Source organism: Phycicoccus jejuensis, from assembly GCF_000720925.1.
GTDB lineage: Bacteria > Actinomycetota > Actinomycetes > Actinomycetales > Dermatophilaceae > Phycicoccus > Phycicoccus jejuensis.
Map to the genome: position 1 here is coordinate 113,929 of NZ_JOEE01000007.1, position 55,434 is coordinate 169,362.

Sequence of the window (55,434 nt, forward strand, 5' to 3'; positions counted from 1 at the left end):
GTCGACCGCGTAGGTGGCGCGGGGGTCGGTCTCCGGGTCCACGATGACGTCGGGCATTACCGCAGGGTAACCACCGGCCGCGCCGCCGTCACCTGCTCCGGCGAAGCACCCGGTCAGGGGCGCCGCGGGCGCCCTCTCCCCGGGGGTGCGACCCCGGGGAGACGGGCCGGACGGCGGTCAGGACGCGAGCATGGCCGTCATCTCGTCGATCTCGCGCTGCTGGGTCTCGATGACGGCGCCGGCGAGGTCGCGGGTGCCGGTGTGGCGGCCCGAGCGCAGGACGTCCTGAGCCATCTCGATGGCGCCCTCGTGGTGCTCGACCATCATCGTCAGCCAGCGCCGGTCGAACGCCGCGCCCTTCAGCGACGCGAGCTCGGCCATGTCGCTCTCGGACATCATCCCGGTCATCGAGTGGCCCATCGAGCCCATGCCGGAGGCGGAGCCGGCGCCCCAGGAGTAGAGCCAGCCGCGCATCCGGTCGATCTCGGGCTGCTGCTCCTGCTCGATGCGCTGCGCGAGGTCGCGCAGGGCGGGGTCGTCGGAGCGGGAGGGGACGAGCTCGGCCATCTCGAGGGCCTGCTCGTGGTGCGGGACCATCATCATCGAGAACATCACGTCGGCCTGGTCGTGGTCGGCGGAGGGGTCGGCCATCGAGGTGGTGCCGCTCGTGGGGTGCATCGACCCCTGGTGCATCGGGCTGCCGGCGGTGGCGTCGTGGTCGCCGGAGCAGCCGGCGAGGGCGAGCGCGAGCACGGCGCCCGCGGCGGTGAGGGCGCGACTGCGCGTGGTGGTGGACATGGGGGACTACCTCTTCTCTGCGGGGATCTGCGGGACGGGAGGCCGGGGTCGGCCTAGGTCCGCGAGACGCAGAGGAGGTGACGGAGCGGGGCGGGTGGAGGGGCACGGGCCGCCCGGCGCCCCAGGGGGTGGAGGCGGCGACGGGTCCGTGGACGGGTCGCGGGGGTCGAGCGGCGGCCGAGGAGGGCCAGCACGAGCCCGGCGGTGACGACGGCGAGGCACATCCCGAGGAGGGAGCCGGCGTCGGCGTCCGCCACGTCGCTCGCGAGCACGGCCGCGGCCGTCGCGACGGCGTCGGTCGTCGCCGCTCCGGGGACGTGCTCGGCGGCCGCGTTGGTCACCGGCGTCACCGGCATCGTCGACATCAGCGAGGTCGAGGGCATTGAGGGCATCCCCGCCATCGGTGCGCCGTCGTGCCCGGCGTGGTCGGCCCCGCCGTCGGAGCAGAGCAGGAGCACGTGCATCGCGAAAACCCCGGCCAGCAACGGCAGGAGCAGCGCCGCGCGGAGGGCACGCCGAGGACCGGCCACGGGCGGGACGGTCCTCATACCCCCCGAGGGTACCCGCTCAGGCTCCACCGGCGGGCCTCACCCGAGAACCGCGCGCCTTCCCGGGGAACGGTTCCCGGGTGCAGCGCGGCCGTATCGGGTCACCCGATACGCGCGTGACGGATGGGACCGGATCGCGCTGTGGCCGGGCCCGGACCGAGCGGGCGCGCGTCAGCTGCGCTGGTACGGCGCGACGACGACCTCGACGCGCTGGAACTCCTTGAGCTCGAGGTAGCCCGACGTCGCCATCGCCCGACGCAGCGCCCCGACGAGGTTGGTCGTGCCGTCCGCGACGCGGCTCGGGCCGAAGAGGACCTCCTCGAGCGGCGCGACGGCACCGACGTGCACGCGGTGGCCGCGCGGCAGCTCGGGGTGGTGCGCCTCGGCACCCCAGTGGAATCCGCGGCCGGGGGCGTCGGTGGCGCGCGCCAGGGCGGCCCCGAGCATCACGGCGTCGGCGCCGCAGGCGACGGCCTTGACGATGTCGCCGCTCGTGCCGACCCCGCCGTCGGCGATGACGTGCACGTAGCGGCCGCCGGACTCGTCGAGGTAGTCGCGGCGGGCGGCCGCGACGTCGGCGATCGCGGAGGCCATCGGGGCGTGGATGCCGAGCGTCACGCGAGTCGTGTGCGCCGCGCCGCCGCCGAAGCCGACGAGGACGCCGGCCGCGCCGGTGCGCATGAGGTGCAGGGCCGCGGAGTACGAGGCCGCGCCGCCGACGATGACCGGCACGTCGAGCTCGTAGATGAAGCGCTTGAGGTTGAGCGGCTCGGCGCGCCCGGAGACGTGCTCGGCCGAGACCGTCGTGCCGCGGATGACGAAGAGGTCGACCCCGGCGTCGACGACGGTCTTCCACAGCTGCTGCGTGCGCTGCGGGGTCAGGGCGCCGGCGACGGTGACGCCCGCGGCGCGGATCTCGCGCAGCCGCTCGGTGACGAGCTCGGGCTGGATCTCGGCGCGGTAGATCTCCTGCATCCGCTGCGTCGCGAGTGCCGGGTCGAGGGTCGCGATCTCGGCCAGCAGCGGCGCCGGGTCCTCGTAGCGGGTCCACAGGCCCTCGAGGTCGAGCACCGGCAGGCCGCCGTGCTGACCGAACGCGATGGCCGACTCGGGCGACATCACCGAGTCCATCGGCGCCGCGATGACCGGCAGGTCGAAGTGGTACGCGTCGATCTGCCAGCCGGTGGACACCTCCTGGGGGTCGCGCGTGCGCCGCGAGGGCACGATGGCGATGTCGTCGAAGGAGTACGCCCGGCGACCGCGCTTGCCACGGCCGATCTCGATCTCGGTCACCCGCGCAGCCTACCGACGTCCGCATCGGCCGTTCGGCCCGCTCCCCCGTGGCCGGGAAGACGGGGGCTCCGGAAATGGTTACCCGCCTGTCGGTGGGCTGCGTCACACTGGTCCACGGCACCGTCGCCACCCGCCCGTGCGGGTTCGGCGACCTCTCGCCGCCCGGCGCGGCCACCCGCCTCTCGACCCGACATGGAGCCCACGTGTCAACAGCAGCACCCGCCCCCGCGGCGCCCCCGGAGTACCCCGAGAAGATCGACGCCGCGGTCCTCAAGATCGCGGGCGTCGTCGTCCTCGGGGCGATCATGTCCATCCTCGACATCACCGTCGTCAACGTCGCGCTGCGCACGCTGCAGCAGGACTTCGCGGTCGACGGCGTGCCGCTCGACTACTCCACCGTCGCGTGGACCGTCACCGGCTACACCCTCGCGCTCGCCACGGTCATCCCCCTCTCGGGATGGGCCGCCGACCGCTTCGGCACCAAGCGCCTCTACATGACGGCCGTCGCGCTGTTCACCGCCGGCTCAGTCCTGTGCGCCGCCGCGACGAGCATCGAGATGCTCGTCGCCTTCCGTGTGCTCCAGGGCCTCGGCGGCGGCATGCTCATGCCGCTCGGCATGACGATCATGACCCGCGCCGCCGGCCCGAAGCGGATGGGCCGGCTCATGGCCGTCCTCGGCATCCCGATGCTGCTCGGCCCGATCTTCGGCCCGATCCTCGGCGGCTGGCTGATCGACCACTTCAGCTGGCACTGGATCTTCCTCATCAACCTGCCGATCGGCCTGCTCGCCCTCGGGTACGCCTTCTTCGCGCTCCCGGCCGACCGCCCGCACCCGTCCGAGTCCCTCGACTGGCGCGGCGTGCTCATGATGTCGCCCGGCCTCGCGCTCTTCCTCTACGGCGTCTCCTCGATCCCGGAGCAGGGCGGCGTCGGCCACGCCAAGGTCATCGTCCCCGGCCTCGTCGGTGTCGTCCTCATCGTCGCGTTCGTGCTCTACAGCTTCCGGCCGCAGCACCCGCTGCTCGACCTGCGGCTGTTCCGCAACCGCAACCTCACGGTCGCCATCATCACGATGTTCATCTTCGCGGCGGCGTTCTTCGGCGGGCTGCTCCTCATCCCCCAGTTCCTCCAGCAGGTGCAGGGCGAGACGCCGCTCTCGGCGGGCTGGATCCTCGCCCCGCAGGGTCTCGGCGCGATGCTGACGATGCCCGTCGCCGGCGCCCTCGTCGACCGCTTCCCGGTCGGTCGGATCGTGCCGTTCGGGCTGCTGCTCATCACCGGCGGCATGTTCGCGCTGACCCAGATCGAGGCCGACTCCTCGCACTGGGGCTTCATCATCCCGATCCTCTTCGTCATGGGCCTCGGGATGGGCGGCACGATGATGCCGATCATGACCTCGGCGCTCAAGACGCTCAACCACCACGAGGTCGCCCGCGGCACGACGCTGCTCAACATCACGCAGCAGGTCGCCAGCTCGATCGGCGTCGCGATCTTCTCGGTCATCCTCACCAACGCCTTCAAGGACCGGCCGCTCGTCGGCCAGGGCGGGCTCTACCTCGAGACCCTCCAGACCAAGGGTCCCGAGGCCGCCCAGGGCGTCCTCGCGCAGGTCCCGCTCGTCGGGCAGTTCCTCCAGCAGCAGGCCGGCGACCCGCAGGCCGCCGTCGCGGCCCTCGGGGCGCGGGTGGCGGAGGTCGCGGCCGACGCGTACGCGCACACCTTCTGGTTCGCCGCCGGCTTCGTCACCCTGACGCTCGTCTCGGCCGCGTTCCTGCCGCGCAAGCACGAGGAGTCGCACCTCCTCGAGGGCGCGGACGCCGACGAGGTGGCGCCCCCGGTCGTCATCCACTGACGCACCCCGCCCCACCCGTGCCGATGCCGGCCCCGCAGCCCGCGGGGCCGGCATCGGCCATGCTGGGGGCGTGCGACCCGGGACCCACAACGCGATCACCGACGTCGAGGGCGTCCTCGTCGGCCACGCCACCCGCGACGAGCCGGGCTGGCTGACCGGTGTCAGCGTCGTCCTGCCGCCGCCGGGGACGGTCGGCGGCGTCGACGTGCGCGGCGGTGGGCCCGGCACCCGCGAGACCGACCTCCTCGACCCCGCGAACGCGGTCGACGCCGTCGACGCCGTCGTCCTGGCCGGCGGCAGCGCCTTCGGGCTGGCCGCCGCCGACGGGGTGGCCGACGCCGTCTGGGCCGCGGGCCGCGGGTGGCCGGTCGGTCCCGGCCCCGACGAGCGGGTGCCGATCGTCCCGTCGGCCATCGTCTTCGACCTCGGTCGGGCCGGGGTCTGGCGGCACCACCCGGGGCCGGCCGACGGTGCGACCGCCCACGCCGCCGCGGCGTCGGGTCCGGTGGTGCAGGGGTCGGTCGGGGCGGGCACCGGGGCCCGGGCCGGTGGCCTGCGCGGCGGGGTCGGGACGGCGTCCGCGGTGCTGGAGTCGGGGGTGACGGTCGGGGCGCTCGTCGTCGTCAACGCCGTCGGGTCGCCGCTGGCCGCCGACGGGTCGCTGCTCGGGGCGGCGTGGGCGCTCGGCGACGAGCTCGGCCCGGTGCCGCCGCCGTCACCCGCGGCGCTGGAGCGTCACCTCGCCGCCCGGCGCGCCGAGGTCGAGGCCATCCGTGCCGGCCGAGCCGAGGCGCCGCGTCCCGGGCGCGCCACGACGCTCGCGGTCGTCGCCACCGACGCCGCCCTCGGCAAGGCCGGGTGCCGCCGCCTCGCCACCGTCGCGCACGACGGGATGGCCCGGGCGCTCTCGCCGGTGCACACGGCCTTCGACGGCGACACCGTCTTCACCCTCGCGACCGGCGCCCGCCCGGCCCCGGACCCGTTCGACCTCGTCGAGCTCCACGACGCTGCCGCGGCCTGCGTGACCCGGGCGATCGTCCACGCCCTGCTCGCCGCCGACTCGGTCGACCGCTCGGCGGACGGCGGGATGGCCGCCCTCTCCTGGCGCGACGCCCTCACCACCGCCTGACCCCCCGTGCAGCAACTGACGAATGTGTCGATTCCTGCACACCCGCTCACCGGTAGACCGCGCAGAACCTGACGAAAGCGTCGAATCCTGCACGCTCCGGACCCACCGACCGTGCACCGATCGACACATTCGTCGATCGGTGCCCGCCTGTCGGCGGATGGCGGGATGGCCGCCCTCTCCTGGCGCGACGCCCTCACCAGCGCCTGACCCCGGCCGGGCGGGCGGCGTCAGCGCAGGCGGGTCGCGAGGATCGCGGCGAGACGGTTCATCTGCTCGACGTGCGCCGCGTCGCCGTCGGTCTGCACGACGGCCGGCCCCTGGCCGACGGTGATGATCGCGACGGCGTACCCGTCGACGATGCCCATCTGCCGGGTCTCCGACGACGGCGTGAGCCAGCCGCCCTTGAACGCCGACGCCCCGATCGTCCCGAGGCCCCAGCGGTGCTGCGGGATCGGGCGCATCTGCTCGAGGAGGAACGCGCTGGCCTCGGGGCTGACGACCCGGCCCGCCGCGAGCGCCGCCATGAAGCGCACCTGCTCGCGCGGGCTCCACGACATCGCGCCCTGGCTGCGGTCGGGCGCGACCGTGCTCGTGTCCCCGATCGAGCGCAGGACGGCGGTGATGGCCCCGCCGGGGCTGCCCGGGATGCGCTCGCGCACGGCGACGACGGCGTCGCCGTCGCTCGCGGTGAGCGCGGCCCGGATCCAGCCGCGCTCGGTCGACGGGATGCGCGACGGGTCGCCGTCGACGACGGTGTCGAGGTAGGCCGCGACGACGAGCACCTTCGACGTCGACCACGCCTTGGTCGAGCCCACCGAGCCCTCCGAGCGCACGGCCGAGGGGTCCGACAGCGGCGCCCAGACGACCTGGTTGCGGGTGTCGCCGACGAGGCTCGCCGACCCCGCCTTTCCCGACGTCCCGGTGGCGCCGGCGGCGGACGACGAGCCCGTGGGCGTGGCCGGCGTGGGCCGCGGGACGGCGCTCACGAGGCCTCCCTCGACCGGCGAAGGTGAGGGGGTCGGTGCTCGCTCGGGCAGCGCCGGCGCCGACCGGGTTGCCGCGCGCGATGGCTCGGCCGAGCCGTCCGCGGTGCCGCAGCCGCCGGCCAGCGCCGCGACGAGCAGCGGCAGGAGGACGAGGACACGGCGCATCCGCCGCACCCTACGTCGTCCGGGTGCACGGCACGAGCCGGGCGCCGCTCAGCCCTTCGAGCTGTAGTTCGGCGCCTCGACGATGCCGGTCACGTCGTGCGGGTGCGACTCGCGCAGACCCGCCGTCGTGATGCGGATGAAGCGGCCGCGCTCCTTGAGCTCGGGGGTGGTGCGGGCGCCGACGTAGAACATCGACTGGTGCAGGCCCCCGACGAGCTGGTGGACGACCGCGCCGACCGGCCCACGGTAGGCGACCTGCCCCTCGATGCCCTCCGGGACGATCTTGTCGTCGGAGGTGACGTCGGCCTGGAAGTAGCGGTCCTTGGAGTAGGACTTCTTGCCGCGCGAGGACATCGCGCCGAGCGAGCCCATCCCGCGGTAGGCCTTGAACTGCTTGCCGTTGATGAAGACGAGCTCGCCGGGGCTCTCCTCGCAGCCGGCCAGCAGCGAGCCGACCATGACGGTGTCGGCGCCCGCGACGAGGGCCTTGGCGATGTCGCCGGAGTACTGGAGGCCGCCGTCGCCGATGAGCGGGACGCCGGCCGGGCGGCACGCGAGGGACGCCTCGTAGATCGCGGTGACCTGCGGGACCCCGACCCCGGCGACGACGCGCGTCGTGCAGATGGAGCCCGGCCCGACACCGACCTTGACGGCGTCGACGCCCGCGTCGACGAGGGCCTGCGCGCCGGCGCGCGTGGCGACGTTGCCGCCGATGACCTGGACGTGCCGCAGCGCCGGGTCCTTCTTGACCCGCTCGATCATCTCGAGGAGGAGCCGGGCGTGGCCGTGCGCGGTGTCGACGACGAGCACGTCGACCCCCGCCTCGACGAGCGTCGTCGCGCGCTCCCAGGCCTCGCCGAAGTAGCCGACCGCCGCACCGACGAGCAGGCGCCCGTCGGCGTCCTTGCTCGCGTTCGGGAACTGCTCGGACTTGACGAAGTCCTTGACGGTGATGAGACCGCGCAGGCGCCCCTCGGTGTCGATGATCGGCAGGCGCTCGCGCTTGTGCTGGCGCAGCAGGCTCGTCGCCTCCTCGTGGCTGATGCCGACGTGGCCGGTGATGAGCGGCATCGGCGTCATCACGTCGCGCACGAGCGTGTCGGCCCACTCGGCGACCGGCGTGAAGCGCAGGTCGCGGTTGGTGACGATGCCGAGCAGGTGCTCGCCCGGGTCGACGACCGGCAACCCGGAGACGCGGTAGCGGCCGCAGATCTCGTCGAGCTCCTCGAGGGTGGCGTCCGGCCCGATCGTCACGGGGTTGGAGATCATCCCGGTCTGGGTCCGCTTGACGAGGTCGACCTGGTAGGCCTGGTCCTCGATCGAGAGGTTGCGGTGGAGGATGCCGAGGCCGCCGTTGCGGGCCATGGCGATGGCCATCCGGGCCTCGGTGACGGTGTCCATCGCGGCGGACACGAGCGGGACGCGCAGCGAGATGTCGCGGGTCAGGCGCGAGGTGGTGTCGACCTCGCTCGGGATGACGTCGGTCTCGCCGGGCTGCAGCAGGACGTCGTCGTAGGTGAGGCCGAGGGCCGCGAACGGGCCGGCCGGCGCGGGCTCCGCCGAGGCCGCGGTGACGGCCGGGGCGTCGGGCGCCGCAGGGGTGGTGGTGTCGCGCGTCTCGTCGAGTCCGAGGCTCATCACCCGATTCTACGTCCCCCGCCGCCCTGCCCCGGACGGGCCACCGCCCGCCCCGAGCGACCTCGAGACGGACGCTCCGGTGGCGGACCTGAGGCATCCGCGCAACCCTTGACCAAAGCCTTACCCGACGCTTGCCCTGCCATCGACAAACCGCCCATACGGTGAAACCCGTGCCGCCCGAGGGGGTCGGCACACGATCATCGTGGAGGTGGAGCATGGCCGAGATCACCCGGCTCCCGGGCCCTGTCGCGGACCTGTGGGACTGGCAGCTCGAGGGCTCCTGTCGTCGGGTCGGTCCCGAGGTGTTCTTCCACCCGGAGGGCGAGCGCGGCTCCAAGCGCTCCCGCCGCGCCACCGCGGCGAAGGAGATCTGCCTGGCCTGCCCCGTCATCCAGCAGTGCCGCGAGCACGCCCTGGCCGTCCGCGAGCCCTACGGGGTCTGGGGCGGTCTCACCGAGGACGAGCGCGAGAGCGTCTACGCCCGCCAGCGTCATTTGGCGTCCTGACCGACGCCACCCGATAGCCGGCTCCCGCCCCACGCGGGAGTCCGGTCGGCCCTCCGGGGGGTCGGCCGAGGCAGCGGTGGACCGTGGGGGCGAGAGCCCACGGTCCGCCGCTCCTCACCAGCGCGGAACCGTTCGTGGGGGCGAGAGCCCACGGCCGGCGACCGCGCCCGTGGGACCGCGCCCGGACGGCACTCGTGCTCGCCGTCCGGGCGCGGCCACGCGTAGCCTGACCCGGTGCCCGACGACGCCCTCGAGGTCCCCATCCGTGACGAGTCCATCCGGCTCGGCCAGCTGCTCAAGCTGAGCGGCCTCGTCGACGACGGCGCGACCGCCCGCGAGGTCGTCGAGCGCGGGCTCGTCTACGTCAACGGCGAGGTCGACACCCGCCGCGGCCGCCAGGTGCGGGTCGGCGACGTCGTCGCGCTGGACGGCGGCGGGAGCCTGCGCGTCACCTCCGCCTGACCCGCTCGCCCCACTGATTGCCCTTCCGCCACCTCGCAGAGGCCCGGATCGGGGTCCTGAGGTGGCGGATGGGCAAGAAGTCGCGGTGCAGGCAGAGCCCGGGGTCAGGCGGTCGCGCAGAGCCAGTCGACGCCGGCCGAGACGTGGAGCGCCGTCGTGTCGACGAGCGGCACCGCCGCGTCGCCGTCGCGCAGCAGCAGGCCGATCTCGGTGCAGCCGAGGACGACCGCCTCCGCCCCGTCGGCGACGAGCCGCTCGACGACCCCGAGGTAGGCGGCGCGCGACTCCTCGCGGACGACGTCGCGCACGAGCTCGTCGTAGATGACCCGGTGCACCAGCTCGCGGTCGGCCTCGCCGGGCACGACGACGTCGAGGCCGCGGGCGCGCAGGCGGTCGGCGTAGAAGGCCTGCTCCATCGTGAAGCGGGTCGCGAGCAGGCCGACCCTGCGGTGGCCGCCGGCCAGCAGCGCGTCGGCCGTCGGGTCGGCGATGTGCAGCAGGGGCACCCCGGCCGCGGCCTCGATGTCGTCGGCGACCCGGTGCATCGTGTTCGTCGCGAGCAGCAGCGCCTGCGCTCCCCCGGCCGCGAGCCCGCGGGCGGCATCGGCGAGGAGCGCGGCCGTGGCGGGCCAGTCGTCGGCGTGCTGGGCCGCGGCGACCGGCGCGAAGTCGACCGAGTGCAGCAGCAGACGGGCCGAGTGCAGCCCACCGAGCCGCGCAGCGACCCCCGCGTTGAGCCCGCGGTAGTAGGCCTCGGACGAGGTCCAGCTCATCCCGCCGAGCACCCCGAGCAGCCGCATGCGCCCGACCCTACGCCGCGGCGCCGACGCCGACCGGCACGACGACGCCGCCCGGCCCCCTGACGGGGACCGGGCGGCGTGCGGTGTCGCGGGAGGTGGGGCTCAGTGGCCGTGCCCGTGGCCGTGGCCACCGGCGGCAGCCGGCTCCTCCTCCTTCTTCTCGACGACGAGGGTGTCGGTCGTGAGGACCATCGAGGCGATCGAGGCCGCGTTGCGCAGCGCCGAGCGGGTCACCTTGACCGGGTCGATGACGCCGGCCTTGACGAGGTCCTCGTACTCGCCGGTGGCGGCGTTGAGGCCCTGGCCCGCGGGGAGCTCGGAGACCTTCGCCACCGCGACGTAGCCCTGGAGGCCCGCGTTCTCGGCGATCCAGCGCAGCGGCTCGGCCGCGGCCTTGCGGACGATGTTCGCGCCCACGGCCTCGTCACCCTCGAGCCCGATGGTGTCGAGCACGGCGACGGCCTGGATGAGCGCGGAGCCACCGCCGGAGACGATGCCCTCCTCGATCGCGGCGCGCGTCGCGGAGATCGCGTCCTCGATGCGGTGCTTCTTCTCCTTGAGCTCGACCTCGGTGTGCGCGCCGACCTTGATGACGCAGACGCCGCCGGCGAGCTTCGCGAGGCGCTCCTGGAGCTTCTCGCGGTCCCAGTCGGAGTCGGTGCGCTCGATCTCCTGCTTGATCTGGGCGACGCGGCCCTCGACGTCGGAGGCCTCGCCCGCGCCGTCGATGATGACCGTCGAGTCCTTGGTGACGACGACGCGGCGCGCCTGGCCGAGGGTCTCGAGACCGACCTGGTCGAGCTTGAGGCCGACCTCCTCGGCGACGACCTGGCCGCCGGTGAGGACCGCCATGTCCTGGAGCATCGCCTTGCGGCGGTCGCCGAAGCCGGGGGCCTTGACGGCGACGACGTTGAACGTGCCGCGCATCTTGTTGACGACGAGCGTCGAGAGGGCCTCGCCGTCGACGTCCTCGGCGATGATGACGAGCGGCTTGCCCGACTGGACGACCTTCTCGAGCACCGGCAGGACGTCGGCGATCGCCGAGATCTTGCCCTGGTTGATGAGCACGTAGGCGTCCTCGACGACGGCCTCCATGCGCTCCGGGTCGGAGACGAAGTACGGGGAGATGTAGCCCTTGTCGAACTGCATGCCCTCGGTGAACTCGAGCTCGGTGGAGGCGGTCGAGGACTCCTCGACGGTGATGACGCCGTCCTTGCCGACCTTGTCGAACGCGTCGGCGATGGTGGCGCCGATCTCGGTGTCCTGCGCGGAGAGCGAGGCGACCTGGGCGATCTCGTCCTTGGACTCGATCTCGCGGGCGTTCTCGAGCAGGCGCTCGGAGACGGCGTCGACGGCCTTGTCCATCCCGCGCTTGAGGCCCGAGGGGGCGGCGCCGGCCGCGACGTTGCGCAGGCCCTCCTTGACCATCGCCTGGGCGAGGACCGTCGCGGTCGTCGTCCCGTCACCGGCGATGTCGTTGGTCTTGGTGGCGACCTCCTTGGCGAGCTGCGCGCCGAGGTTCTCGTAGGCGTCCTCGAGCTCGACCTCGCGGGCGATCGTGACGCCGTCGTTCGTGATCGTGGGGGCGCCCCACTTCTTGTCGATGACGACGTTGCGGCCCTTCGGGCCGAGCGTCACCTTGACGGCGTTCGCGAGGGCGTCGACGCCCCGCTCGAGCGCCTTGCGGGCGGAGTCGTTGAACTCCAGTTCCTTGGCCATGGGTGTCCTTTGCTGGGGGTGACGGGCGGCGCGGTGCGCCCGACCCGTCGCGTGGGTCAGGGGGATGCCGGACGCGTCCCGGCGGCACGGGGCCGCCGGGACGCGGTCACGGCGTCAGCGGACTGCTCAGCCGACGACGGCGAGCACGTCGCGGGCGGAGAGGATGAGATACTCCTCCCCGCCGTGCTTGATCTCGGTGCCGCCGTACTTGCTGAAGATGACCCGGTCGCCGACCTGGACGTCGAGCGGGACCCGGTTGCCCTTGTCGTCGATGCGACCGGGGCCGACCGCGAGGACCTCGCCCTCCTGGGGCTTCTCCTTCGCGGTGTCCGGGATGACGAGACCGGACGCGGTGGTCTGCTCGGCCTCGAGGCTCTTGATGACGATGCGGTCCTCGAGCGGCTTGATGGAAACCGACACGGTGTGCTCCTCCCCTTGCTGGGATGAGTCGAAGTGGACGGGGACGTGCGCGTCCGGGCCGTGCTCGCCGTCGCGGGGGTCGACCGCGGCCCGGGGTGCGCTGGCACTCGCACGGGGCGAGTGCCAATGAGGCAAATCTAGGCCGCGCTTAGCACTCGGTCAACTCGAGTGCCAGCCGGGCGCGGCGCGGGCGTCCGGAGGGTTCGCACCGGGCCCCGAGAGCGCGGATGGCAGGATGACCGGCCGTGGACGTCGGCATCGTGCGAGCCCTGGGGTCGCCGGAGGGGAAGGAGCTCCTGCGCTCCCTCCCGCCGTACGACCCCGCGGCGGTGTTCGCACTCCAGGACCGGCTGCGCCGCGAGGGCCACGCGGCCGACTTCGTGGCCGCCGTGCTCACCCAGCAACGGCTGCGCGCGCGGGCCGTCGCGAAGTTCGGCGACTTCGCCGGCGACCTCCTCTACACGCCCGACGGGCTCGAGCAGGCCTCGCGGCTCGAGGTCGCGGCCACGCACGCAGGGCGCTTCTACAACGCCTCGCTGGCGACGGTCCACGACCTCGGCTGCGGCATCGGCAGCGACGCCGTCGCGATGTCGGCGCTCGGCGTCACCGTCCAGGCCGTCGACATCGACCCCGTGACGGCGGCCATCGCCGACACCAACCTGCGGCCCTGGCCCGACTCGCGCGCCCACGAGGGCTACGCCGAGGAGTTCGAGCCGCCGCGCGACCCGCTGCGCTCGCGCGTCGGCGTCTGGCTCGACCCGGCGCGCCGCATCCCCGGCAAGACCGGGCGGCACGGGCGCATCAAGCGGGTGTTCCGGCTCGACGAGATCCGGCCGTCGTGGCAGTTCGTCCTCCAGGTGGCGACGGCGGTGCCGGCCACCGGGGCGAAGCTCTCGCCGTCGATGCCGCACGACGCGATCCCGCTCGGCACCGAGGCGCAGTGGACCTCGTACGGCGGCGAGGTGCTCGAGTGCGCCGTCTGGTGGGGGCCGCTCGCGCAGCGTCCCGGCCGCAGCGCGCGCATCCTCGCGGCCGGGCGGCCGCCGGTCGAGGTCGACGAGACGATGGCCGAGCCGGACCCGCCGACCGCCGAGGGCACCGGCTCGATCGGCGCCTGGCTCTACGAGCCGGACCGCGCCGTGACGCAGGCCGGGTTGCTCGGGGCCGTGACCGGCGCGACGCTCGGGGTCGAGGTCGACACGGGGCTCGGGTACGTCCTCTCGGACGCCGAGGTCGACCTGCCGTACGCCCGGCGGTACGCGGTGCTCGAGTCGATGCCCTTCACCGTCAAGACGCTGCGGGCGTGGCTGGCGCAGCACGACGTGACCGGGCTGACCGTCAAGAAGCGCGGGGTCCGGCTCGACGACGACGAGCTGCGGCGGCAGCTGAAGATCGGGCGCGGCGCCGGCGACGGGGCGCAGGCGACGGTCGTGCTCACGCGGGTCGCGGGCCAACAGACCGCGATCGTCGTCGAGCCCGTGGTGCCGGCCGCCGGCTGAGAGCGGGCGCGAGCAGCCCGAGACCCCGGTTCGTCCGCGAGACCCCGGAACCGTTTCGGGGTCTCGCGGACATTTCGGGGTGACCCCGAAAAGCTGAGGCACCCGGCCGGGTCAGGGGCCGACGAGGTCGCGCGCGCCGAGGACCTCCGGCGGGATGCCGAACGCCTCGACGAGCTCGAGCGCGACAGGCCGGAGGCGCCGCAGCAGCGCCGTCACCTCCCGCGTGATGGCCTTCGAGCGCGGCGCCGACAGCCGGCCGTGCTCGAGGAACCAGCCGCGGTCGGCCTCGATGGTCACGAGCGCGTGCAGGTCGCAGAGCGCCCCGAGCACCTCGCGCGTCGGCCCCTCCGGCTGGGCCCGCACCTGCGCGACGAACGCCTCGACGACGAGCCGCTCGACGTGCGAGCGGGCCGCGGCGATGACGTGGTCCTGCACGTCGTTGAACACCTCGCCCGGCGGCCGGCCGGCGTCGACCCCCGCCTTGAGCCGCCGCGCCACCCCCGCGACCTGGTGCTCCTCGCGGAAGCGCAGCATCGCCAGGTGGTAGTCGGGGTCGAGCAGCCCGGCGTCGGTGTCCGCGCCGTCGCGCCCCGTCGGCAGCACGTCGCGGATGCGCTCGAGCAGCTGGTGGGCCGCGGTGCGCTCGACGACGGTGTCGACGGCCAGCCCGGCGACGAAGCGGACCATCCCGCGCTGGTCGAGGTCCTCGAAGGACGAGGAGTAGTCGGTGAGCAGGCCCTTGGCGACGAGCTGGAGCAGGACGTGGTTGTCGCCCTCGAACGTCGTGAAGACGTCGGTGTCGGCCTTGAGCGCCGCGAACCGGTTGGCCGAGAGGTAGCCGGCGCCGCCGCAGGCCTCGCGGCACTCCTGGATGGCGTGCGTCGCGTGCCAGGTGGCGAGCGCCTTCTGGCCTGCGGCGCGCGACTCGAGGGCGCGCACGTCGCGCTCGGGCGCCTCGGGGGTGTCCGGCGAGAAGACCTCGTGCAGCTGCCGGGCGACCTCCTGCTGGGCGGCGCTCAGCGCGTACGCGCGGGCGACGAGCGGCAGCAGCCGGCGCTGGTGCATCCCGTAGTCCAGGAGCAGGGTCTCGTCGTCGGTGCCGGGCGCCTCGAACTGGCGGCGGCGCAGGCCGTACCGGACGGCGATCTCGATCGCCACCTTGGATGCCGCGAGCGCTCCCCCGCCGACGCTGACGCGGCCCTGGACGAGCGTGCCGAGCATCGTGAAGAAGCGCCGGTTCGGGTTCTCGATGCTCGAGCGGTACGTGCCGTCGTCGTCGATCTGCGCGAAGCGGTCGAGGAGGTTGGCGCGCGGGACGCGCACGTCGTCGAACCAGAGGCGGCCGTTGTCGACGCCCTCGAGCCCGAGCTTGGTGCCGCAGTCCTCGACCCGCACGCCGGGCAGCACCTCGCCGTCGCGGCGGATCGGGACGAGCACCGCGTGGACGCCGTGGGCCTCGCCGCCGACCTCGAGCTGCGCGAAGACGACCGCGAGCTCGCCGTCCTCCGCGGCGTTGCCGATGTAGTCCTTGCGCGAGGCGTCGTCGGGGGTGCGCACGACGATCTCGTCGGTGGCGGGGTCGTAGGTGGCGGTCGTGCCCAGCGCCTGGACGTTGCTGCCGTGGCCGGTCTCGGTCATCGCGAAGCAGCCGAGCAGCCGCCCGGCGAGGATGTCCGGCAGGTAGCGCTCGTGGTGGGCGCGCGTCCCGAGCTGGAGCACCGCGCCGCCGAAGAGCCCGAACTGGACGCCGGACTTCACGACGACGGACAGGTCGCCGTAGGCGAGGGTCTCGAACGACGCGATGGACGCACCGATGTCGCCACCCCCGCCGACCGAGCGGGGGAAGCCGTGGGCGGCCTGGCCCCGCTCGCCGATCTCGACGACGAGGTCGCGGACCCGGCGGCGCAGCTGGGCCCGGGGCAGGTCGCGCTGCTCGTCGAGGAGGTCGGTGTGCTCGGCCAGCGCGGCGCGGACCTCGTCGCGGACGGCGGCGTACGGGCCGTCGAGGACGGCGCGCAGGGCGGCGGGGTCGGCGTCCAGGGCGGGCTGGGCGCGACGGGTCGGGTCGGTGGTGCGGACGGCGTCGGTGGCGGCCATGTCGTCACCATGACACGGCCTCACCGGCCGTCGGCGGCTCCGTGACGCGCGAAGTTACTCACAGGTAGGGGTCGGGCTGGGCGCCCTCGCGGGCGACGGCGGCGGCGCCGGAGGCGAGGGCCGCGTCGAGCGCCTCCTCCCGGGTGGCGCCGCGCGCGAGGGCTGCCGCGAGCGCCCCGACGAACGCGTCGCCGGCGCCGGTCGTGTCGACGACGCCGCCCTCGACCGGGTGGGCCGGCATCGTCACGCCGTCCCACGAGGCGCCGTTGGCCCCGAAGGTGACAAGCAGCGAGGCCGGCTCGGCCCCCGCCTCGGCGAGCGCCTGCATCTCGAGCTCGTTGGCGACGACGGGGTCGCCGAGGGCCACGACGTCGGCGGGCAGCCCCGACCAGGGGGCGACGTTGAGGACGACCCGGGCGCCGCGGCCGGCGGCCACGCGCGCGGCCTCACAGACGACGGTCAGGGGGACCTCGAGCTGGAGGACGAGGACGTCGTCCGGCCCGAGGGCGCGGACGGCGTCGACCTCCGGCGCCCCGAGGTGGTGGTTGGCGCCGGGGACGACGACGATCGTGTTCTCGCCGTCGTCGGACACCTGGACGATGGCGTGGCCGGAGGTCTCGCCCTCGACGACGCGGACGGCCTCGACGTCGATGCCGAGGCGCGCGAGCCGCTCGCGGTAGGCGCGACCGCCGTCGTCGTCGCCGACGCAGCCGGCCATCGCGACGTCGGCGCCGGCCGCCGCCGCGGCGACGGCCTGGTTGGCGCCCTTGCCGCCGGCGAGCCGGCGCAGGCCCTCGCCGAGCACGGTCTCCCCCGGGCGCGGGTGCGACTCGACCCGCGTCACGAGGTCGACGTTGAGCGAGCCGAGGACGAGCACGCGGCCGGTCATCGGACCTCCCCTGCGACGGTGTCGAGCCAGAGCCTTGCGATGCGGGGGCCGTCGATCTCGAGGGCGACCTCGACCATCGCGGGCGAGACGCCGTGGGGGTCGTGCGCCATGTCGCCGCTCCAGTCGCGGGTGTCGACGATGGTGCGCCCGCGCGTCCACGTGCCCGACAACTCGACGCGGACGGGGCGCCGCTCGGTGCGCACCGCCCCGGGCGAGAGGAGCATCGCCACCGCGCCGGCGTCGCCGATCGTCGCGCCGTCGTTGGCGAAGCGCCGGTGGTGGAACGAGATGAGGTCGGCCGCGAGCCGGGCCACCGGGGTGTCGACGGCGCGCAGCGCCTCGACGTCGGCGTCGGTGACCTTGGGGTCGTAGAAGACGTCGAGGCCGTACATCGCGACCGGCACCTCGTGGGCGGCGCAGGCGTCGAGCACCACGGCGGCGGCCTCGGGGTCGTGGAAGACGTTGAACTCGGCGGCGGCCGTCGCGTTGCTGACGTTCGCGCCGCCGCCCATGAAGAAGATGCGGCCGATGCGGGCGAAGGCCTCGGGGTGGACGCGCGCCAGGAGGGCGATGTTCGTCATCGGGGCGAGGGGGACGAGGGTGACCGGCTCTCCCGCCTCGGCCGCGGCGAGCACGGTGTCGCGCAGGAGGTCGACGGCGATGCGGGCGTCCGGCTCGAGGGTGGGTGCGGGCATCCCGAGGTCGGCCATCCCGTCGGAGCCGTGGACGTGGCGGGCGTCGACCGGCTGCTCGAGCAGCGGCCGCGACGCGCCGACGCCGACGGGCACGTCGGTCCGGCCGGCGGTCTCGAGGACGAGCAGCGTGTTGCGCACGACGTCCGCGAGCGGAGCGTTGCCGCCGACGCACGTGACCGCCCGCAGGTCGAGCCCCGGATGGAGCGCCGCGAGGAGGAGGGCGCAGGCGTCATCGACGCCCGTGTCGACATCGAGCACCACCGGGATCCGCTGCACGAGACCGATCATCCACGATCGAGCAGCCGTGACGTCAGGGCCCACCTAGTCACCGGCAACTACAGGGCCCGGAGCTGCGTCAACGTCTCCTGTCGACGCACGCAGAGCCCACGTCATACCGCCCACTGTGGGCGACCCGCTTCGCCCAGATGAACTCCGCATTGCGCGCTCGTAAAAGCCTGCTGCGGCGGACATAAACCCGCCAATTCCGAGCATGCCTCGCCTCGATGAGGCTCTACCTCCAGATGGCCACTTCTCCACCTATACTCAAGGTATGCGTCCGAAGATCAGCGCGATAAATCTAACGACCGGTGGGCAAGTCATCGCGCCCAGTGATCACGTGACGCTCATTGTCGGGCCCAACAACGTGGGCAAGAGTGCGGTTCTCACCACGCTGTTGACCGAATTGAGCACAGACTCTCACGTACAGCGATATGTCGAGCCCCCTGTGGCATCGGTCGTCTGCGCCATGCCCCCTCCGGAGGAGATGCGTAGTCTCATCGCCGCGCGCGCGAAGAGATTCGAGCCCGGAGTTCACCCGTTTGGAACCATCAACGAGACGGTTTACTTCTTCCCAAACGGTCAGCAGCTAACTGAGTCCTACTTGTCCAATGCCCTTGGGCGAACGGATCGGTTGGGACAGTTGGCGGGTGGCATCGTTCTCTTTCTAGGCCCCGAGGGTCGAGGCGCTCCTCTCGCGAGCCAACAGGTGCCTGATCTGGTTAGAGAGACCGCGCGCACCCCCCTCCAAAGACTATGGGAAGACCGTGAGCTCGAGGCCACAGTCACGTCGTATATGCAGCGCGCCTTCGGGCGCGAGATCCTCGTGAATCGCCACGCGGGGGCTCAAGTGCATTTGCATGTTGGGGGGACCGATATCCCCGAGCCAGCCATTGGCGTTCCTGGTCCCTACCTGGCTGAAGTAATGAAATTACCCCTACTGCATCAGCAAGGAGCAGGCATGCAAGCGTTCATGGGGACCATGCTCTCTCTTGCGGCCGACGGTTTCGACATAGTTCTTCTGGACGAGCCGGAGACGTTCCTCCATCCGCCCCAAGCCCGACTCCTTGGCCAGGTCGTGGCTGAAATGAGTAAAGAGCACGATCGTCAAATCATCGTCGCCACGCACAGTGATGACTTCGTCCAGGGCGTGATAAACGCGTCAGCGCACGCAGACACCTCGATTGTTCGTCTTACTCGACCCACAGATGATTCAAATCACGTAGCCCAAGTAGATGCAGATGCCATCAAGGCAATCTACAGGGATCCGCTCCTTCGATTCTCGAACATAATCGACGGGATCTTTTACAAAGGTGTGGTCCTGTGTGAGTCCGAGTCTGATTGCACCTATTATTCGGTCACCCTAGATTCAATGGAGGACGCCGACCTCCTTGCATCGGACCTCTTGTTTACGCAATGCGGAGGCAAGGACAGGCTGGCGAAGGCCTACGGAGCGCTGAGCGCTGCTGCGGTTCCTACGGCGGTGATTGCCGACATTGATATGCTTGCGGATAAAAGTAAGTTCTCCGAACTATTTGAAAGGATGGGCGGCAGTTTCGCCACGATTGAAGCCAGTTACAACGTTCTTGATGCTTCTGTTGCTGCGATGAGAAAGATGCCCACGTACTCGGAGTGTTCAGAGGCATTCGGTAATCTCTCGGGGGATCCTAAGGATCCCGTGACCAAGGCGGATCGGCTCGCTCTCGCAGACGTGGTTCGAGTCGAATCGGGCTGGAAGCAGATGAAGCGCAAGGGGTTCGGGGCTGTAGACAGTGGAGATCCGACTGCCGCATTTTCAAGCATCTTGGCTGCCTGCAAGCTTCTTGGCTTGTTTCTGGTTGAGGTCGGGGAGCTAGAGCGATTCCACCCTCAGATCTCGGGCAATAAGCAGGCGTGGTTGCGTCAGGTGCTGGAACAGGAGCTCTTCCGGAGCGAGCCTTCGGCCCACCCCCTTATGCGAGAAGTCCACGGATTCATCTCGTCGCAGCAATAGTTCTCTCTGAGGACAAGCCGACTGCCGCCTCCTTGGACGGACCCTTCTTGCAGCGCATTGGGAAGCATTCGACCGGGCGTAGCTGCGCCACATCGCCGTCAGATGTGCGATCAGGCTTTTGGCTGCTCCTCGCCGCGGTAAGGGCCTCTGGCATCGTTGATCCGCTGCGCCAGCAAGTCCACATCCGGCCCCGTGTAGATCCGGTGGAAAGCTTCATCCAAGATGGTTACTCCTTGAAGGACCTCCTCGACGGTTATGTCTGAGTCCTCATGAGTGCCCGTGTTGCCAAGCCATCTCGCGGCATCGAATAGCCGTGCAATCTCGCGTCTGCCAGAGGCAGCTTCCCCCCAAGTCTTGATGCGCTTAGCAGCCGAGACGAACCTGCCCTTCTCGTCCGTCGCGCTTACGCCCTGATGCGTGAGAAAGCGCTCGACGCCACTCCTCAGAGCCGTCGCGGCAAGTCCCGGGTCAGAGAGGATCACACGGCCCGCGCGGTGGATAGCCTCCTGGACGTCTGGAGGCGTCGACTCTGGAACCGTCAGCAACAGGACGTGCGGATACAACACCTCGCACTGGTAGAAGCCGGAGTAGTGCGGGCCATCGTCGCCGTATTCAACCTCGCGATTCTCTCTGTAGTTGATTGAATACGACCCTGCGCCGGCGAAAACCGTTCCGCAGCGTGGGTTCTCACAGCGGCCAGCCACAGTGAAGCTGCCGCGGATCCACTCCGGCTCCCAAGCGAAATGCCTATGTGCTGCGATGGAGCTTGTGCTTTCGTGCTGCACCGGCTCCTCGAAGGTGACCCGGCCTGACCCACAGATCGAGCACTGCACGCGGGGCCACTGGTCACCTTCCTCAATCGGCCGAGTCAGCTGGAGCACACCCTTGTCAACGGTCACGTCGCAGACCTTACGCCGCCCGTTGAAGGTGGCCTCGACCCGATTGACTCGATCGTTCGCTGGTTGGTCGAGTTCAGGCTGGCCGTTGCGCAGATCGTCGTAGCCAAGGCAGGATCCTGAACTACCACATACCGCCGCGAGCCGACCTCCTAATCTAATCGCGCACCCCGTCGTGCGGCCGCACTTAGCAACTCCACCCGCGGGCCCGGGACGGGTTGGCGTCCTCCATGAATGCATTCGGACCTGAACCTCAGTCGTCCTTCGGAGCTGTCGCGGAACGTGACCGGTCGGCGCCCGGAGCCGAGTTCGGACGCATTTCGGCGGTGAGGTCGCAGCCGCGCAGCCGCTCGAGGACGTGAGAGTCCCAGCTGTCACCGTTCGGCCACAGAAAAGCCTTCGACGCGCTCCTGGACCGAAAGTCGGCTTAGTTGCCTCTTGATGTGGACTCGGGGGACCGGCTTTGCGTGACCCTCGACAGTGCTCGGGCCGTGGGCGTCAAACCGTAGCCGAACTGCATAATGCTAGCTGCGGGTGCACTACACCAGTGTGTCCGGAGGCGGGGGCCATGATTCAGTGCACCGACTTCGCGCAAGTAGGAAGATGCCATCCTTGCCATTGCCTTGCACTTATCCATGGTAGTTAAAAGCTGTTTGCTCGCGAGCGAGCCTCAATTAACCTTCGTTGCACATCTGAACGCTTCTCGTGCAGGGATGACAGGCGGGCCGCGATGTCGGATTGACGCCGCTGCTGATTTGCTACGATAGTGTGCCAGTTCGGATTTCGCATTGAAGGAGATCGCGCTGACAACGCCCGTGAGTAGTTGGCTTGGGTCTGATAGATGCGCGATTCGATGCTGCGCAACTGTTCCTCCAACCGCTGCACTTTGTTCCACGCTCGCCGTGCCGCCTCTGCCTTACGCTGCTCGCCTGCAACCCGCGCAGCCTCAAAGACACGGGTCTTACTTGCACTGAAGTCGTTCCAGAGGCGATCGTTGTCCGCTCGGTCGCACGGCCCAGACGCCTTCCACTGGTCCGTCAAGGAACGCGCTTGCTCTTTCGCGGCGCGGAAGTCGGACGAGTGTCGGAGCATATTCATCTGCCGGACGAGAGACTCCTTCTTCGACTTGTTGGCAGCCCACTGACGCTTGCGCTCCTCGAACTCCGCGTCTCGTCGGGTGCGCAACTTGGTGCGGGCGGCGTTGAACGCGGCCCAGAGGCGGTCGCTGTCCGCCTTGTCGCACGGACCGATCCGTTTCCACTCCTCGCCAAGGGCGCGCATCCGCTCGCCAGCACTCCTAGTATCCGACGACGCTGCGAGATGTTCCGCTTCGCGAACTAGAGACGCCTTCGCAGCTTGATTCTGGTGCCATGCGGCGCTGCGGGCAGCGAAGTGTGCATCCTGGGCGGCCCGAAATCGCGGCCAAAGAGCAGACTCGGTCGATCTATCCGCTGTGCCGGCTGCCTTCCACTCATCTCGTAACGAACGGAACTCTTGAGCTGCATCCGACCACGAGCGGTTGGCCGCCACCTCAGCCCGTTGGACTAGCTTCCATTTCGCCTTCGCTGGTCCCTCTGGGAAGTAAGCGATCTGGTCGTTCCCAGAGTGGACATCTGTTCGTCCGTCGCTTTCCCACACCCCAGTCGGCCTTCCGGCGTGGTCGATGTAAGCCTGCCGAATGCGTCTCTCCCCCCGGGGCACGGAACCGCCGTCAACGTGAGGCTGTTCGTTCGAATCTCTCGCGAACTGGACGACGTGGTCCGCGTCCGACACGTAGTGGCTATGGGGCCGACTCAGATCACCCACATCGCTCGCTTCCGGCATAACCACCTCCTCCTCCGGAGGATAAGGATGAGATGCGGTAAACGAAAGGGTTGCCACGACGATTTCCTTGGCGCCCGCGAGAGCCACATGTGGACGGTAGGCACGTCTGGATCTAGCCCACTTCGCCGCCAGACGGGGCACGGGCCCTAGTCAGAGGTGGAGCACGTCCCTACATTCAACGGATGGTCTCCGTCGACGATGCTTGGACCCGGATCGAGAGTCACGCTGGTCAGACGTTCCACACCATCACGGGACTGCCCTTCACGTACACAGTGGCCGGGGACTACTTGAAGGTCACTCGCGGAGGTCGCGAGATCAATCGTTCGCTCTCACGTACCAACTTCAGGAAGGCCTGCGCGCACATGCCGGCGAAGGGGCCGAGCGACATCAAGGAAAGCCAGGGCTCGGCGTATACGTGGGCCATCCTGATGGATCGTCGCATCCGGGCCGACGAGTGGTGAGGTGCTGCACTTCGCCGCGAGCCGACACCACTTTGAGGTCGGTGAACCGCTTCGACTGGCGAGCCGCTCTATAGCCTTCGCCGCATGCCCATCAAGCTCGAGAACGTTGCGATCGCCGTCCGCGACCTGGACGCGACCATCGCCTTCTTCACCGACCTGGGGCTGACCGTCCTCGGCCGTGACACGGTCAGCGGCGAATGGACCGACACGGCGGTCGGCCTCGACGGCAACCACGCCAAGATCGCCATGCTCCAGACGCCGGACGGTCACGGTCGGCTCGAGCTGTTCGGGTACATCCACCCCGACGCGATCGAGACCGAACCGACCCGGCCCAACGAGATCGGCATGCATCGAGTCGCTTTCTCGGTCGACGACCTCGACGAGGCCCTCGAGATCGCGGCGAGACACGACTGCTACCCGCTGCGCGGCGTGGCGACCTACGAGGACGTCTAGAAGCTCACCTACGTCCGCGGCCCGAGCGGCATCATCGTCATGCTCGCCGAGGAGCTGCAGCGGAGCTGACGTACCGACGGCGCTGCGCGAGGACCATCGCGCCTCTGTCGCGACTCGCGCCACACCGCCTGGCAACGGACTGGTCGTGGCGGCGGCTCGGGTCTACCGTTCACGGGTCCGGATGCCCGGCCGCGGTCGCGGCGGGCGGGTGCGGGCCGCCAACTGTCGCCGCGTGAGCTGACCCATGTCAGCGCAGACTGCCCTTCTCCCCTACCAACCGGCCACCATGTCGACCGCGCAGCTGGCCGCGGTGTCGTACCTGGCTCGCTACTCGGGGCGAACGCACCGGCTGTACTCGTTCCAGCTGCGGGAATGGTTCTCCTGGTGCGAAGGACACGGGCTGGACCCGCTCGCAGGCATCCAGCGCGCCCATGTCGAGCTGTACATCCGCGGGCTGAGCGAACGCGGATTGATGGACTCCAGCGTGGTGACCATGATGCACGGGGTGCGGGGGTACTTCCGCTTCGCGCACATCGACGGCCTGGTCCCGGCGGACCCGGCCGTGTACGCCCGGCTGCCGACGGTGCACCGGGACGAGACCCGCACCCAAGGGCTCGACCGGCTCGAGCTCATCCGGTTCCTGCAGGTCTCCCAGACCATCACCGTCCACCACGGCGCCCTGGCGTTCCTGCTGGGGATCAACGCATTGCGCGCGTCGGAGGCCGCGGCGGTCCGGATCGAGGACTACGCCGAGACCTTGCGCGGGCACCGCGTGCTGCGGTTGGTCGGCAAGGGCAACCAGCCGGCCACGATGCCGGTGACCGTCCCGGTGCTCCGGGCCCTCGAGGCGTGCCGCGGGCAGCGCGTCGACGGCCCGCTCATCCTGCGCCCGTCGAGCCGCAGCACGCGGCCCCGTCCATCCGGCCCTTCGACGGCGGACCGCCACACGTCGAGAGCGCCCGGCTAGGACCCGAGCGGACCGCGCAGCTGCGTGCCGCTGCCCGCCGGAACGGCGCGACGGTCCAGGCCGCCCTCTGCGCCGTCGCCGCAGAGGCCCTCTCCACCGCCACCCGCAGACCGACGATCCGGATCAACGCCCCCATCGACCTCCGCAGCGCCCTCGGCCTCGAGGACGACGTCGTCAACCGCTTCACCGCCACGACGGTGGCCCTCACGACCAGCCCCGACCGCACGACCTGGGACCTCGTGCGGGAGGCGGCCAGGCAGCTGCGCACGGCCCGACGCAGCGCCCGTGACACGGCGCTCGCCCTCGCCTCGATGCAGCCGGCCGATGCCCTGGAGGCCGAGGCGGCGATGCTCTCAGCCACCTCGTCCGATCTCGAGATCACCAACCTGGGCGTGGCGCACGCGCCGTCCGCAGTGAGGGCGCTCTGGGGTCCGACGATGACCACACAGGTCAGGGACGAACGCATCCTCGGTGTCGTGACTCACGCCGACGCCCTGCGGATGACACTCACCAGCCACGACCACCCGGCCGGCCTTGCCGCCGACATCCTCGGCCGGCGCGAGCGTCTCTGAGATCCCCCGACCGGCTGACGGGCGCCGCTCGCCGGCGGGTGCGCGCTCCGCGGAGTCAGCGTGACCGACCCACACCGTCGCGCCGGCCCGGCCTCGTCACGACGGGTCAGCGGGTTCGTCGAGGAGCGCGTCGAGGAGCTGCAGGGCGCGGAGCTGGGGGCCGTTGTAGAACTGCACCAGCGTCTGCGCCAGCACCACGTCGGCCGCCCGCTGCCCGTGCGGTGACCGGGCGGTCAGGTCCCGCAGGGCCGGGTGGGCCGCCCGGGTGCGGCGGGCGGAGCCCACCAGCTGCCGGGCGACGTCCTCGACCGCCGCGTCGTCGGCCTCCTCGGGCAGGGACTCGAAGGCGTCGACCGCGGGGTCCGGGGTCATCATGGCCCGGGCGAGCTGGTGCAGGTCGGCGGGGTCGAGGACGGCCGAGAACACGGTGAGGACCGACTGCTGCGCCTCGGAGAGCTCGCGCCCCACCGGCGCGAAGCCGGAGGGCAGCTGCAGCGGCGCCCGGTGCCGGCGTGCCGCCGCGAGCTCCTCGCGCAGCCGGGTGAGCCGGTCGATGGCCGCCTCCATCTCGGCGTCGAGGAGGTCGATCTGCTCCCCGAGTCCCTGGCCGCCGAGGTCCCACTCCGGGATGTCGGCCAGCGGCACCCCGAGGTCACCGAGCCGGATGATCTGGAGGAGCCGGACGAGGTGCGGCACCCCGTAGTGCTTGTAGCCGTTGGACCCCCGCTCCGGCTCCTCGAGCAGCCCCATGCGGTGGTAGTGCCGCACCGTGCTCACCGACGTGTGCGCCAGCTCCGCCAGCTGCCGGGTGCTCCATGCCATCGGGGACCTCTCGGGGTGCGGTGCGGGTGGACGAACCGGTGGGGCGGGCGGCCGGGCGCCCGCCCCACCGTACGCGCGGGCGGTCACAGCAGCGTGTGGACGAGCCACGGCACGAGGCGGGTCAGCGACCACGCCTCCCAGAGCGCGCCGACCACGAGGAGGAGCAGCGCGGCGAGCACCAGCCGCCCGAGACGACGGACGCCGATCCCGTACGCCTCCCGACGGGTCGACGCCCCTACGGACGCCGGCCGCAGCCAGGCCCGTCCGAGGACCCACGCGCCGAGCAGGAGCAGGACGTAGGCCTCGAACTCGATGAGGACGGTCAGCGAGTGCGGGATGAACGCCACCCGCAGGGTCGGCGTGGTCGGCGTGAGGGCGATGCCGATGGTCAGCGCCTTCCACGCGAAGAGCGGCAGCCCGAGGAACGGGACGACCATCGAGGGCAGGACGATCAGCGCCGCCCCCACGGTGAGGGTGTTGACGGCGAGGATCGTCAGGGCGAACAACCACGGGTTGCCGAACACCCGCAGGACGAGGTCGGTCTGACCGGACTCCTCGAAGCCGGCCGCCTGCGCGGCCACGAGGTCGGGGAAGAGCAGGCCCAGGAGCATCCCGACGAGCAGGATGCCGAAGGCGCCGGCGTTGAGCCAGAGGAACGGGCGCAGGTCGCTCCGGACGACGTCGACGGTGCTGCGCAGGACGGTCGGCATGGTGGGTTCTCCGTGGGGTCGGGGCTGCCGGCGCGCCTCGTGGGCGCCGTGTCGGTCCCATCCGAAACCGTGCTGTCGGAGCAGGGTCAAGTCGGGCATCGCCGGCCGCGATCGGCGCACCGGGAAGCCGGGCGTCAGCGTCGGGGCCCGACGAGGCGGTCGACTGCCTCACGGGTCGCGGCGGCGACCAGGGCGTTGTCGGGCTCGGCGTCCGGGGTGTCCTGCCGGGTGAAGACGGCGACGACGACGGGTGCCCGTCCGGCCGGGTAGACGACCGCGATGTCGTCACGAACGCCGTACTCGCCGGTCCCGGTCTTGTCGGCGACGGGCCAGGCGGGGTCGACACCGGCACGGACGGTGGCGTCCCCGGTCGTGCACCCGAGCATGAGGTTGCGCAGAAGCGTCCGGTCCCCGACCGCGAGGTCGGAGCCGAGGACGACGTCGCGCAGGCCTCGCGCGAACTGCGCGGGGGTCGTCGTGTCGCGGGGGTCGCCCGGCAGTGCCTCGTTGAGCTCGGGTTCGACCCGGTCGACCCGGGTGACGCGGTCACCGTGCTCGCGCAGCCACGCCTGGACCGCCCCCGGGCCGCCCAGCCGCTCGACGAGCAGGTTGGCGGCCGTGTTGTCACTGAACCGCAGCGCGGCGTCGAGCAGCTCGCGCACCGTCATCCCCGTGTCGACGAAGCGGCTGGTCACCGGCGCGTACTCGAGCAGGTCCTCCCGGGTGTAGCGGACGACCTCGTCGAGGTCGGCGTCGCTCGAGCGGTCCAGCACCGCCGCGGCGATGAAGGTCTTGTTGGTGGAGGCGAAGGGGAAACGGGTCCCGGAGCGCCACGAGACGGTGCGCCCGGTGGCGGTGTCGATCGCGGTCACGCCCAGCGTGGCGTCGTGCACGCGCTCGAGGGCGGCGAAGGCCCGGTCGGAGGCCCTCGAGCCCACCCCCTCGTCCCGGACCGAGGTCGCGGTCGTGACGTCGGCGCCCGTCGGCGCGAGGGGCGCCGCGGCGACCGCCGGCCCGATCGAGAGGACGCCGACCACGGACGACGCGAGGAGGAGGGATCGGGTGCGGGTGAGGCGGTGAGGCCGTCGGAGAGATGTCATGCCGCCACGTTCGCCGGGCCCGCCCGTGCGCGCGAGTGCGCGATCGCGCAGTTCCATGCCGATCCGGCATGGCTCGCGTCCGGCGCTCCACGTACGGTGAGGGCGTGGACCTGCTCGCCGCCTGCCGTGTGCTCGTCGAGGTCGACGAGCGGGGCAGCGTCACGGGCGCGGCCGGTGCGCTGGGCATCGCCCAGTCGGTCGCGAGCCGGAGGTTGAGCGCTCTCGAGCGACGGCTCGGCGGCACCCTGCTCGAGCGACGGTCGCGGCGGACCGGGCTCACACCGCTGGGACGTGACCTGGCCCCGACCGCCCGGCGTCTCGTGGCCCTGGCCGACGAGCTCGAGCTGGATGCGGCGAGGGCGCGGCTGCGTCCGCTCACCCTCGCCGTCCCGCGCCACTGCGCCGAACGGGACCTGGCCGCCGTCGCCGCGGCGGCGCGAGTCGCGGGGATGAACGTCGAGCCCGTCCCCGCCGACCCGAACGAACGGACAGACCTCGTGGCCAGGCAGGCGGCGCGGGTCGGCGTCGTCGCGGTCCCTGCGGACGACGGGACGTGGTGCACGCCGCTCGGCGCCGCCGGGGCGGTCCGTGCGTCCGGCGCCCCTGGGCCGCTGCGCCTCGCGCAGCTGCGTCCCTCGCGCGCCGGCCGGGGTCGGACGGCCACGCCGGCAGGGGCGCGTCTGCGCACGACTCCCGAGGACGACGTGCCGCACCTGCGCGACGTCCTCGTCCGGGCCGGCGCCGCGGCCGGGCTCGCACCGGGCCAGCTGCCGGTCGACCGCAGCCGTACCGCGGCCCTGACCGGCGTGCTCGCCGACGGCGACCTCCTCCTCTGCTCCGAACGCGAGGCCGAGGACCTCGGCCTAGCCTGGCGTCCCCTCGGGGGGGTCGACCTCGTGCGCGGCCACCGGCTGTACGGTGACAGCGGCGACGACGTGGCGGCGCTGCTGGCGGCGGCGGCCGCCGAGCTCGCCGACGCGTTGGGGGCCGATGGAGCACGGCGTGCCTGAGCCGGCCCGCACGGCCAACCTCCGGGAGGCGCTGCGGGCGGACCTCGCGGACGCCGGGCTGCGCGCGAGCCTGCTGGCGCGCAACCTCGGGACCGGGCGGGAGGTCGCGATCGACGCCGACGTGCTCACCCCCGCCGCGTCGCTGGCCAAGCTGCCGCTGGCGCTGGCCGTCCTCACCCGGGTCGACGACGGGCGGCTCGACGGCGGGGCGCGCATCGAGGTCCCACCCGGGCAGCCGCACGAGGCGACCCCCGGGCTGGGCCGCCTCCGGCACCCGGCGGTCGTGGCGGTCGAGGACCTCGTCGGCCTCGCACTCACGGTCAGCGACAACGCCGCCGCCGACGCCCTGCTGCGGCTCGTCCCTCCCGCCGAGGTCACCGCCGACCTCGACGCGCTCGGCGTCGCGCCGATGGTGGTGCGCCACCCCTTCGCCGAGCTGTCGGACACGCCGCTCGACCGGCTGCCGGCCCACGAGGGGCACCTCGCCCACACCCTCGCGATCCGCGGCAGCACGCCGGCCCACGGGCACCCGGTGCGGCAGCTGGACGTCGCCCGCACCAACGTCGTCACCGCCCGGTCGACAGCGGACCTGCTCGAGCGGGTGTGGACCGGCCGCGGGCTGCGGCCCGCGGTGGCCGAACGCCTGCGCGAGCACCTGCACGGCAACGCCCTCCGTCATCGGCTGGCCCCGGACCTCGCCTCGGACGACGCCCGCTGGGCCTCCAAGACCGGCTCCCTTCTCAACCTGCGCCACGAGGCCGGCGTCGTCGAGCATGCCGACGGCACGCTCGTCGTGGTCGTGGCCCTCAGCACGTCGAGCGTGCCGGCGTCCGTGCAGCCCGCCGCCGACGCGAGCCTCGGCGCCGCGGCGCGGGCCGTCCACGACCACGTGCGCTGACGGGCGGCCGCGCCCCGCCCCGTGCCAGACTCGCGCGGGTGGCCGACTTCGAGCTGACGACGGACGAGCTGCGCGCGGTCGCCGGGTACGCCGCCGACTGCGCCGAGCCGGCGCTCGTCGTGTGGGACCGCGCCCACCCCGACGACGACCGGCCGCGCGCCGCGATGGACGCGGCCCGCGAGTTCGCGCAGGGCGCGCCGCGCTCGAACCTCCAGCGCCGCACCGCGACCGACGCCCACCGCGCCGGGCGGGAGGCATCCACCGAGGCGGCGAAGCACGCGGCGACGGCCGCCGGTGACGCCGCGGCCGCCGCCTACCTGCACCCGCTCGCGAACGCCACGCAGCTGCGGCATCTCCTCGGCGCCGCGGTGCACGCGGCCCGGGCCGCCGAGCTGTACCGGGGCGACGACCCCGTGGTCGCCGAGTACGTGCTCGACGCCGCGGCCCGGCGGGCGGGCCCGGTCGTCCTCGACGTCCTGTCGCGCTACCCCCGGGCACCGGAGGGCGGTAGTCGCGTGGCGACGCTCCTGCACCGGCTCGACGTGCTGCTGCGCGACCCTCCCCCGCCGAAGCGCGTCGTCGACGACCCCGGCCCGTTCTTCCACGGCACCCGGGCCGACCTCCGTCCCGGTGACGTGCTGACGCCGGGCTGGCGCTCGAACTTCGGGTCGGGCCGCCCCATGAAGCACATCTACGTCACGGCCTCGTCGAACGGCGCCCCCCTGGCGGCCGAGCTCGCGCGCGGCGACGGGCCACCCCGCGTCTACCGGGTCGAGCCGCTCGGCCCGCTCGAGGACGACCCCAACGTCACCGACAAGCGCTTCCCGGGCAACCCGACCCGCTCCTACCGCACGACCGAGGGCGTCCGCGTCGTCGAGGAGGTGCTCGACTGGGAGCCCCCGGACGCCGCGCTGGTGCAGCGCCTCCGCGACTCCTCCGGCGAGCTGGCCGAGCTCGGCATCGAGGCGATGGATTGACCTGGGAGGTCGCCACTGGGCAGGACACCATGAGCAGCGTCACCCACGTCGGGCACATCCTTCACGGCCGCCGTCGCGGGAGCCCGACTGTCGGACGGTCCGGGGTGGAGCGCCCCGCGCCCCACCCCGACCAACTCCTGGACCTCTTACCGGTCAGTAGTCGTGCAGGGAGCTGACCCGGTTCGCGATCCCCGCGTAGACGTTGCGACCGTGCCCGTCGTAGTGGGTGTGTGAGACCCAGTGCTCGCCGGTGTAGCCCGCACCGTCCCAGAGGTCCCAGTCGTGACCGGTCCGGTTGTAGGTGCTCTCGATGTTGTTGTTCATGCCGGTGGGCCCGATGTTGTCCCCGAGGTTGGCGTCGCCCACCGAGAACGTCGCCATGACACCCGTGCCGTTGGGCCCGGTGAAGACGCACATCTTGAAGTTCGGGCAACGGTCGTACCCAGTCGCCGCCGATGCGGATGGGGCGGCTGCCACGGCGAGGAGTGCGGCTCCGACCAGTCCCGTGGCGACTCGATGCTTCCTGCGCATGATGCTCCTTCTGTGAGTAGGCGGACCAGACGTGGTCCATGAGAAAGGAAGCCCCCGAGTCCCCCCGGACAGCCCCCCGGCCGGACGCTAGCAGCGCTGAGACCGAGCCGCACGGCGAGAGCGAAGCAGGCTGCCCCACAGCCCTTTCGACGTGCGAGGGATCAACGCCACCGAACGGGCATACGAAGCAGCCATGCATCCCACTGGCGCCTGAACCGCTCACCGGCGATGGCGGCCTCGGGGCGCACCTATACGCGCGCTCCGAGAGGTCGGCACGGAGCAGCCCACTGCGCCCGTCAGAGACGGAACACGAGGCCGGCGGCGCGAGCGTGGAAGCCACAGCAGCCGGTCAGTGTCGAGCTCCCGGGGCGCGGTCCGGCGCCCAGCTGAACCAGGGTGCCTTGTGTTCAGAGGACGACGGTCGGGTCGCCGCAGCGTCGCCCTCAGCCCGCCACAGTCCTCCGCGTTCCGCGCCGCCATTCGGTCGACGGCGCCGCGACCAGCGCGATTCCGTGACCCGCCGGGTGGTCACGTAGCGTTTTCGGGTGACCACCCCCACGCGACCCCACCCCCGCCGCGCCGCGCTCGCCCTCGCCGGGGCGCTCGCCGTCACCCTCGCCGGCTGCTCGACCGGCACCCCCGAGGCGGCCCCGACCAGCGCGACCGCGTCGAGCACCGCCGCGTCGCCCTCGGCCTCGGCGACCCCGTCGCCCAGCGAGACCCCGAGCTGCGCCGACACGACGTACGAGGCGATGACCGCGGACCAGCGGCTCGGCCAGCTGCTCATGGTCGGCTTCGACACCAACGCCTCGCTCGACGCGCTCGACACGACCATCACGAAGGACCACGTCGGCAACGTCATCTACCTCGGCGGCTGGGAGGGCGCCGAGAAGGTGTCGACCACCTCCGAGCACCTCCAGGGGCTCGTGTCCCGCAAGGCCACGGCCGGCATCGACCTGATGATCGCCGCCGACCAGGAGGGCGGCGAGGTGCACCAGCTGCGCGGCGAGGGCTTCACCCGCCCGCCGACCGCGAGCGAGCAGGCGCGGATGTCCTCGTCCGCGCTGCGCAAGGCCGCCGCCGGCTGGGCCGAGGAGCTCAAGGACGCCGGGGTCAACGTCAACCTCGCCCCGGTCACCGACACCGTGCCGGCCGACCTCGGCCGCGGCAACGAGCCGATCGGCAAGTACGAGCGCGAGTACGGGTCGGACCCGAAGACCGTCGAGAAGGCGTCGACGGCGTTCATCGAGGGGATGCTCGACGGCGGCGTCGAGGCGACGGTCAAGCACTTCCCGGGGCTCGGCCGCATCCGCAACAACACCGACTTCCACAGCACCGGCATCACCGACCCGACGACGACGAAGGACGACGCCTACCTCGAGCCGTTCGCCGCGGGCGTCGACGCCGGCGCCGGCCTCGTCATGGTCGGCTCGGCGAACTACGCGAAGATCGACCCCGGCGTGCCGGCGATGTTCTCGCGCACGGTCGTCACCGACATGCTGCGCGGCGACCTCGGCTTCGACGGTGTCGTCATCACCGACGACGTCAACGCGCAGTCCGTCCGCTCCACCTCCCCCGGGCAGCGCGCCGTCAAGTTCGTCGAGGCGGGCGGCGACATCACGCTGACCGGCGACGCGTCCGTGGCCCCCGCGATGCTCGAGGCGCTCACCGCGAAGGCGGCCAAGGACGACGACTTCGCGCAGCAGGTCGACGCCTCGGTGCACCGCGTGCTCGACCTCAAGGACCGGATGGGCCTGCTGCCCTGCTCGTCGTCGTCGTCGAAGGCCGGGGACTGACGGCGGGCACCCCTCCCGCCGCGGCCCGGACCGGCCTAGGCTCGACGGGGTGACGGCCTCCCCTTCCACCGCACCGGCCCCGGTCATCGTCCTGGCGTCCGGCGAGCACACCGACACCCTCCTCGACGTCTTCTGGCGCTACTCGCGCGAGTACGACCTGCGCACCGCCGGCTCGTGCCGCGAGGCGTGCGACGTCACCGAGGACGCCCTCGCGCAGGGCCACCAGGTGGCGATGTTCGTCACCGACTCACGCCTGCCCGACGAGGAGAACGTGCTCGCCGCCTTCGCGGAGTGGCGCCACCTCGTGCCGACCGCGCGCCGGCTCGTCGTCGCGCCGTACGACCGGTTCCTCTCCGACGCCCCGCGGCTGCGCTCCGGCATGGCCAAGGGCAAGTACGACGCGTACCTCCTCATGCCGCGCGGCACGCGGGACGAGGAGTTCCACCACTCCGTGACCGAGCTGCTCAGCGAGTGGGGCTGGACCGCGACCGACCCCGACGTCGTCGTCGCCAAGATCGTCGCGCCGCCGGGTGACGTCGTGGCCCAGCAGGTCCGCGACTTCTTCGACCGGATGGGCATCCCCTGCCGCTCGGTCGAGCCCGACAGCGAGATCGGCCGGCACGTGGCCGAGCACTTCCCCGAGGACGCCGGCTACCCGCGGGTCTGGGCCGCCAACCGCGACCCCATCGTCGCGACGTCGGTGCGCGACGTCGCCCGCTCGTTCTTCGACACCCAGGCCGAGCGCGAGATGGACGCCGCCGCAGGGGCATCCGTCGTCGACGTCGCGGTCGTCGGTGGTGGACCCGCGGGGCTCGCGACGGCGGTCTACGCGGCATCCGAGGGACTCTCGACGATCGTCCTCGACGGCAGCGCCATCGGCGGGCAGGCCGGCACGAGCTCGATGATCCGCAACTACCTCGGCTTCCCGCGCGGCGTCTCCGGGATGCGGCTGGCCCAGCGGGCGCGCAACCAGGCGCTGCGCTTCGGTACGCGCTTCCACACCGGGTGGGAGGTCGAGCAGCTGGTCGCGGGCGCCGAGGGCGGGCCACACCTGTTGCGCGGCAGCGACTTCGAGATCAGTGCGCGGTCGGTGGTCGTCGCGTCCGGTGTCGACTACCGACACCTCGGCGTGCCGTCGGTCGAGGCGCTGGTCGGGCGCGGCGTCAACTACGGCGCGGCGATGTCGCTCTCGCGCGAGATGGAGGACCAGGACGTCGTCGTCGTCGGGGGCGGCAACTCCGCCGGTCAGGCCGCGGTGCACCTGGCGCGCTTCGCGCGGTCGGTGACCGTGGTCGTGCGCCGGCCGTCGCTGTCGGAGACGATGTCGGCCTACCTCGTCGGCGAGATCGAGTTCAACCCGCGCATCAGCGTCGAGCCGTGCACGCAGGTCGTCGACGCCGGCGGGGATGGCCGCCTCGAGTGGGTGGCGTTGCGCGACACCACGACCGGCGAGACGCGGCAGCGCCCGGCGTACGGACTCTTCCTGCTGCTCGGGGCCGAGCCGCACTGCGGCTGGCTGCCCGACGAGGTCGCGCTCGACGAGCGCGGCTTCGTCCTCACCGGGCGCGACGTGCCGAAGGACCGCTGGGTCGACGGCCTGCCGCCCGAGAACCTCGCGACGAGCGTGCCCGGCATCTTCGCCGCCGGTGACGTGCGGGCCGGCTCGATGAAGCGGGTCGCGGCGGCCACCGGCGAGGGCGCGTCCGCCGTCCCGCTCGTGCACGCCTGGCTGAGCCCCGGCGACGCCTGAGGGGTCCCGCCGGGGGTGGCCCCGGCAGCGCGCGTCAGGCCGAGACGACCGTCACCGGCATCGAGGAGTCGGCCGGGATGCCGAGGTCCGACGGCGGCCGGCCCTTGAGCACCATCTGCGCGCCGAGCGCGGCGACCATCGCCCCGTTGTCGGTGCAGAGCTTGGGCCGGGGCACGCGCAGCTCGATGCCCGCGGCGTCGCAGCGCTCCTGCGCCATCGCCCGCAGCCGCGAGTTGGCCGCCACGCCGCCGCCGATCTGCAGGTGACCGACGCCGTGCTCGCGGCAGGCGTCGATCGCCTTGCGGGTCAGCACGTCGGTCACGGCCTCCTGGAAGCTGGCGGCGACGTCGGCGACCGGGACCGACTCTCCCGCAGCCTCCTTCGCGGCGACCCAGCGCGAGACGGCGGTCTTGAGCCCGGAGAACGAGAAGTCGAAGCGGTGGCGCTCCATGTCACGCCCGCCGGTCAGCCCACGCGGGAAGTCGATGACGACCTGCCCCTCGCGCGCGACGCGGTCGATGTGCGGGCCGCCGGGGAACGGCAGCCCGAGGACGCGCGCGACCTTGTCGAACGCCTCCCCCGCCGCGTCGTCGATCGTCGACCCGAGGCTGCGCACGTCGTGCGTGACGTCGGGGACGAGCAGCAGCGAGGAGTGCCCGCCGCTGACGAGCATCGCGAGGGTCGGCTCGGGCAGCGGGCCGTGCTCGACGATGTCGACGGCCACGTGGCTCGCGAGGTGGTTGACGCCGTGCAGCGGCACGCCGAGCGAGAGGGCCAGCGCCTTGGCCGACGCGACACCCACCATGAGGGCGCCGGCCAGACCCGGGCCGGAGGTGACGGCCACGGCGTCGACGTCGCGGAGCGTGACGCCGGCCTCGGCGCAGGCCCGCTCGATCGTCGGGACCATCGCCTCGAGGTGGGCTCGGCTCGCGACCTCGGGCACGACCCCGCCGAAGCGCGCGTGCTCGTCGACGCTGCTCGCGATGGCGTCGAACAGGAGGGTCTCGCCGCGGACGAGGCCGACACCGGTCTCGTCGCACGAGGTCTCGATGCCGAGGACGAGGGGCTCGTCAGTCATCTGCGGCTCCGTTCTGCTGGAGGGACTTTCGCATGACGAAGGCGTCGACGCCCCCGGGGTAGTAGCGGCGACGGCGGCTGATGACCGCGTAGCCGGACGACTCGTAGAGGCCGATGGCCGGCGCGTTGTCGGCCCGCACCTCGAGGAGGACGTGCGCGGCGCCGCGGGAGAGGGCCCGTCGCTCGAGGTCCGCCAGCAGCACGCGGCCGAGGCCCTGCCCGCGTGCCTCCGGGGAGACCGCGACGGTCATGACGTCCGAGACGTCGCCGCCGTGGTCGAGCCCGCCGTAGCCGAGGAGCGTGCCCGCGTCGTCGGCCGCGACGACGTAGTCGCGCCGGGGTCGGGCCGCGAGCTCGGACCACCACGACGCCTCGCTCCAGGCGTCGTCGGGGAACAGCGACGCCTCGAGCGCCGCGAGGCCGGTGACGTCCGGCCAGCGCGCGTCGCGGAGGGTCGCGGCGCTCATCGCGCGGCGCGCTCCGCGGTGGTCAGGGCGTCCGGGCGGCGCAGGTAGAGAGGCTCGACGGGCATCGGCGTGCCCGCGGCGAGGCGGCGCGCGGCGACCCGCGCGAGCACGCCGGGGTCGACGTCGAGGACGTCGGCCAGCGGCGCCTCGAACAGCTCGGCGTACAGCAGCGGGCCACGGCCGGCGGTGGGCAGGGCGCGGACCTCGGCGGGCAGGCCGGTCGGCGCCTCGACGGCCGGCTCGGTAACCGCCTCGGCGGCGCCGTCGGCTCCGCGGCGGTAGCGGGCCCAGTAGACCTCGCGCCGGCGGGCGTCGGTCGCGACGAGGACCTCGTCGGCGTCGGTGGCGGCCAGCGCCTGCTCGGCGAGGACGTCGAGCGAGCAGACGCCGTGCACCGGGACGTCGAGCGCGTAACCCATCGTCACGGCCGTCACCATCCCGACGCGCAGGCCGGTGAACGGCCCCGGGCCGGTGCCGACGGCGAGGTCGGTGACGTCGCGGACGCCCGCGCCGGCCTGCGCGAGGGTGCGCTCGACGAGCGGGGCGAGCAGCTCGGTGTGGGCACGGGCGTTGACCTCGACGCCGACGACCGGCTGCTCTCCGTCGCGCAGGACGGCGACGCCGATGGCCGAGGTGGAGGTGTCGAGGGCGAGGGTCAGCACGGCTCTCCTCCGAGGGGTGCGAGGGGGTCGGGGGCTTCGGCATCGGCCGCGTCGGCGGTGGCGTCGACCGCCCAGCGGCCGCCGACGCCGGTGACCGTGGCGGTACGGCGCTCGGTCTCGGGGTCGACGTCGAGCACGACCTCGAGCCGGTCGTCGGCGAGGCCCTCGGCGAGGCCGTGGCCCCACTCGACGACGGTGACCGACTCCTCGACGCTGGCGTCGAGGTCGAGGTCGTCGAGCTCGAGGGCGCCGCCGAGGCGGTAGGCGTCGACGTGGACGAGCGCCGGCCCGCCGACGGTCGAGGGGTGCACGCGCGCGATGACGAACGTCGGGGAGGTCACCGCTCCCCGCACGCCGAGGGCCTCGCCGAGGCCCTGGGTGAGGGTGGTCTTCCCGGCGCCGAGGCCGCCGGTGAGGACGACGAGGTCGCCCGCCCGCAGCACCCCGCCGAGGGCGGTGCCGAGGGCCCGGGTGTCGTCGACCTCGGGCAGCACGAACCGACGGGCGCTCACGAGGCCGCCTCCCTGCGGGCCCGGCCGGCCCGCCGCTTCTTCGAGATGTCCTGGACGGTGCGCCGCACGCGCGGCTTGCTGCTGACCGGCACGCCCTCGGCCACGGCTCGCTGGGCGCGCTGGATGAGCGCGAGCAGCTGCTCGGTGACGAGGTCAGGGTGCTCGAGCATGAGGATGTGCCCGGCGTCCTCGACGACGACGTGCTCGGCGCCGGGGACGTGCCGGACGATGTCCTCGGAGTGCGAGGCCGGCGTGATGAGGTCGCCGGCGCCGTTGATGACGAGGAGCTCGACACCGGTCAGCGCCTGAAGCGACGGCACGAGGTCGAGGCCGTCGATGTCCGGCAGGAAGGCGGCCATCACGTCGAACGAGGTCTCGAAGATCATCTCGGCGACGAGGTCGACCAGGGCCGGGCTGACCGGCGAGTCGAAGGCCCAGCGGGCGACGGCGAGGTCCTGGACGCCCTTGCCCATCTTCCGCAGGACGCCGATCGGGCCGGCGTGGCGGGAGAGGCGGGTCAGCACGCCCGGCCCGAGGGAGCCGACGACCCGACCGACGAGCGGTCCGAGGCCGAACTCGGTCACCTCGTGGCCGCCCGGCGAGGTCGAGACGAGCGCGACGGCGAGGACGCGGTCGCGCACCACGTCGGGGTGCTGGCCGGCGAAGGACATCACGCTCATCCCGCCCATCGAGTGGCCGATGAGCACGACCGGGCCGGTCGGGCAGGTGGCCTCGATGACGGCGGCGAGGTCGAGGCCGAGCCGGGCGACGGTGCACGTGGAGAGGTCCGGAGTGGAGGAGCGGCCGTGCCCGCGCTGGTCGTAGGTGACGACGCGCAGCCCCTCGTCGAGCAGCGCGCGCCGCTGGAGCACCCACGACTGCATGGTGAGGGCGAAGCCGTGGGCCATGACGACCGTCGGGGTGCGCCCGGCGAGGCGGCCGCGGCTCGCGGTGCGCGGGGCGTCGATCTCGACGTGGAGGTCGACGCCGTCGTCGGTGCGCACCGTCAGCGACTCGCTCGGGACGTGACCCCAGCCCTCGACGGGGTCGCCGAGGTCGGGGCGCATCGCCGGCCCGCGGCGGACGCGGTCGCCGACGGCTCCGAGCAGCCCGAGCGGCCCTCCGGTGGGACGGGTGGGCATCAAGCGCCCTCCCCGACCACGACCCGGGGCAGACGGGGGGCCATCCGGGTGACGACCTCGTAGTTGATGGTGCCGGCGGCCTGCGCCCAGTCCTGGGCCGTGGGCTCGCCGTCGGCTCCGCGGCCGAGGACGGTCACCTCGTCGCCGGGAGCGCCGTCGAAGTCCGGGCCGAGGTCGAGGACGAACTGGTCCATGCAGACCCGTCCACCGATGGCGTACCGGCGGCCCCCGACCTGCACCGGACCGGCGTTGCCGGCGTGCCGCGGGATGCCGTCCGCGTAGCCCATCGGGACGAGGCCGAGCACGGTGTCGCGGTCGGTCGTGTACTCGTGGCCGTAGCTGACGCCCTGGCCGGCGCGGGCGCGCTTGACCTGGGTGAGGCGGGCCGTCACGCGCATCGCCTCGCGCAGGCCGAAGTCGGCCGGGCTGCCGAGGTCGGGCACGGGCGAGAGCCCGTAGACCGCGAGGCCGGGGCGAACGAGGTCGAAGTGCGCGGAGGGGTTGGTGAGCGTCGCGGCGGAGTTGGCGAGGTGGCGCAGGCCGGGGTCGACGCCGGCGGCCTCGAGCTCGGCGACGGCCTCGACGAAGCGCTCCTGCTGGGCGCGGACGGTCGGGTGCTGCGGGGCGTCGGCCCACGCGAAGTGCGACCACGTGCCCGTGACGCGGACGGCGCCCTCGGCGACGGCGGCCGCGAGCGCGTGCGTGAACTCGCTCCAGTCGGTGAGGACGCCGCCGCGGCCGAGGCCGGTGTCGACCTTGGCCTGGACGGGGGCGGTGGTGCCGCGCTGGCGGGCGGCGGCGACGACGGCGTCGAGGTTCCAGCGGCTGCCGACGGTGAGGTCGACGTCCGCGTCGAGGGCGGCGCCGAGGTCGGCCTGCGGCGGGTAGATCCACGTGAGGAGAGGGGCGTCGACGCCGGCGGCGCGCAGCGCCAGGGCCTCCTCGAGCTGGGCGACACCCAGCCAGGTGGCGCCACCGGCGAGGGCGGCGCGGGCTGCGGTGACGAGGCCGTGGCCGTAGGCGTCGGCCTTGACGACGGCCATGACCTGGGCCGGGGCGCAGCGACGCACGAGCGCGGCGACGTTGTCGCGGATGGCCGCGGCATCCACCGTCACCCACGCGGACGCACCCGTCGGCGCGGTCGCTCGGGCGGGTGCGGTGGGGGCGGGGTGGTCGGTCATGAGCCTGTCCAGTCTAGGACCGCAGGTCGGGCCGGGTCCGCGGAGGTCACGAGACGCGGGCCCGATGCGGTCCGATCGGCGGAGGCAGTCACGGTGCGGGTGCCGGGGCCGGCCAGGTGCGGCCCCCACCCGGAAGCGCTCGAACCTGAGAGCGGACCCCCAATAGGTGCTCTCCCAGCCTCCTGTCACCGCGGAAGGAATCCCTTCCATCCCGGAAGGTTTCCCTGCCACCGCGGAAGGAGTCCCTTCCACCGGCAAGGTCTTCCTTCCACCTAGCAACGTTTCCCTTCCACGGCACAAGGGAGTGGTTGCCGGCGGAAGGGAAACCTTGCGGCCTGATGGCAGTGGTTGCGGCTGGAAGGTAAACCTTCCGCTCCGCATGGAGGCTGGGAGGGTACATATTCGCTCCCCGCTCTCAGGAACGCGCCCGGCCCGTCCCTCCGCTCCCGGCTCAGCGGCGGAGGAGTGCGGCCACGGTCTCGGGCACGGCCCGTGCCACGTCGAGGGCGCGCACCGGTCCACCGGGGTTGGCCCGGTCGGCGGCGACGCCGTGCACCAGCGCCCCGAGGGCTCCTGCGACGTCCGCCCGCAGGCTCGACGCGAGCAGCGTCCCGACCACCCCGGCCAGCACGTCCCCCGCCCCGGCCGTCCCGAGCCACGCCGGCGCGTCCGCCTGCGACCACACCGGCGCACCATCCCCCGGCGGCACGACGAGCGTCGTCGACCCCTTGAGCAGCACCGTCGCCCCGGTCACCTCGGCCAGCCGCCGGGCGTGCCGCAGCGGCGCCGCCTCGACGGCCGCGCGCTCCACGTCCTCGCCGGTCAGCCGCGACAGCAGCCGCGCGCACTCCCCCGCGTGCGGCGTCAGCAGCGTCACCCGCTCGGCCCGCTTGCGCAGCACCGCGGCGTTGAGCAGGTCCAGCCCGCCGGCGTCCACGAGCACCGGCTCGTCACCGGCGAGCGCGTCCCGCGCGGCGTCGAGCTGGGCCTTCGACCCCGCCGCCCGCGACGTCGTGTCGAGCCCGGGCCCGACGACCCACGCCTGCACCCGCCCGACACCGTGCGTCACCTCGGGCACGTGCGCGCGCACGAGCCCCTCGGGCGTGGGGGTCCCGACGTACCGGACCATCCCCGCCCCCGCCTCGACGGCCGCCGTCGTGCACAGCAGCGCGGCGCCCGTGTAGGACTCCCCGCCGGCCACGACCCCCAGCACCCCGCGCGAGTACTTGTCGTCCCGCGGCCCGGGCACCGGCCACATGCCGGCGACGTCGTCGTGGTCGATGCGGCGCACCACGGGGACGGCATCGACCTCCAGCCCGATGTCGACGACGGTCAGCGCGCCGCACGCCTGCTCGGTCGGGGTCAGCAGGTGCACCGGCTTGGCGACCGAGAACGTCACCGTCTCGTCGGCGAGCACCCCGTCGGCGTCGAAGACCTCGCCGGCCGGGTCCTGGCCCGAGGGCAGGTCGACCGCCAGCACGTACGCCGACTCCGGCACCGCCGACACCCACGCAGCCGCCCACTCCGGCAGCCCCGGCCGCGCCCCGATGCCGAGGATGCCGTCGAGGACGAGGTCGGCCTCGGCGACCAGCGCCACGTCACCGCTCAGCACGACGCCCGCGGCCTCAGCCGCCGCGCGCGCCCCTCCGTGCACCGTCTCACCGACGAGCGCGACGGCCGCGTACCCGGCCTCGGCCAGGGAGGCCGCCGCGTACAGCGCGTCGGCGCCGTTGTTGCCCGGCCCGACGAGCGCCACGACCGAGCGGCCCCCGCGCTCCTCGAGCCGCGCCGCGGCCACCGCCGCCAGCCCCTCGACGGCGCGCGCCATCAGCTCGCCGTCCGCGAGCGACGCCATGAGCGCCTCCTCGGCGGCGTACACCGCGGCGGTCCCGTGGCCCTCGATCATCGCTGCTCCTCCCGCTCCGCGACGACGACCGCCGAGGCGATCCCGGCGTCGTGCGAGAGCGACACGTGGATGGACGTGATGCCGAGCTCGGCGACGGCCGCCTCGACGGTGCCGCGCAGCCGGAAGGCCGGCCGGCGGTCGGCTCCCCGGACGACCTCGGCGTCGTGCCACTGCAGGCCGACGGGCGCCCCGAGCGCCTTGGCCAGGGCCTCCTTGGCCGCGAACCGCGCCGCCCGCGAGTTGAGCGGCAGCACCCGCTCCCCCTCGGTGAACAGCCGCTCCCCGAGGCGCGGCGTGCGCTCGAGCGTCGCGCCGAAGCGCTCGACGTCGACGACGTCGATCCCGACCCCGACGATCACCGCGCCACCGGCGTCATGCCGCCGCCCTCGACGTCACTCGACCGTGACCGACTTCGCGAGGTTGCGCGGCTGGTCGACGTCGAGGCCCTTGGCCGTCGCCAGGTGCAGCGCGAAGACCTGCAGCGGCACGACCGCCAGCAGCGGCGCGAGCATCGGCGAGCACTGCGGGATGCGGACGACCTCGCTGGCGAACGGCTCGACGTCCTCGTCGCCGTCGTGGGCGATGACGAGGGTGCGCGCACCGCGGGCGCGGATCTCCTGGATGTTGGAGACGACCTTCTTGTGCAGCTCGTGCGGGGTGTCCGGACCGGGCACGACGACGAACACCGGCTGGCCGGGCTCGATGAGCGCGATCGGGCCGTGCTTGAGCTCGCCGGCCGCGAAGCCCTCGGCGTGGATGTACGCGAGCTCCTTGAGCTTGAGCGCGCCCTCCATCGCCACCGGGTAGCCGACGTTGCGGCCGAGGAAGAGCACCGTGCGGGTGTCGGCCATGAACTCGGCCATCTCCTGCACGCGGCCCATCCGGCCGAGCAGGTCCTCGATCTTCGCGGGGATCTCGGCGAGCTCGGCCATGACGGCCTTCGCGTCGTCGGCGTAGGTCTCGCCGCGCAGCTGCGCGAGGTAGAGCCCGAGGACGTAGCAGGCGGTGATCTGCGCGAGGAAGGCCTTGGTGGAGGCGACGGCGATCTCGGGGCCGGCGTGCGTGTAGAGCACCGCGTCGGACTCGCGCGGGATCGTCGAGCCGTGCGTGTTGCAGATCGAGAGGGTCATCGCGCCGAGCTCGGTGGCGTGCTTGACCGCCATCAGCGTGTCCATCGTCTCGCCGGACTGGCTGATCGAGACCACGAGCGTGTCCTCGTCGACGATCGGGTCGCAGTAGCGGAACTCGTGGGCGAGGGCGACCTCGACCGGGATGCGCGTCCAGTGCTCGATCGCGTACTTGGCGACCATGCCGGCGTACGACGCGGTGCCGCACGCGACGATCGTGATGCGCCGCACCTGGCGCAGCCGCTCCTCGGAGATGCGGACCTCGTCGAGCACGAGCGCGCCCGACTCGTCGGTGCGCCCGAGCAGCGTGTCGGCGACGGCGTGGGGCTGCTCGTGGATCTCCTTCTCCATGAACGTCGCGTAGCCGCCCTTCTCGGCGGCGGCGGCGTCCCAGGTGACCTCGTAGGACTTGCCCACGGCCGGCGCGCCGTCGAAGCCGATGACCGAGTGGCCGTCCGGGGTGATCGTGACGATCTGGTCCTGGCCCAGCTCGAGCGCGTGGCGGGTGTAGCCGATGAAGGCCGCGACGTCGCTGCCGAGGAAGTTCTCGCCGTCGCCGAGGCCGACGACGAGCGGGCTGTTGCGCCGCGCACCGACGACGACGCCAGGGCTGTCGGCGTGGACGGCGAGGAGCGTGAACGCGCCCTCGAGCCGGCCGACGACGGCCCGCATCGCCTCGGTGAGGTCGCCGAGACGGTCGTACTCGCGCCCGACGAGCTTGGCCGCGACCTCGGTGTCGGTCTCGGAGAGGAACTCGACGCCCTCGGCGAGCAGCTCCTTCTTCAGCGCGTGGAAGTTCTCGATGATGCCGTTGTGGATGAGCGCCAGCCGGTCACCGTCGCCGCCGCGGTGCGGGTGCGCGTTGCCGTCGGTCGGGCCGCCGTGCGTCGCCCAGCGGGTGTGGCCGATGCCGGTGCGCGAGGGGGCCAGCGGGTGCGCCTCGAGGGCGGAACGGAGGTTCTCGAGCTTGCCGGCGCGCTTCTCGGTGCTCACGCCGTCGTCGGTGACGAGGGCGACGCCCGCGGAGTCGTAGCCCCGGTACTCCAGGCGGCTCAGGCCCTCCATGACGACGTCGAGCGCCGTCCCGTCCATGCTCCGGCCGACGTAGCCGACGATTCCACACATGGCGGGCAGCCTATCCGCTGGCGGCCCCCGCCCCCGCACCGGCGCGGGCCCGTGCGGGCCCCCGGCGGCGGGTCCGGACGGCCCGTGGGGACGGGGGTTCCGCGGCCTCGCAGGACCGATGCGGAATGATGCAGGGGTGACCGCAACGGAGCAGGCACTGGCGCGCCTCGGCGTGACCGGGGCCGCCGGGGTGCCGACCCCGTACGTGGAGCTGGACCGGGGGACCTGGTCCCGGCTGCGCGAGGAGCACCCCATGAGCCTCACGCAGGACGACATCTCGCGCCTGCGCGGCCTCGGCGACCGCCTCGACCTGCGCGAGGTCGAGGACGTCTACCTGCCCCTCTCGCGACTCCTGCACTTCTACGTCGAGGCCGTCCACGGCCTGCGGCTCGCGACGAGCGAGTTCCTCGGCGAGCGCCCGAGCCGCGTCCCGTTCGTCGTCGGCGTCGCCGGGTCGGTGGCCGTCGGCAAGTCGACGACGGCCCGCATCCTGCGCGAGCTGATGTCGCGCTGGCCCCACACCCCGCGCGTCGAGCTCGTGACGACCGACGGCTTCCTCTACCCCAACGCCGAGCTCGAGCGGCGAGGGCTGCTGCAGCGCAAGGGTTTCCCCGAGTCCTACGACCGCCGCGCGCTGCTCCGCTTCGTCGCCGACGTCAAGTCGGGAATGCCGGTGGTCGAGGCGCCGCAGTACTCGCACCTCACCTACGACGTGCTGCCCGAGCCGCTCGAGGTGCGCAAGCCGGACGTCCTCATCGTCGAGGGGCTCAACGTCCTGCAGCCCCCGGGCGTGCGCCCCGACGGCGAGAGCACCATCGCCGTCTCGGACTTCTTCGACTTCTCGGTCTACGTCGACGCCCCCGTCGACGAGGTGCGGCGCTGGTACGTCGAGCGCTTCCTGCGCCTGCGCCAGACGGCGTTCGCCGACCCGCAGTCCTACTTCCACCGGTACGCCGACCTCAGCGACTCGCAGGCGCGCGAGACCGCGGCCGGCATCTGGTCGGCGATCAACGAGCCCAACCTCGTCGAGAACGTCCAGCCCACCCGGGAGCGGGCGACGCTCGTCCTCAGCAAGGGCGCCGACCACGCCGTCACGAAGATCCGGCTGCGCAAGATCTGACGCTCGACCGCGTCATCGCCCCCCGACACAGCACGACGGGCCCCGGCGTGCTGCCGGGGCCCGTCGTCGTGGTGCGGGTGTCGCCTCAGTACCAGTGCGGCGAGCGCGCCTGCCACTGCGACAGGGCGTTGCACGGCGTGCCGTACGAGCGCTTGATGTAGTCCAGGCCCCACTTGATCTGCGTGACCGGGTTGGTGCGCCAGTCGCTGGCGACGCTCGACATCTTGCTCGCGGGGAGCGACTGCGGGATGCCGTAGGCGCCCGAGGAGGAGTTCTCGGCCCACCAGCGCCAGTCGCTCTCGCCGATCCACAGTTGCTCGAGGCAGCCCCACTGGCCGGAGCCGAAGCCGTACTCGGGCAGGAGCAGGCGCGCGACGGACTTGGGGTCCTCCTGCGCGTTCTCGAGCACCTTCTTGCGCTCGGCGGCGCGGGCAGCGCGCTCCTGCGCGACCTGGCGCTTCTTCGCGAGCGCCGCAGCCTCGGCCTTCTGCTTCGCGTCGGCCTTCGCGGCGACGACGGACTTCTGGACGTTGGTCGCCGAGCGGTCGGACGCGACGCGGGCCGCGTCCTCGAGGGCGACCTGGCTCTCGTGCGTCGAACTGGCTGTGGCCGACTCGTCGAAGGCGAGGGCGGTGGCGTCGGCGTTGGCCGAGTCCTCGAAGGTGCCGCTGAGGGCGATGCCGCTCGTGACGACGGCGGCGACGAGACTGGTCGAGACCAGCGGCCGTCCGACCACGGACACGGCGGTCCGCCCGAGCGACCGCTTGGGAGCGGCGTGACGCGGGGCGTGACGCGGGGTGTATCGGGCCATGGGGGACCGGTGGACCTTCCAGGGGTGGGGGGCTCGGGGCGTGGTGCAGCCACGAGCGGCGTTACGGAATCGAGACCTTAGCCTAGGTGGAGAGGCGCCGACGGCCGAAATCGGCCCCTGAGCATCCGCTCAGACGAGCAGGTCAGGGGCCGTTCGGTCAGACCTCGAGCCCTTCGAGCAGGTCGGTCACGAGGGCCGCGATCGGGCTGCGCTCGGAGCGGGTCAGCGTCACGTGGGCGAACAGCGGGTGCCCCTTGAGCGCCTCGACGACCGCCACGACGCCGTCGTGCCGCCCGACCCGCAGGTTGTCGCGCTGCGCGACGTCGTGGGTGAGGACCACCTTGGAGTTCTGACCGATCCGCGACAGGACGGTGAGCAGGACGTTGCGCTCGAGGCTCTGCGCCTCGTCGACGATGACGTACGCATCGTGCAGGCTGCGCCCGCGGATGTGGGTCAGCGGCAGGACCTCGAGCATCCCGCGGTCGAGGATCTCCTCGACCACCTCGCGCGACACCAGCGCGGAGAGGGTGTCGAAGACCGCCTGCCCCCAGGGGTTCATCTTCTCGGCCTCGGACCCCGGCAGGTAGCCCAGCTCCTGGCCGCCGACCGCGTAGAGGGGACGGAAGACGACGACCTTGCGCTGCTGGCGGCGCTCCATCACGGCCTCGAGGCCGGCGCACAGCGCGAGCGCCGACTTGCCGGTGCCGGCGCGCCCGCCGAGGCTGACGATGCCCACGTCGGGGTCGAGCAGCAGGTCGAGCGCGATCCGCTGCTCGGCGCTGCGGCCGTGCAGGCCGAAGGCGTCGCGGTCGCCGCGCACCATCCGCACCTGCTTGTCCGGGCCGACGCGCCCGAGTCCGGAGCCCCGCGGCGAGATGAGCTTGAGCCCGGTGTGGCAGGGCATCTCCGCCGCGCCGGCGTGCTCGAGGCGGCCGTACTCGTAGAGGTGGTCCATCTCCTCGACGCTGACGTCGAGCTCGGCCATCCCGGTCCAGCCGGACTCGACGGCGAGCTCGGCGCGGTACTCCTCGGCGTCCAGCCCGCAGGCCGAGGCCTTGACCCGCATCGGCAGGTCCTTGCTGACGACCGTGACCAGGTGTCCCTCGTTCGCGAGGTTGCGGGCGACGGCGAGGATGCGGGTGTCGTTGTCGCCGAGCCGGAAGCCGGCCGGCAGGGACATCGGGTCGGTGTGGTTGAGCTCGACGCGCAGCGTCCCGCCGACCTCGCCGACCTCGACCGGGGCGTCGAGGCGCCCGGCCTTGATGCGCAGGTCGTCGAGCATCCGCAGCGCCTGGCGCGCGAAGTAGCCGAGCTCGGGGTGGTGGCGCTTGGCCTCGAGCTCGGTGACGACGACGACGGGGAGGACGACCTCGTGCTCGGCGAACCGGAGGATGGCCCGGGGGTCGGACAGCAGGACCGAGGTGTCGAGGACGAAGGTCCGGCGCGGCTCCTCTCCCGCTCGCGTGCTGGCTGCCGTCGGCGTGGTCGAGGTCATGTGCCGCTCCCGGTGGTCGGAGGAGGATCGTGGCTCGACGCTACGACCGCCTCCGGGCCCCGGCGGGAGGCGAGGACCGGCGTGTCGGCACCCGCGTGACAGCAGTGAACAGGTGTGACGTCTGGGACGAGATGTCATCCGTTCGACCCCGTCCGTCACCAGCCGTTCACCCGAGGCGGACGACCCCGCGGCGAGGACGTCCCGGAGGTCCCGCCCGCTCAGGAGCCGAAGCGGCGGTGGCGCTCCCCGTAGGCCCGCAGCGCCCGCAGGAAGTCGACCTTGCGGAAGTCGGGCCAGTAGGCCTCGCAGAAGTAGAACTCGCTGTGCGCGCTCTGCCACAGGAGGAACCCCGAGAGGCGCTGCTCCCCCGAGGTGCGGATGACGAGGTCGGGGTCGGGCTGCCCCTTGGTGTAGAGGTGCTCGGCGATGTGCTCGACGTCGATGACCTCGGCGAGCTCCTCGATGCTCGTGCCGCGCGTCGCGTGCTCGTGCAGGAGGCTGCGGACCGCGTCGGCGATCTCGCGCCGGCCGCCGTAACCGACCGCGACGTTGACGAGCATCCCGTCGACCTCGCGGGTGCGCTCCGCGGCCGCCTTGAGGCGCTGGGCCGTCGCCGCGGGCAGCAGGTCGAGGGCGCCGACCGGGTTGACCCGCCACTGCATCGTCGCCGCGATGGAGTCGACGGAGTTTTCGATGATGCCGAGCAGCGGGCGCAGCTCGCGCTCCGGGCGGTTGAGGTTGTCGGTCGAGAGCAGCCACAGGGTGACGAGCTCGACGCCCACCTCCTCGCACCACGCGAGCAGGTTGAGGATGTTGTCGGCGCCGGCGCGGTGCCCCTCCTCGGTCCCGGCGCCCCGCTGCTTGGCCCAGCGGCGGTTGCCGTCGACGAGGACTCCGACGTGGCGCGGCACCGGCGCTCCCCCGAGCTGACGGGCCACCCGCTTGGCGTACGCGGCGTAGAGGACGTCGCTGAGCCGCCGCATGCCAGCCGCCCTTCCCGTGCGCTTCCGGATCCGGCCGCCCGGCGGGGCGACCGCGGCCCACGGTACTCCGCGCTGCCGTGCCCGACCTCACGGAGCGGGGCCGTTCGTCCGGTTCCTAACCTACGCTCGCGTAGGTTACCGTGGACGCATGACCCGTGAGCAGCCCGACCCCGCCACCGAGACCGGTCGTCTCGAGGCGCTCGAGCAGCGCGTCGAGGCCGCCCTCACCACCGTCAAGCCCAAGCTGCGCGGCTGGCTGCACGCCGGGATGACCCCCGTCGCGCTCGTCGCCGGCATCGTCCTCGTGCTCCTCGCGACGACGACCGAGGGCAAGGTGTCGGCCGCCGTGTTCGCCGGCACCGCCGTGCTCCTCTTCGGCACGTCGGCGGTCTACCACCGGGGCACGTGGTCCCCCCGCGTCGGCGCCTTCCTGCGCCGGTGGGACCACTCGAACATCTTCCTCATCATCGCCGGCAGCTACACGCCCTTCGCCCTCATGCTGCCCGCCGACCAGGCCCGCCGGATGCTGCTCATCGTCTGGAGCGGCGCCCTGCTCGGGGTCGCCTTCCGCATCTTCTGGACCGGCGCCCCGCGCTGGCTCTACGTGCCGGCCTACCTCATGCTCGGCTGGGTCGCGGTCTTCTACTTCGGCCCGCTCGTCCAGCACGCCGGTGGCGGCGTCATGGCGTGGGTCGTCGTCGGCGGCGTGCTCTACAGCCTCGGCGCGCTCGTCTACGGCACCAAGCGGCCGAACATCTCGCCGCGCTGGTTCGGCTTCCACGAGGTCTTCCACGCGCTGACCGTGCTCGCCTTCACGGCGCACTTCGTCGCCGCCTCGCTCGCGCTCACCGGCCCGCAGGCCTGAGCCGCCCGGGCCGCGCGGCCCCCGACCTCCCATCCGCGGCTCGGCGCCGGGGAGCCGGAGGTCAGCGGGTCAGACCGCGCCCGGCGACCCGTCGTCGCGCCGCGGGTCGCGCGGGTCCGCCTCGAGCGCGTCGCCGGGCTCCGGCTCGACGTCGGCCGGGCCGGCCTGCTGCTCGTCGCGGCCGCGGTGGGCCCGCTGCTGGCGGTAGGACATCCGGCGCATCCGCGCGTTCATGTTGCGCATGAGGAACCAGAGCGCGAGCGCGAGGACCGTGAACGCGATGAACGCGAGGAAGCCGGTCGAGACGTCGGGCGGGGAGTCGTTCATGCGGCACGCTCCGTGACGGTGTCGTGGACGAGGGCGAGGTCGGGGCTCGTCGCGAGGGCGTCGGCCTCCGCGACGTCGGTCGGCAGGCCGGCGAACAGGTCGTCCTCGCCGTCGACGAACGGGACGAACGAGAGCGCGAGCTCGTACTCCTCGACCGGCCAGACCTGCGCCTGGAGGTCGCGCGGCACCTGGAACCACGGGCCGTCGGGGTCGACCTGGGTGGCGTGGGCGAGCAGCGCCGCGTCGCGGCGGTCGTACCAGTCGGCGCACTGGACGCGGGTGGTGACGACGCGCTCTGTGCGCGTCCAGTTCTCGAGCCACTCGGCGTACGGGCTCTCCTGGCCGAGGCCGGTCAGCGCCTCGTGGAAGGCCTCGATGCGGGCGCGGCTGAAGGTCTGGTTGTAGTAGAGCTTGAGCGGCTGCCACGCCGGCCCGGCCTCGGGGAAGGCGTCGGGGTCGCCGGCCGCCGCGAAGGCGTTGACCGAGACGTCGTGGGTCATGATGTGGTCGGGGTGGGGGTAGCCGCCGTTCTCGTCGTACGTCGTGACGACGTGCGGGCGGAAGCGACGGATCTCGCGCACGAGCGCCTCCGTCGTCACCTCGAGCGGCTCGAGCGCGAAGCAGCCCTCGGGCAGCGGGGGCAGCGGGTCGCCCTCCGGCAGGCCGGAGTCGACGAACCCGAGCCAGGTGTGCTGCACGCCGAGGATGTCCCGGGCGCGCGCCATCTCGTCGCGGCGGACCTGGGCGAGGTCGCGCAGGATGTGGACGTCGTCCTTGAGCCGGGGGTTGAGGATGTCGCCGCGCTCGCCGCCGGTGCAGGAGACGACGAGCACCTCGTGGCCGGCGTCGACGTACTTCGCCATCGTCGCCGCACCCTTGCTCGACTCGTCGTCAGGGTGCGCGTGGACGCACATGAGCCGGAGCCGTTCGGACATGAGAGACCCTTCGTGCAGGTGGGCTCGGGCGGTACCCGAGAATGGACCGAGGACCATCCTCTCACTGCCCGCCGACCACCGAGGGAGCAGCCGTGCGCCTGCCCGACCCGCGCGACCCCGCCGGCCGTCGCACGTTGCTCGCGCTCGCCGCGGTCGTGCTCGCCGTGGCCGGCATCGCCTGGTACGGGTGGACCGCGACGGCCGGCCAGGTGCGCCCGACGGTGACGGGCTACCGCGTGGAGTCCGACGCCCTCGTGCGCGTCGGCTACGACCTCGTGCGGCCCGAGGGCACGGCCGTCACGTGCCGGGTCAGCGGGCTCGACGGGTCGAAGGGCCGCGTCGGGACGGTCGAGGACGCGATCCCGGCGGACGGTCCGGCGATCGTCCACCGGGTCGTCGAAGTGCGCACGAGCGCCCGCGCGGTGACCGGTGTCGTCGAGTCCTGCGTGCGCGTCGGCGGGCTGACCTCGCACGACGGCGCGCGACGATTGTGGCGCGAGCGCCGCACGTTGGTAGACTGAATCCTTCACGTTCGGGTCCGTGCCGACGCTAGCGCCGCGAGACGGCGGTCGGCCCGGGCCCGTTGCCGTAAGCACCCCGCGGCGCGCCCGCGAGGGTCCGGCGCCCCTACGCACTTCGCAGGAGTTGATGACCCGTGACCGAGACGACGAACCAGAGCTACCTCACGCAGGCGGCCTTCGACCGCCTCCGGGCCGAGCTCGACGAGCTGACCGGCCCCGGCCGCACCGAGATCGCCAAGAAGATCGAGGCGGCCCGCGAGGAGGGCGACCTCAAGGAGAACGGCGGCTACCACGCGGCCAAGGAGGAGCAGGGCAAGATGGAGGCCCGCATCCGCCAGCTGACGCAGCTGCTCGAGAACGCCGTCATCGGCGAGACCCCCAAGGACGACGGTGTCGTCGAGCCCGGGATGATCGTCACCGTCGACATGTTCGGCGACGAGGAGAAGTTCCTCCTCGGCTCCCGCGAGATCACCGACTCCTCGATGCAGGTCTTCTCCGAGAAGTCCCCGATCGGCGCGGCCGTCAACGGCCACAAGGTCGGCGACTCGGTCTCGTACGAGGCCCCGAACGGCAAGCAGATCGAGGTCAAGATCCTCGCGGCGAAGCCCTACACCGGCTGAGCCCGGTCGCTCCGGCGACGTGACGGACGGCCCGGCCCCCTCGTGGGGCCGGGCCGTCCGTCGTCCGACCGCGCTGCCGCCCCGACGTCGTCTCGCCGCCCCCGTCTCGCCACGCCGCCCCGACCTCGCGGTGCCGGGGCGTCATGGCGCCCCGGCACCGCGAGATCGCCCCGGCGGGGCGCTCAGGCGGGCCGGACGCCGTCGACGAGGGTGTGCGTCGCGCCGCCGACCCACACGACGCCGTCCTCGACGTCGACGTGCACCCGGCCCTCGCGGCCGAGGACCGTGCCCTGCGCCGCGACGTAGTGCTCGGGCGCGTACCCGGCGGGGACCAGCCACTGGCCCAGGCCCGCGTTGAGGCTGCCGGTGACGGGGTCCTCCCCGAAGTCGCGCTCGTCGGAGAAGAACGCCCGCACCTCGAGGTCCACCCCGTCGGTGCGCGCCCCGGCCGGGTAGCGCGCCGCGAGGCCCACCTTGAGCCCGCGCGCCAGCACCGGGTCCGGCGCAGCGGCCAGGACGGCCTCGGGCGAGGCGAGCAGGACGGCGAGCCAGCCCGGCCCGTTGTCGACCCAGGCGGCGTCGACGACGTCCGCGGGTGCGACCCCGAGGGCCGCGACGACGCACGCGAGCTCGTCGCCCTCGACCGCTCCGGAGCGCACGAGCGGCGGGGCCGCGAACGCGAGGCGGTCGGCGCCGCGCCGCACCTCGACGAGCCCGGCCGCGCACTCCTGGACGACGACACCCTCGGTCTGCGGCACGCCCCCGGCCTCGAGCCAGGCGTGGGCGCTACCGAGGGTCGGGTGGCCGGCGAAGGGCAGCTCGCCGCCGATCGTCCAGATCCGCACGCCGTAGTCGGCGCGCGGGTCGGTGGGGACGGTGAGGAAGGTCGTCTCCGAGAGGTTGGTCCAGCGCGCGACGGCGAGCATCTCGTCGTCGGACATCCCGTCTGCGTCGTGGAGGACGGCGAGGGCGTTGCCCCGGAAGGCTCGCTCGGAGAAGACGTCGACGAGGCGCACGGCGGTCATGCCGTCATCGAAGCACGGGCCGGCCGCCGCGGACGTCCCCGGGCCCGTCGACGAGCGGACGACCGACGCCCGCGCTCAGTCGCGGGTCCGGTTGACGAACGAGCGGACGGCCAGCGGCGCGAGTACCGCCGAGAGCCCGACCGACCAGATGACGGTCGTCAGCACCGGGTGCTGCAGCGGCAGCGCCGAGTCGGCCGGCAGCGGGATGCCGTCGTTGCCCCAGAGCTCGCGCAGCGCCTGGACGAGCGAGCTGATGGGGTTCCACTCGGCGAGGAACCGCAGCCAGTCGGGCATGACGTCGGTGCGCGCGAACGCGTTGGACAGGAACGTGATCGGGAAGACCGTCGTGAACATGACGCCCTGCACGGCCTCGACCGAGCGCAGCGCCGAGCCGAAGAGGATGCCGACCCAGATCATCGCGAAGCCGAAGAGCAGGAGCAGGCCGTAGCCGGCGAGCCCACGCAGCACGCCGTGGTGGATGCCCCACCCGACGAACAGCCCGGTGACCGACATGACGACGATGCCGATCATCGAGTGGATGAGGCTCGAGACGCTGCGCGCGACGACGACCGACGAGCGGCCGATGGGCAGGGACCGGAAGCGGTCGACGATGCCCTTGCCGAGGTCGGTGTTGAGGCCGATGGCGACGATGAACGCGCTGAAGGTCATCGTCTGCGCCATGATCCCCGGCAGCAGCCACTCCTTGTAGTCGACGCCGGGCACGACGATCGAGCCGCCGAAGACGAAGGCGAAGAGCAGCACGAACATCACCGGCTGGATGGTGACGTCGGTGAGCATCTCGGGCTGGCGCTTGATGTGGGTCAGGTTGCGGCGCACCAGTGCCGAGATCTGGCGGACCGGGCTCGTGCCGGCGGCGCTCGGGTGCTCGGCGTGGAACGGCCGACCGGCGGCGGTGGTGGTGGTCGGAGCGGTCATCGCAGGGCCTCCTCGGCGCTCGCGTCGGACGTGGCACCAGGGGCCTCGGACTCGGCCCGGTGCCCGGTGAGGGTGAGGAAGACGTCGTCGAGGCTCGGGCGCTGGAGCCCGATGTCGTCGAGGTCGATGCCGGCCTCGTCGAGCCGGGCCGCGATGCGGGTCAGCGCCCCGACCCCCTCGGCCGGGGCGGTGATGCGGCGGGCGTCGCGGTCGAGGTGGATCTCGCCGACCTCGCCCCGGACGATCTCGGCGGCCCTCTCGACCTCGGCCGGGCGGCTGACCGCGACGACGAGGCTGGCGGCGCCGGAGCGGTCCTTGAGCTCGAGCGGCGTGCCGTCGGCGATGACCCGCCCGTGGTCGACGACGACGATGCGGTCGGCCAGCTGGTCGGCCTCGTCGAGGTACTGCGTGGTGAGGAAGAGCGTCGTGCCCTCGCGCACGAGGTCGCGCAGGACGCCCCAGAGCTCGACGCGGCTGCGCGGGTCGAGCCCGGTCGTCGGCTCGTCGAGGAAGAGCACCGGTGGGGTCGCGACGAGGCTGGCCGCGAGGTCGAGCCGGCGGCGCATCCCGCCGGAGTACTCCTTGACGACCTTCGTCGCGGCGTCGGTCAGCGAGAAGCGCTCGAGCAGCTCGTCGGCCACCCGGCGGACGGTGCGCCGGTCGAGGCCGTAGAGGTCGCCGACGAGGCGCAGGTTCTCGCGGCCGGTCAGGAGCTCGTCGACGGTCGCCGACTGCGCCGTCAGCCCCATCCGGCGGCGCACGGCGTCGGCGTCGCGGACGACGTCGAGACCGGCGACCCGGGCCGTGCCGCTCGTCGGCCGCGAGAGCGTCGTCATCATCCGGACGGTGGTGGTCTTGCCGGCGCCGTTCGGCCCCAGCATCGAGAAGACGGTGCCCTTCGGCACCGAGAAGCTGACGCCGTCGACGGCCGTGAAGTCACCGAAGGTCTTCACGAGGTCGACGGCCTCGATGGCCGCGCCGCTGGTCGTCATGGACCGACCGTAGGGCCACCCGCCGACAGCGGTCACCCCCTTTTCGGTGACAGTCCCCCGACCAGCGCGGACGCCCGCGCGGGGTCGACGTCGGCGAGCAGCCCGGCGGCGAAGAGCACGTAGTCGCGGTCGACGGCGGCGACGGCCCGGTCGGGCACCCGCCAGCCGCCGCCGTGGTCGGCGAGCGCCGCGCCGAGCACCCGCTCGGCGGTGCCGTCCGGGGCGTGCCGCAGCACCCCGCCGGAGCCGACGAGCATCCCGACGTCGGCGAGCGGCCGGGGCCGCTCCCCCGCGGCGGGCCGCCCGTGCCGACGCAGGGCGACGGTGACGGCGGCCGTGGCGAGCGCCTCGTCGGCGGCCCACTCGGCGTCGCTCGTCGACAGCGCCCCGGTGTCGGCGGCGACCCGCGCGGCGTGACCGGCCACCGCGTCGGGCAGCGGCATCCGCTCGCGCGCCGACGCCTCGACGATGCCCTCGGCGTTCCAGCGCATCCCCAGGTCGGCCTCGACCGTGCGGGCGTGCCAGACCGGCCCGACGACCTCGCGGTGGATGGCGGCGTCCTCGCCCTGCGGCGTGACGACGGAGTAGACGTCGGTCGTCGCGCCGCCGACGTCGACGACGAGCACGTCCTCGCCGCGTGCCTCGGCCAGCACCTCGACCCCCCGCAGCACCGCGTCGGGGGTGGCCGCGCGGACGAGCTCGGCGAACCCGCGGCCGCGCGAGAGGCCCTTGCCGCCGATGACGTGGCGCAGGAAGACCTCGCGGATGGCGGCGCGCGCGCCGTCGGGAGCGACCTCGCCGATGTGCGGCAGCACGTTGCCCGTGACGGTGAAGCGCCGCCCCGTCGCCTCGAGCTCGGCGACGACGGCGTCCGCGGCGTCGGCGTTGCCGGCGACCACGACCGGGGCGGTGACCCGGGCCCGGGCGAGCCGGCGGGCGTTGTGGAGGAGGACGTCGGCGTTGCCCCCGTCGGTGCCGCCGACGAGGAGGACGAGGTCGGGCCGGTCGGCGCGCAGGGCGGTGACGTCGGCGCCGACCATCGGCCCGGACGCGACGTGGACGACGCGCCCGC

54 protein-coding genes and 1 pseudogene (2 of these 55 cut by a window edge) are annotated in these 55,434 nt (G+C 72.8%); 19 read left to right on the plus strand and 36 right to left on the minus strand.

Annotated features, from left to right (window positions below):
• The 4 genes from IG69_RS0114075 to IG69_RS0114090 all read right to left on the minus strand — a co-directional run.
• Positions 1–57 carry the start of a succinic semialdehyde dehydrogenase gene (locus tag IG69_RS0114075; protein ID WP_030528807.1) on the minus strand. Its footprint begins 1,524 nt before the window's first position, so only the first 57 of its 1,581 coding nucleotides appear in the window; its start codon is at positions 55–57; its stop codon lies off the left edge, out of view.
• A gap of 120 nt (positions 58–177) precedes the next feature.
• Positions 178–798 carry a DUF305 domain-containing protein gene (locus IG69_RS0114080; protein WP_030528808.1) on the minus strand — a complete coding sequence of 207 codons (621 nt, stop codon included), beginning with the start codon at positions 796–798 and terminating at the stop codon, positions 178–180.
• 53 nt (positions 799–851) lie between these two features.
• Positions 852–1,346: a hypothetical protein gene (locus tag IG69_RS0114085; protein WP_157577596.1), complete on the minus strand. Its 495-nt coding sequence runs from the start codon at positions 1,344–1,346 to the stop codon at positions 852–854.
• A gap of 171 nt (positions 1,347–1,517) precedes the next feature.
• Positions 1,518–2,639, minus strand: a complete 1,122-nt coding sequence (locus tag IG69_RS0114090; RefSeq protein WP_030528810.1) for a GuaB3 family IMP dehydrogenase-related protein — start codon at positions 2,637–2,639, stop codon at positions 1,518–1,520.
• Between the two features lie 74 nt (positions 2,640–2,713).
• Here IG69_RS0114090 and IG69_RS0114095 point away from each other — a divergent pair, with 74 nt between their 5' ends.
• Both IG69_RS0114095 and IG69_RS0114100 read left to right on the plus strand, forming a co-directional pair.
• A complete protein-coding gene (locus tag IG69_RS0114095; RefSeq protein ID WP_084696813.1) occupies positions 2,714–4,492 on the plus strand; it encodes a DHA2 family efflux MFS transporter permease subunit in 1,779 nt (592 codons plus the stop codon).
• A 70-nt stretch (positions 4,493–4,562) separates the two neighbouring features.
• Entirely contained in the window at positions 4,563–5,621 is a 1,059-nt protein-coding gene (locus tag IG69_RS0114100) for a P1 family peptidase (protein ID WP_030528812.1), read from the plus strand.
• Positions 5,622–5,848: 227 nt separating this feature from the next.
• On the opposite strand, the gene IG69_RS0114105 is transcribed toward IG69_RS0114100, so the two are convergent.
• Positions 5,849–6,772: a serine hydrolase gene (locus tag IG69_RS0114105; RefSeq protein ID WP_030528813.1), complete on the minus strand. Its 924-nt coding sequence runs from the start codon at positions 6,770–6,772 to the stop codon at positions 5,849–5,851.
• A gap of 48 nt (positions 6,773–6,820) precedes the next feature.
• A complete protein-coding gene (gene guaB / locus IG69_RS0114110) occupies positions 6,821–8,410 on the minus strand; it encodes an IMP dehydrogenase (protein WP_036830194.1) in 1,590 nt (529 codons plus the stop codon).
• Positions 8,411–8,625: 215 nt separating this feature from the next.
• On the opposite strand from guaB, the gene IG69_RS0114115 reads away from it, so the two are divergent.
• Entirely contained in the window at positions 8,626–8,916 is a 291-nt protein-coding gene (locus IG69_RS0114115) for a WhiB family transcriptional regulator (protein WP_030528815.1), read from the plus strand.
• 234 nt (positions 8,917–9,150) lie between these two features.
• Positions 9,151–9,378, plus strand: coding sequence for an RNA-binding S4 domain-containing protein (locus IG69_RS0114120; RefSeq protein WP_030528816.1), 228 nt, complete (start codon positions 9,151–9,153; stop codon positions 9,376–9,378).
• Positions 9,379–9,482: 104 nt separating this feature from the next.
• Here IG69_RS0114120 and IG69_RS0114125 read toward each other — a convergent pair whose 3' ends face one another.
• The 3 genes from IG69_RS0114125 to groES all read right to left on the minus strand — a co-directional run bounded on the left by IG69_RS0114125 (position 9,483) and on the right by groES (position 12,317).
• Positions 9,483–10,178 carry an aspartate/glutamate racemase family protein gene (locus tag IG69_RS0114125; protein WP_030528817.1) on the minus strand — a complete coding sequence of 232 codons (696 nt, stop codon included), beginning with the start codon at positions 10,176–10,178 and terminating at the stop codon, positions 9,483–9,485.
• Between the two features lie 102 nt (positions 10,179–10,280).
• On the minus strand, positions 10,281–11,897 hold the full coding sequence (gene groL, locus IG69_RS0114130) for a chaperonin GroEL (RefSeq protein WP_030528818.1): 1,617 nt from the start codon (positions 11,895–11,897) through the stop codon (positions 10,281–10,283).
• Positions 11,898–12,023: 126 nt separating this feature from the next.
• Complete coding sequence (gene groES, locus IG69_RS0114135; RefSeq protein WP_030528819.1) at positions 12,024–12,317, minus strand: co-chaperone GroES; 294 nt, start codon at positions 12,315–12,317, stop codon at positions 12,024–12,026.
• A 245-nt stretch (positions 12,318–12,562) separates the two neighbouring features.
• On the opposite strand from groES, the gene IG69_RS0114140 reads away from it, so the two are divergent.
• Entirely contained in the window at positions 12,563–13,816 is a 1,254-nt protein-coding gene (locus IG69_RS0114140) for a class I SAM-dependent methyltransferase (RefSeq protein ID WP_030528820.1), read from the plus strand.
• A gap of 111 nt (positions 13,817–13,927) precedes the next feature.
• On the opposite strand, the gene IG69_RS0114145 is transcribed toward IG69_RS0114140, so the two are convergent.
• Genes IG69_RS0114145 through IG69_RS0114155 form a run of 3 tightly spaced genes read right to left on the minus strand, consistent with a single transcriptional unit; the run spans position 13,928 to position 17,773 of the window.
• Complete coding sequence (locus IG69_RS0114145) at positions 13,928–15,913, minus strand: acyl-CoA dehydrogenase family protein (protein WP_030528821.1); 1,986 nt, start codon at positions 15,911–15,913, stop codon at positions 13,928–13,930.
• A gap of 58 nt (positions 15,914–15,971) precedes the next feature.
• A complete protein-coding gene (locus tag IG69_RS0114150; protein WP_030528822.1) occupies positions 15,972–16,802 on the minus strand; it encodes a PfkB family carbohydrate kinase in 831 nt (276 codons plus the stop codon).
• Positions 16,799–17,773, minus strand: a complete 975-nt coding sequence (locus tag IG69_RS0114155; protein ID WP_245616159.1) for a nucleoside hydrolase — start codon at positions 17,771–17,773, stop codon at positions 16,799–16,801. The genes IG69_RS0114150 and IG69_RS0114155 overlap by 4 nt, the downstream gene beginning before the upstream one ends.
• Before the next feature lie 274 nt (positions 17,774–18,047).
• Here IG69_RS0114155 and IG69_RS21715 point away from each other — a divergent pair, with 274 nt between their 5' ends.
• On the plus strand, positions 18,048–19,766 hold the full coding sequence (locus IG69_RS21715; RefSeq protein WP_169742068.1) for an ATP-dependent nuclease: 1,719 nt from the start codon (positions 18,048–18,050) through the stop codon (positions 19,764–19,766).
• Positions 19,767–19,876: 110 nt separating this feature from the next.
• Here the strand turns inward: IG69_RS21715 and IG69_RS0114165 are convergent, their stop codons facing one another.
• Positions 19,877–20,665: a DUF4145 domain-containing protein gene (locus IG69_RS0114165; RefSeq protein ID WP_030528825.1), complete on the minus strand. Its 789-nt coding sequence runs from the start codon at positions 20,663–20,665 to the stop codon at positions 19,877–19,879.
• A gap of 639 nt (positions 20,666–21,304) precedes the next feature.
• Positions 21,305–22,486 carry a DUF349 domain-containing protein gene (locus tag IG69_RS21720; RefSeq protein ID WP_084696816.1) on the minus strand — a complete coding sequence of 394 codons (1,182 nt, stop codon included), beginning with the start codon at positions 22,484–22,486 and terminating at the stop codon, positions 21,305–21,307.
• Positions 22,487–22,668: 182 nt separating this feature from the next.
• On the opposite strand from IG69_RS21720, the gene IG69_RS0114170 reads away from it, so the two are divergent.
• The 4 genes and pseudogenes from IG69_RS0114170 to IG69_RS23180 all read left to right on the plus strand — a co-directional run bounded on the left by IG69_RS0114170 (position 22,669) and on the right by IG69_RS23180 (position 24,939).
• Entirely contained in the window at positions 22,669–22,947 is a 279-nt protein-coding gene (locus IG69_RS0114170) for a hypothetical protein (RefSeq protein WP_030528826.1), read from the plus strand.
• An 84-nt stretch (positions 22,948–23,031) separates the two neighbouring features.
• Positions 23,032–23,469 (plus strand): annotated as a pseudogene (locus IG69_RS20360) (VOC family protein).
• 217 nt (positions 23,470–23,686) lie between these two features.
• A complete protein-coding gene (locus IG69_RS0114180; RefSeq protein WP_157577600.1) occupies positions 23,687–24,367 on the plus strand; it encodes a tyrosine-type recombinase/integrase in 681 nt (226 codons plus the stop codon).
• Complete coding sequence (locus IG69_RS23180) at positions 24,250–24,939, plus strand: phthiocerol/phthiodiolone dimycocerosyl transferase family protein (RefSeq protein ID WP_342666168.1); 690 nt, start codon at positions 24,250–24,252, stop codon at positions 24,937–24,939. The genes IG69_RS0114180 and IG69_RS23180 overlap by 118 nt, the downstream gene beginning before the upstream one ends.
• A 96-nt stretch (positions 24,940–25,035) precedes the next feature.
• On the opposite strand, the gene IG69_RS0114190 is transcribed toward IG69_RS23180, so the two are convergent.
• From IG69_RS0114190 to bla, 3 genes are all read right to left on the minus strand, one after another.
• Positions 25,036–25,761 (minus strand): MerR family transcriptional regulator, encoded by a 726-nt coding sequence (locus IG69_RS0114190; RefSeq protein ID WP_030528829.1) that lies wholly within the window; start codon positions 25,759–25,761, stop codon positions 25,036–25,038.
• 83 nt (positions 25,762–25,844) lie between these two features.
• On the minus strand, positions 25,845–26,471 hold the full coding sequence (locus IG69_RS0114195) for a stage II sporulation protein M (protein WP_036830198.1): 627 nt from the start codon (positions 26,469–26,471) through the stop codon (positions 25,845–25,847).
• Positions 26,472–26,605: 134 nt separating this feature from the next.
• Complete coding sequence (gene bla, locus IG69_RS20365) at positions 26,606–27,571, minus strand: class A beta-lactamase (protein ID WP_036830200.1); 966 nt, start codon at positions 27,569–27,571, stop codon at positions 26,606–26,608.
• Positions 27,572–27,675: 104 nt separating this feature from the next.
• On the opposite strand from bla, the gene IG69_RS0114205 reads away from it, so the two are divergent.
• Genes IG69_RS0114205 through arr form a run of 3 tightly spaced genes read left to right on the plus strand, consistent with a single transcriptional unit; the run spans position 27,676 to position 30,456 of the window.
• On the plus strand, positions 27,676–28,581 hold the full coding sequence (locus tag IG69_RS0114205; protein ID WP_030528832.1) for a LysR family transcriptional regulator: 906 nt from the start codon (positions 27,676–27,678) through the stop codon (positions 28,579–28,581).
• Complete coding sequence (locus tag IG69_RS0114210) at positions 28,574–29,479, plus strand: serine hydrolase (protein WP_245616160.1); 906 nt, start codon at positions 28,574–28,576, stop codon at positions 29,477–29,479. Before IG69_RS0114205 ends, IG69_RS0114210 begins: the two co-directional genes overlap by 8 nt.
• Positions 29,480–29,517: 38 nt before the next feature.
• Positions 29,518–30,456 (plus strand): NAD(+)--rifampin ADP-ribosyltransferase, encoded by a 939-nt coding sequence (gene arr / locus IG69_RS23185; RefSeq protein WP_030528834.1) that lies wholly within the window; start codon positions 29,518–29,520, stop codon positions 30,454–30,456.
• A 153-nt stretch (positions 30,457–30,609) separates the two neighbouring features.
• Here arr and IG69_RS0114220 read toward each other — a convergent pair whose 3' ends face one another.
• Positions 30,610–30,933 carry a peptidase inhibitor family I36 protein gene (locus IG69_RS0114220; RefSeq protein WP_169742070.1) on the minus strand — a complete coding sequence of 108 codons (324 nt, stop codon included), beginning with the start codon at positions 30,931–30,933 and terminating at the stop codon, positions 30,610–30,612.
• Between the two features lie 599 nt (positions 30,934–31,532).
• Here IG69_RS0114220 and IG69_RS0114225 point away from each other — a divergent pair.
• A complete protein-coding gene (locus IG69_RS0114225; RefSeq protein WP_036830202.1) occupies positions 31,533–32,783 on the plus strand; it encodes a glycoside hydrolase family 3 N-terminal domain-containing protein in 1,251 nt (416 codons plus the stop codon).
• A gap of 49 nt (positions 32,784–32,832) precedes the next feature.
• On the plus strand, positions 32,833–34,533 hold the full coding sequence (locus tag IG69_RS0114230) for an NAD(P)/FAD-dependent oxidoreductase (RefSeq protein ID WP_030528837.1): 1,701 nt from the start codon (positions 32,833–32,835) through the stop codon (positions 34,531–34,533).
• A 34-nt stretch (positions 34,534–34,567) separates the two neighbouring features.
• Here the strand turns inward: IG69_RS0114230 and tsaD are convergent, their stop codons facing one another.
• The 9 genes from tsaD to glmS all read right to left on the minus strand — a co-directional run bounded on the left by tsaD (position 34,568) and on the right by glmS (position 43,732).
• Entirely contained in the window at positions 34,568–35,611 is a 1,044-nt protein-coding gene (gene tsaD / locus IG69_RS0114235; RefSeq protein ID WP_030528838.1) for a tRNA (adenosine(37)-N6)-threonylcarbamoyltransferase complex transferase subunit TsaD, read from the minus strand.
• On the minus strand, positions 35,604–36,077 hold the full coding sequence (gene rimI / locus IG69_RS0114240) for a ribosomal protein S18-alanine N-acetyltransferase (RefSeq protein WP_036830205.1): 474 nt from the start codon (positions 36,075–36,077) through the stop codon (positions 35,604–35,606). The genes tsaD and rimI overlap by 8 nt, the downstream gene beginning before the upstream one ends.
• Positions 36,074–36,739, minus strand: coding sequence for a tRNA (adenosine(37)-N6)-threonylcarbamoyltransferase complex dimerization subunit type 1 TsaB (tsaB, locus tag IG69_RS0114245; RefSeq protein ID WP_030528839.1), 666 nt, complete (start codon positions 36,737–36,739; stop codon positions 36,074–36,076). The genes rimI and tsaB overlap by 4 nt, the downstream gene beginning before the upstream one ends.
• Positions 36,733–37,251, minus strand: a complete 519-nt coding sequence (gene tsaE / locus IG69_RS0114250; RefSeq protein WP_084696818.1) for a tRNA (adenosine(37)-N6)-threonylcarbamoyltransferase complex ATPase subunit type 1 TsaE — start codon at positions 37,249–37,251, stop codon at positions 36,733–36,735. The genes tsaB and tsaE overlap by 7 nt, the downstream gene beginning before the upstream one ends.
• A complete protein-coding gene (locus IG69_RS0114255) occupies positions 37,248–38,393 on the minus strand; it encodes an alpha/beta fold hydrolase (protein WP_051750583.1) in 1,146 nt (381 codons plus the stop codon). Before IG69_RS0114255 ends, tsaE begins: the two co-directional genes overlap by 4 nt.
• The gene (alr, locus tag IG69_RS0114260; protein ID WP_036830207.1) at positions 38,393–39,574 is read right to left on the minus strand and encodes an alanine racemase; all 1,182 of its coding nucleotides are present in this window, start codon (positions 39,572–39,574) and stop codon (positions 38,393–38,395) included. The genes IG69_RS0114255 and alr overlap by 1 nt, the downstream gene beginning before the upstream one ends.
• A gap of 451 nt (positions 39,575–40,025) precedes the next feature.
• Complete coding sequence (locus tag IG69_RS0114265; protein WP_030528843.1) at positions 40,026–41,480, minus strand: bifunctional ADP-dependent NAD(P)H-hydrate dehydratase/NAD(P)H-hydrate epimerase; 1,455 nt, start codon at positions 41,478–41,480, stop codon at positions 40,026–40,028.
• Positions 41,477–41,839, minus strand: coding sequence for a holo-ACP synthase (locus IG69_RS0114270; RefSeq protein ID WP_030528844.1), 363 nt, complete (start codon positions 41,837–41,839; stop codon positions 41,477–41,479). The genes IG69_RS0114265 and IG69_RS0114270 overlap by 4 nt, the downstream gene beginning before the upstream one ends.
• 33 nt (positions 41,840–41,872) lie before the next feature.
• Positions 41,873–43,732 (minus strand): glutamine--fructose-6-phosphate transaminase (isomerizing), encoded by a 1,860-nt coding sequence (gene glmS / locus IG69_RS0114275; RefSeq protein ID WP_030528845.1) that lies wholly within the window; start codon positions 43,730–43,732, stop codon positions 41,873–41,875.
• 118 nt (positions 43,733–43,850) lie between these two features.
• Here glmS and coaA point away from each other — a divergent pair, with 118 nt between their 5' ends.
• On the plus strand, positions 43,851–44,852 hold the full coding sequence (coaA, locus tag IG69_RS0114280) for a type I pantothenate kinase (RefSeq protein ID WP_084696819.1): 1,002 nt from the start codon (positions 43,851–43,853) through the stop codon (positions 44,850–44,852).
• An 85-nt stretch (positions 44,853–44,937) separates the two neighbouring features.
• On the opposite strand, the gene IG69_RS0114285 is transcribed toward coaA, so the two are convergent.
• The 3 genes from IG69_RS0114285 to IG69_RS0114295 all read right to left on the minus strand — a co-directional run bounded on the left by IG69_RS0114285 (position 44,938) and on the right by IG69_RS0114295 (position 48,141).
• On the minus strand, positions 44,938–45,594 hold the full coding sequence (locus IG69_RS0114285; RefSeq protein WP_157577606.1) for an aggregation-promoting factor C-terminal-like domain-containing protein: 657 nt from the start codon (positions 45,592–45,594) through the stop codon (positions 44,938–44,940).
• 226 nt (positions 45,595–45,820) lie between these two features.
• Positions 45,821–47,158: an RNA 5'-3' helicase PhoH2 gene (gene phoH2, locus IG69_RS0114290; RefSeq protein WP_036830209.1), complete on the minus strand. Its 1,338-nt coding sequence runs from the start codon at positions 47,156–47,158 to the stop codon at positions 45,821–45,823.
• Between the two features lie 218 nt (positions 47,159–47,376).
• Positions 47,377–48,141 carry an isoprenyl transferase gene (locus tag IG69_RS0114295; protein WP_030528849.1) on the minus strand — a complete coding sequence of 255 codons (765 nt, stop codon included), beginning with the start codon at positions 48,139–48,141 and terminating at the stop codon, positions 47,377–47,379.
• A 148-nt stretch (positions 48,142–48,289) separates the two neighbouring features.
• Between IG69_RS0114295 and trhA the strand changes: the two genes are divergently transcribed.
• Positions 48,290–49,006 carry a PAQR family membrane homeostasis protein TrhA gene (trhA, locus tag IG69_RS0114300; protein ID WP_030528850.1) on the plus strand — a complete coding sequence of 239 codons (717 nt, stop codon included), beginning with the start codon at positions 48,290–48,292 and terminating at the stop codon, positions 49,004–49,006.
• 69 nt (positions 49,007–49,075) lie between these two features.
• Here trhA and IG69_RS0114305 read toward each other — a convergent pair whose 3' ends face one another.
• Together IG69_RS0114305 and mca are read right to left on the minus strand one after the other, a co-directional pair.
• Positions 49,076–49,333, minus strand: coding sequence for a hypothetical protein (locus IG69_RS0114305; RefSeq protein WP_030528851.1), 258 nt, complete (start codon positions 49,331–49,333; stop codon positions 49,076–49,078).
• Positions 49,330–50,268, minus strand: a complete 939-nt coding sequence (gene mca, locus IG69_RS0114310; protein ID WP_030528852.1) for a mycothiol conjugate amidase Mca — start codon at positions 50,266–50,268, stop codon at positions 49,330–49,332. The genes IG69_RS0114305 and mca overlap by 4 nt, the downstream gene beginning before the upstream one ends.
• A gap of 92 nt (positions 50,269–50,360) precedes the next feature.
• Here mca and IG69_RS0114315 point away from each other — a divergent pair, with 92 nt between their 5' ends.
• Both IG69_RS0114315 and greA read left to right on the plus strand, forming a co-directional pair.
• Positions 50,361–50,789, plus strand: coding sequence for a DUF4307 domain-containing protein (locus IG69_RS0114315; RefSeq protein ID WP_051750585.1), 429 nt, complete (start codon positions 50,361–50,363; stop codon positions 50,787–50,789).
• Between the two features lie 134 nt (positions 50,790–50,923).
• The gene (greA, locus tag IG69_RS0114320; protein WP_030528854.1) at positions 50,924–51,409 is read left to right on the plus strand and encodes a transcription elongation factor GreA; all 486 of its coding nucleotides are present in this window, start codon (positions 50,924–50,926) and stop codon (positions 51,407–51,409) included.
• Positions 51,410–51,591: 182 nt separating this feature from the next.
• Here the strand turns inward: greA and IG69_RS0114325 are convergent, their stop codons facing one another.
• The 4 genes from IG69_RS0114325 to IG69_RS0114340 form a co-directional block, all read right to left on the minus strand.
• Positions 51,592–52,434, minus strand: coding sequence for a PhzF family phenazine biosynthesis protein (locus IG69_RS0114325; protein WP_030528855.1), 843 nt, complete (start codon positions 52,432–52,434; stop codon positions 51,592–51,594).
• A gap of 75 nt (positions 52,435–52,509) precedes the next feature.
• Complete coding sequence (locus IG69_RS0114330; RefSeq protein WP_030528856.1) at positions 52,510–53,370, minus strand: ABC transporter permease; 861 nt, start codon at positions 53,368–53,370, stop codon at positions 52,510–52,512.
• Positions 53,367–54,362 carry a daunorubicin resistance protein DrrA family ABC transporter ATP-binding protein gene (locus IG69_RS0114335; RefSeq protein ID WP_030528857.1) on the minus strand — a complete coding sequence of 332 codons (996 nt, stop codon included), beginning with the start codon at positions 54,360–54,362 and terminating at the stop codon, positions 53,367–53,369. The genes IG69_RS0114330 and IG69_RS0114335 overlap by 4 nt, the downstream gene beginning before the upstream one ends.
• Positions 54,363–54,394: 32 nt before the next feature.
• Positions 54,395–55,434, minus strand: partial view of a glutamate mutase L gene (locus tag IG69_RS0114340; RefSeq protein ID WP_030528858.1) — the 3' portion only. Its footprint extends 277 nt past the window's final position; only the last 1,040 of its 1,317 coding nucleotides appear in the window; its start codon lies off the right edge, out of view; its stop codon occupies positions 54,395–54,397.

What these genes read in the sequence shown, in the direction of transcription:
- IG69_RS0114080 (WP_030528808.1), bottom strand. Translation starts at nt 798, where the DNA reads ATGTCCACCACCACGCGCAGTCGCGCCCTCACCGCCGCGGGCGCCGTG.
- IG69_RS0114085 (WP_157577596.1), bottom strand. Translation starts at nt 1,346, where the DNA reads ATGAGGACCGTCCCGCCCGTGGCCGGTCCTCGGCGTGCCCTCCGCGCG.
- IG69_RS0114095 (WP_084696813.1), top strand. Translation starts at nt 2,714, where the DNA reads ATGGTTACCCGCCTGTCGGTGGGCTGCGTCACACTGGTCCACGGCACC.
- IG69_RS0114105 (WP_030528813.1), bottom strand. Translation starts at nt 6,772, where the DNA reads ATGCGCCGTGTCCTCGTCCTCCTGCCGCTGCTCGTCGCGGCGCTGGCC.
- guaB (WP_036830194.1), bottom strand. Translation starts at nt 8,410, where the DNA reads ATGAGCCTCGGACTCGACGAGACGCGCGACACCACCACCCCTGCGGCG.
- IG69_RS0114115 (WP_030528815.1), top strand. Translation starts at nt 8,626, where the DNA reads ATGGCCGAGATCACCCGGCTCCCGGGCCCTGTCGCGGACCTGTGGGAC.
- IG69_RS0114125 (WP_030528817.1), bottom strand. Translation starts at nt 10,178, where the DNA reads ATGCGGCTGCTCGGGGTGCTCGGCGGGATGAGCTGGACCTCGTCCGAG.
- groL (WP_030528818.1), bottom strand. Translation starts at nt 11,897, where the DNA reads ATGGCCAAGGAACTGGAGTTCAACGACTCCGCCCGCAAGGCGCTCGAG.
- IG69_RS0114145 (WP_030528821.1), bottom strand. Translation starts at nt 15,913, where the DNA reads ATGGCCGCCACCGACGCCGTCCGCACCACCGACCCGACCCGTCGCGCC.
- IG69_RS0114150 (WP_030528822.1), bottom strand. Translation starts at nt 16,802, where the DNA reads ATGACCGGCCGCGTGCTCGTCCTCGGCTCGCTCAACGTCGACCTCGTG.
- IG69_RS21715 (WP_169742068.1), top strand. Translation starts at nt 18,048, where the DNA reads ATGCGTCCGAAGATCAGCGCGATAAATCTAACGACCGGTGGGCAAGTC.
- IG69_RS21720 (WP_084696816.1), bottom strand. Translation starts at nt 22,486, where the DNA reads ATGCCGGAAGCGAGCGATGTGGGTGATCTGAGTCGGCCCCATAGCCAC.
- IG69_RS0114170 (WP_030528826.1), top strand. Translation starts at nt 22,669, where the DNA reads ATGGTCTCCGTCGACGATGCTTGGACCCGGATCGAGAGTCACGCTGGT.
- IG69_RS0114180 (WP_157577600.1), top strand. Translation starts at nt 23,687, where the DNA reads ATGTCGACCGCGCAGCTGGCCGCGGTGTCGTACCTGGCTCGCTACTCG.
- IG69_RS0114190 (WP_030528829.1), bottom strand. Translation starts at nt 25,761, where the DNA reads ATGGCATGGAGCACCCGGCAGCTGGCGGAGCTGGCGCACACGTCGGTG.
- IG69_RS0114195 (WP_036830198.1), bottom strand. Translation starts at nt 26,471, where the DNA reads ATGCCGACCGTCCTGCGCAGCACCGTCGACGTCGTCCGGAGCGACCTG.
- bla (WP_036830200.1), bottom strand. Translation starts at nt 27,571, where the DNA reads ATGACATCTCTCCGACGGCCTCACCGCCTCACCCGCACCCGATCCCTC.
- tsaD (WP_030528838.1), bottom strand. Translation starts at nt 35,611, where the DNA reads ATGACTGACGAGCCCCTCGTCCTCGGCATCGAGACCTCGTGCGACGAG.
- rimI (WP_036830205.1), bottom strand. Translation starts at nt 36,077, where the DNA reads ATGAGCGCCGCGACCCTCCGCGACGCGCGCTGGCCGGACGTCACCGGC.
- IG69_RS0114255 (WP_051750583.1), bottom strand. Translation starts at nt 38,393, where the DNA reads ATGCCCACCCGTCCCACCGGAGGGCCGCTCGGGCTGCTCGGAGCCGTC.
- alr (WP_036830207.1), bottom strand. Translation starts at nt 39,574, where the DNA reads ATGACCGACCACCCCGCCCCCACCGCACCCGCCCGAGCGACCGCGCCG.
- IG69_RS0114265 (WP_030528843.1), bottom strand. Translation starts at nt 41,480, where the DNA reads ATGATCGAGGGCCACGGGACCGCCGCGGTGTACGCCGCCGAGGAGGCG.
- glmS (WP_030528845.1), bottom strand. Translation starts at nt 43,732, where the DNA reads ATGTGTGGAATCGTCGGCTACGTCGGCCGGAGCATGGACGGGACGGCG.
- coaA (WP_084696819.1), top strand. Translation starts at nt 43,851, where the DNA reads ATGCGGAATGATGCAGGGGTGACCGCAACGGAGCAGGCACTGGCGCGC.
- phoH2 (WP_036830209.1), bottom strand. Translation starts at nt 47,158, where the DNA reads ATGACCTCGACCACGCCGACGGCAGCCAGCACGCGAGCGGGAGAGGAG.
- IG69_RS0114295 (WP_030528849.1), bottom strand. Translation starts at nt 48,141, where the DNA reads ATGCGGCGGCTCAGCGACGTCCTCTACGCCGCGTACGCCAAGCGGGTG.
- trhA (WP_030528850.1), top strand. Translation starts at nt 48,290, where the DNA reads ATGACCCGTGAGCAGCCCGACCCCGCCACCGAGACCGGTCGTCTCGAG.
- IG69_RS0114305 (WP_030528851.1), bottom strand. Translation starts at nt 49,333, where the DNA reads ATGAACGACTCCCCGCCCGACGTCTCGACCGGCTTCCTCGCGTTCATC.
- mca (WP_030528852.1), bottom strand. Translation starts at nt 50,268, where the DNA reads ATGTCCGAACGGCTCCGGCTCATGTGCGTCCACGCGCACCCTGACGAC.
- IG69_RS0114325 (WP_030528855.1), bottom strand. Translation starts at nt 52,434, where the DNA reads ATGACCGCCGTGCGCCTCGTCGACGTCTTCTCCGAGCGAGCCTTCCGG.
- IG69_RS0114330 (WP_030528856.1), bottom strand. Translation starts at nt 53,370, where the DNA reads ATGACCGCTCCGACCACCACCACCGCCGCCGGTCGGCCGTTCCACGCC.
- IG69_RS0114335 (WP_030528857.1), bottom strand. Translation starts at nt 54,362, where the DNA reads ATGACGACCAGCGGCGCGGCCATCGAGGCCGTCGACCTCGTGAAGACC.